General features: G+C 49.8%; 45 protein-coding genes and 1 riboswitch (1 of these 46 running past the window's edge). Of the genes, 33 read left to right on the top strand and 12 right to left on the bottom strand.

Translation table 11 applies throughout. The features are described from left to right. A protein-coding gene (locus AC1S52_RS08240) for a metallophosphoesterase family protein (protein WP_482028546.1) crosses the window boundary here: on the bottom strand, nucleotides 1–711 show its start. It extends 1,095 nt beyond the left edge of the window; the window shows 711 of its 1,806 coding nt (coding positions 1–711); its start codon is at nucleotides 709–711; the stop codon falls past the left edge of the window. Nucleotides 712–778: 67 nt separating this feature from the next. Between AC1S52_RS08240 and thiS the strand changes: the two genes are divergently transcribed. From thiS to AC1S52_RS08185, 11 genes are all read left to right on the top strand, one after another. Then, a complete protein-coding gene (gene thiS / locus AC1S52_RS08235; protein WP_482028545.1) occupies nucleotides 779–991 on the top strand; it encodes a sulfur carrier protein ThiS in 213 nt (70 codons plus the stop codon). A 175-nt stretch (nucleotides 992–1,166) separates the two neighbouring features. After that, a complete protein-coding gene (locus AC1S52_RS08230) occupies nucleotides 1,167–1,439 on the top strand; it encodes a hypothetical protein (protein WP_482028544.1) in 273 nt (90 codons plus the stop codon). Between the two features lie 117 nt (nucleotides 1,440–1,556). Continuing rightward, entirely contained in the window at nucleotides 1,557–2,645 is a 1,089-nt protein-coding gene (ald, locus tag AC1S52_RS08225) for an alanine dehydrogenase (protein ID WP_482028543.1), read from the top strand. A 435-nt stretch (nucleotides 2,646–3,080) separates the two neighbouring features. After that, complete coding sequence (locus tag AC1S52_RS08220; RefSeq protein WP_482028542.1) at nucleotides 3,081–5,399, top strand: NACHT domain-containing protein; 2,319 nt, start codon at nucleotides 3,081–3,083, stop codon at nucleotides 5,397–5,399. Between the two features lie 258 nt (nucleotides 5,400–5,657). Then, a riboswitch (guanidine-I (ykkC/yxkD leader) is annotated at nucleotides 5,658–5,783 on the top strand. A gap of 86 nt (nucleotides 5,784–5,869) precedes the next feature. Further along, nucleotides 5,870–7,063, top strand: a complete 1,194-nt coding sequence (locus tag AC1S52_RS08215) for an agmatinase family protein (RefSeq protein ID WP_482028541.1) — start codon at nucleotides 5,870–5,872, stop codon at nucleotides 7,061–7,063. A 61-nt stretch (nucleotides 7,064–7,124) separates the two neighbouring features. Continuing rightward, complete coding sequence (gene hypA / locus AC1S52_RS08210) at nucleotides 7,125–7,550, top strand: hydrogenase maturation nickel metallochaperone HypA (RefSeq protein ID WP_482028540.1); 426 nt, start codon at nucleotides 7,125–7,127, stop codon at nucleotides 7,548–7,550. A gap of 124 nt (nucleotides 7,551–7,674) precedes the next feature. After that, on the top strand, nucleotides 7,675–8,394 hold the full coding sequence (hypB, locus tag AC1S52_RS08205) for a hydrogenase nickel incorporation protein HypB (RefSeq protein ID WP_482028539.1): 720 nt from the start codon (nucleotides 7,675–7,677) through the stop codon (nucleotides 8,392–8,394). A 31-nt stretch (nucleotides 8,395–8,425) separates the two neighbouring features. Further along, a complete protein-coding gene (locus AC1S52_RS08200; RefSeq protein ID WP_482028538.1) occupies nucleotides 8,426–9,472 on the top strand; it encodes an ABC transporter substrate-binding protein in 1,047 nt (348 codons plus the stop codon). A 423-nt stretch (nucleotides 9,473–9,895) separates the two neighbouring features. Further along, nucleotides 9,896–10,738, top strand: coding sequence for an ABC transporter permease (locus AC1S52_RS08195; protein WP_482028537.1), 843 nt, complete (start codon nucleotides 9,896–9,898; stop codon nucleotides 10,736–10,738). Between the two features lie 186 nt (nucleotides 10,739–10,924). Further along, nucleotides 10,925–11,710 (top strand): ABC transporter ATP-binding protein, encoded by a 786-nt coding sequence (locus AC1S52_RS08190; protein ID WP_482028536.1) that lies wholly within the window; start codon nucleotides 10,925–10,927, stop codon nucleotides 11,708–11,710. A gap of 81 nt (nucleotides 11,711–11,791) precedes the next feature. Further along, nucleotides 11,792–12,232, top strand: coding sequence for a bis(5'-nucleosyl)-tetraphosphatase (locus AC1S52_RS08185; protein ID WP_482028535.1), 441 nt, complete (start codon nucleotides 11,792–11,794; stop codon nucleotides 12,230–12,232). Between the two features lie 185 nt (nucleotides 12,233–12,417). Here AC1S52_RS08185 and AC1S52_RS08180 read toward each other — a convergent pair whose 3' ends face one another. Beyond that, nucleotides 12,418–12,693, bottom strand: coding sequence for a hypothetical protein (locus tag AC1S52_RS08180; protein ID WP_482028534.1), 276 nt, complete (start codon nucleotides 12,691–12,693; stop codon nucleotides 12,418–12,420). Between the two features lie 326 nt (nucleotides 12,694–13,019). On the opposite strand from AC1S52_RS08180, the gene AC1S52_RS08175 reads away from it, so the two are divergent. Both AC1S52_RS08175 and AC1S52_RS08170 read left to right on the top strand, forming a co-directional pair. Next, a complete protein-coding gene (locus AC1S52_RS08175; protein ID WP_482028533.1) occupies nucleotides 13,020–13,469 on the top strand; it encodes a peroxiredoxin in 450 nt (149 codons plus the stop codon). Between the two features lie 173 nt (nucleotides 13,470–13,642). After that, nucleotides 13,643–13,984, top strand: coding sequence for a Dethiobiotin synthetase (locus AC1S52_RS08170; protein ID WP_482028532.1), 342 nt, complete (start codon nucleotides 13,643–13,645; stop codon nucleotides 13,982–13,984). A gap of 68 nt (nucleotides 13,985–14,052) precedes the next feature. On the opposite strand, the gene AC1S52_RS08165 is transcribed toward AC1S52_RS08170, so the two are convergent. Then, nucleotides 14,053–14,190, bottom strand: coding sequence for a hypothetical protein (locus tag AC1S52_RS08165; RefSeq protein ID WP_482028531.1), 138 nt, complete (start codon nucleotides 14,188–14,190; stop codon nucleotides 14,053–14,055). A 110-nt stretch (nucleotides 14,191–14,300) separates the two neighbouring features. Here AC1S52_RS08165 and AC1S52_RS08160 point away from each other — a divergent pair, with 110 nt between their 5' ends. Further along, nucleotides 14,301–15,011 carry a DUF4058 family protein gene (locus AC1S52_RS08160; RefSeq protein WP_482028530.1) on the top strand — a complete coding sequence of 237 codons (711 nt, stop codon included), beginning with the start codon at nucleotides 14,301–14,303 and terminating at the stop codon, nucleotides 15,009–15,011. Between the two features lie 125 nt (nucleotides 15,012–15,136). Here the strand turns inward: AC1S52_RS08160 and AC1S52_RS08155 are convergent, their stop codons facing one another. Continuing rightward, nucleotides 15,137–15,907 (bottom strand): hypothetical protein, encoded by a 771-nt coding sequence (locus AC1S52_RS08155; protein ID WP_482028529.1) that lies wholly within the window; start codon nucleotides 15,905–15,907, stop codon nucleotides 15,137–15,139. 87 nt (nucleotides 15,908–15,994) lie between these two features. On the opposite strand from AC1S52_RS08155, the gene AC1S52_RS08150 reads away from it, so the two are divergent. From AC1S52_RS08150 to AC1S52_RS08140, 3 genes are all read left to right on the top strand, one after another. Further along, nucleotides 15,995–16,261 carry a hypothetical protein gene (locus AC1S52_RS08150; protein ID WP_482028528.1) on the top strand — a complete coding sequence of 89 codons (267 nt, stop codon included), beginning with the start codon at nucleotides 15,995–15,997 and terminating at the stop codon, nucleotides 16,259–16,261. A 257-nt stretch (nucleotides 16,262–16,518) separates the two neighbouring features. After that, nucleotides 16,519–18,066: a tetratricopeptide repeat protein gene (locus tag AC1S52_RS08145; protein WP_482028527.1), complete on the top strand. Its 1,548-nt coding sequence runs from the start codon at nucleotides 16,519–16,521 to the stop codon at nucleotides 18,064–18,066. Between the two features lie 190 nt (nucleotides 18,067–18,256). Beyond that, the gene (locus AC1S52_RS08140; protein ID WP_482028526.1) at nucleotides 18,257–19,954 is read left to right on the top strand and encodes a transglutaminase domain-containing protein; all 1,698 of its coding nucleotides are present in this window, start codon (nucleotides 18,257–18,259) and stop codon (nucleotides 19,952–19,954) included. Between the two features lie 105 nt (nucleotides 19,955–20,059). On the opposite strand, the gene AC1S52_RS08135 is transcribed toward AC1S52_RS08140, so the two are convergent. After that, entirely contained in the window at nucleotides 20,060–20,293 is a 234-nt protein-coding gene (locus tag AC1S52_RS08135; RefSeq protein ID WP_482028525.1) for a photosystem II protein, Psb35-related, read from the bottom strand. A gap of 268 nt (nucleotides 20,294–20,561) precedes the next feature. Here AC1S52_RS08135 and AC1S52_RS08130 point away from each other — a divergent pair, with 268 nt between their 5' ends. Further along, complete coding sequence (locus tag AC1S52_RS08130) at nucleotides 20,562–20,819, top strand: hypothetical protein (RefSeq protein ID WP_482028524.1); 258 nt, start codon at nucleotides 20,562–20,564, stop codon at nucleotides 20,817–20,819. Nucleotides 20,820–21,349: 530 nt separating this feature from the next. Here the strand turns inward: AC1S52_RS08130 and AC1S52_RS08125 are convergent. Continuing rightward, nucleotides 21,350–21,589 carry a hypothetical protein gene (locus tag AC1S52_RS08125; RefSeq protein ID WP_482028523.1) on the bottom strand — a complete coding sequence of 80 codons (240 nt, stop codon included), beginning with the start codon at nucleotides 21,587–21,589 and terminating at the stop codon, nucleotides 21,350–21,352. Nucleotides 21,590–21,600: 11 nt separating this feature from the next. On the opposite strand from AC1S52_RS08125, the gene AC1S52_RS08120 reads away from it, so the two are divergent. Continuing rightward, entirely contained in the window at nucleotides 21,601–21,981 is a 381-nt protein-coding gene (locus AC1S52_RS08120) for a metal-sensing transcriptional repressor (protein WP_482028522.1), read from the top strand. A 69-nt stretch (nucleotides 21,982–22,050) separates the two neighbouring features. Here AC1S52_RS08120 and AC1S52_RS08115 read toward each other — a convergent pair whose 3' ends face one another. Together AC1S52_RS08115 and AC1S52_RS08110 are read right to left on the bottom strand one after the other, a co-directional pair. After that, nucleotides 22,051–22,710 (bottom strand): SDR family oxidoreductase, encoded by a 660-nt coding sequence (locus AC1S52_RS08115; RefSeq protein WP_482028521.1) that lies wholly within the window; start codon nucleotides 22,708–22,710, stop codon nucleotides 22,051–22,053. 469 nt (nucleotides 22,711–23,179) lie between these two features. After that, nucleotides 23,180–23,968, bottom strand: coding sequence for a C39 family peptidase (locus tag AC1S52_RS08110; RefSeq protein WP_482028520.1), 789 nt, complete (start codon nucleotides 23,966–23,968; stop codon nucleotides 23,180–23,182). A 466-nt stretch (nucleotides 23,969–24,434) separates the two neighbouring features. Here AC1S52_RS08110 and AC1S52_RS08105 point away from each other — a divergent pair, with 466 nt between their 5' ends. Continuing rightward, on the top strand, nucleotides 24,435–24,668 hold the full coding sequence (locus AC1S52_RS08105) for a hypothetical protein (protein ID WP_482028519.1): 234 nt from the start codon (nucleotides 24,435–24,437) through the stop codon (nucleotides 24,666–24,668). 80 nt (nucleotides 24,669–24,748) lie between these two features. Continuing rightward, the gene (locus tag AC1S52_RS08100; protein ID WP_482028518.1) at nucleotides 24,749–30,844 is read left to right on the top strand and encodes an outer membrane protein assembly factor BamB family protein; all 6,096 of its coding nucleotides are present in this window, start codon (nucleotides 24,749–24,751) and stop codon (nucleotides 30,842–30,844) included. 56 nt (nucleotides 30,845–30,900) lie between these two features. Here the strand turns inward: AC1S52_RS08100 and AC1S52_RS08095 are convergent, their stop codons facing one another. Then, the gene (locus AC1S52_RS08095) at nucleotides 30,901–31,023 is read right to left on the bottom strand and encodes a hypothetical protein (RefSeq protein WP_482028517.1); all 123 of its coding nucleotides are present in this window, start codon (nucleotides 31,021–31,023) and stop codon (nucleotides 30,901–30,903) included. Between the two features lie 45 nt (nucleotides 31,024–31,068). Between AC1S52_RS08095 and AC1S52_RS08090 the strand changes: the two genes are divergently transcribed. The 4 genes from AC1S52_RS08090 to AC1S52_RS08075 all read left to right on the top strand — a co-directional run bounded on the left by AC1S52_RS08090 (nucleotide 31,069) and on the right by AC1S52_RS08075 (nucleotide 43,505). Further along, the gene (locus tag AC1S52_RS08090) at nucleotides 31,069–36,780 is read left to right on the top strand and encodes a glycosyl hydrolase (protein ID WP_482028516.1); all 5,712 of its coding nucleotides are present in this window, start codon (nucleotides 31,069–31,071) and stop codon (nucleotides 36,778–36,780) included. A 148-nt stretch (nucleotides 36,781–36,928) separates the two neighbouring features. Further along, entirely contained in the window at nucleotides 36,929–39,877 is a 2,949-nt protein-coding gene (locus AC1S52_RS08085; protein ID WP_482028515.1) for a hypothetical protein, read from the top strand. Between the two features lie 54 nt (nucleotides 39,878–39,931). Further along, a complete protein-coding gene (locus tag AC1S52_RS08080) occupies nucleotides 39,932–42,115 on the top strand; it encodes a GMC oxidoreductase (RefSeq protein ID WP_482028514.1) in 2,184 nt (727 codons plus the stop codon). A 115-nt stretch (nucleotides 42,116–42,230) separates the two neighbouring features. Beyond that, nucleotides 42,231–43,505, top strand: coding sequence for a metallophosphoesterase (locus AC1S52_RS08075; RefSeq protein ID WP_482028513.1), 1,275 nt, complete (start codon nucleotides 42,231–42,233; stop codon nucleotides 43,503–43,505). 54 nt (nucleotides 43,506–43,559) lie between these two features. Here the strand turns inward: AC1S52_RS08075 and AC1S52_RS08070 are convergent, their stop codons facing one another. After that, nucleotides 43,560–44,342 carry a class I SAM-dependent methyltransferase gene (locus AC1S52_RS08070; RefSeq protein WP_482028512.1) on the bottom strand — a complete coding sequence of 261 codons (783 nt, stop codon included), beginning with the start codon at nucleotides 44,340–44,342 and terminating at the stop codon, nucleotides 43,560–43,562. A gap of 26 nt (nucleotides 44,343–44,368) precedes the next feature. Between AC1S52_RS08070 and AC1S52_RS08065 the strand changes: the two genes are divergently transcribed. After that, the gene (locus tag AC1S52_RS08065; protein WP_482028511.1) at nucleotides 44,369–44,587 is read left to right on the top strand and encodes a hypothetical protein; all 219 of its coding nucleotides are present in this window, start codon (nucleotides 44,369–44,371) and stop codon (nucleotides 44,585–44,587) included. A 159-nt stretch (nucleotides 44,588–44,746) separates the two neighbouring features. Here AC1S52_RS08065 and AC1S52_RS08060 read toward each other — a convergent pair whose 3' ends face one another. Beyond that, nucleotides 44,747–46,831, bottom strand: a complete 2,085-nt coding sequence (locus AC1S52_RS08060) for a dynamin family protein (protein WP_482028510.1) — start codon at nucleotides 46,829–46,831, stop codon at nucleotides 44,747–44,749. A 998-nt stretch (nucleotides 46,832–47,829) separates the two neighbouring features. Between AC1S52_RS08060 and AC1S52_RS08055 the strand changes: the two genes are divergently transcribed. The 4 genes from AC1S52_RS08055 (at nucleotide 47,830) to AC1S52_RS08040 (ending at nucleotide 51,944) form a co-directional block, all read left to right on the top strand. Beyond that, nucleotides 47,830–48,486: a DUF1906 domain-containing protein gene (locus tag AC1S52_RS08055; RefSeq protein ID WP_482028509.1), complete on the top strand. Its 657-nt coding sequence runs from the start codon at nucleotides 47,830–47,832 to the stop codon at nucleotides 48,484–48,486. Between the two features lie 378 nt (nucleotides 48,487–48,864). Then, nucleotides 48,865–49,761: a lipase family protein gene (locus tag AC1S52_RS08050; RefSeq protein ID WP_482028508.1), complete on the top strand. Its 897-nt coding sequence runs from the start codon at nucleotides 48,865–48,867 to the stop codon at nucleotides 49,759–49,761. Between the two features lie 38 nt (nucleotides 49,762–49,799). Continuing rightward, nucleotides 49,800–50,783 (top strand): hypothetical protein, encoded by a 984-nt coding sequence (locus AC1S52_RS08045; protein WP_482028507.1) that lies wholly within the window; start codon nucleotides 49,800–49,802, stop codon nucleotides 50,781–50,783. 111 nt (nucleotides 50,784–50,894) lie between these two features. Next, nucleotides 50,895–51,944: a hypothetical protein gene (locus AC1S52_RS08040; RefSeq protein WP_482028506.1), complete on the top strand. Its 1,050-nt coding sequence runs from the start codon at nucleotides 50,895–50,897 to the stop codon at nucleotides 51,942–51,944. A gap of 6 nt (nucleotides 51,945–51,950) precedes the next feature. On the opposite strand, the gene AC1S52_RS08035 is transcribed toward AC1S52_RS08040, so the two are convergent. Then, entirely contained in the window at nucleotides 51,951–56,081 is a 4,131-nt protein-coding gene (locus AC1S52_RS08035; RefSeq protein ID WP_482028505.1) for a WD40 domain-containing protein, read from the bottom strand. A 498-nt stretch (nucleotides 56,082–56,579) separates the two neighbouring features. On the opposite strand from AC1S52_RS08035, the gene AC1S52_RS08030 reads away from it, so the two are divergent. From AC1S52_RS08030 to AC1S52_RS08020, 3 genes are all read left to right on the top strand, one after another. Then, the gene (locus tag AC1S52_RS08030) at nucleotides 56,580–56,762 is read left to right on the top strand and encodes a hypothetical protein (protein ID WP_482028504.1); all 183 of its coding nucleotides are present in this window, start codon (nucleotides 56,580–56,582) and stop codon (nucleotides 56,760–56,762) included. Further along, nucleotides 56,722–57,201, top strand: a complete 480-nt coding sequence (locus AC1S52_RS08025; protein WP_482028503.1) for a Uma2 family endonuclease — start codon at nucleotides 56,722–56,724, stop codon at nucleotides 57,199–57,201. Before AC1S52_RS08030 ends, AC1S52_RS08025 begins: the two co-directional genes overlap by 41 nt. A 46-nt stretch (nucleotides 57,202–57,247) precedes the next feature. Then, nucleotides 57,248–57,671 (top strand): helix-turn-helix domain-containing protein (locus AC1S52_RS08020; RefSeq protein WP_482028502.1); only part of this gene is annotated, 424 nt, incomplete at its 3' end.

Raw genomic sequence — 57,671 nt, 5'->3', positions numbered from 1 at the left:
ATTCTTTTCCAGTTCGTAGTAGGCGCGTCCCTGGAGAGGCGGGAAGAAGGCATTGCCGTTGCGATCGTCAAACCATTCCGAGGCGCGATCGGGCACGTTCACCAGATCTCCAGCAAATAGGACTGCATCGACCGGCCCAATGGTTTCCACAACCTTCTGACAGTTTGCTGCCACCATCGGTTTCAACTGGTGATCCGAGGTCAACCAAATTTTCAGTGGTTGACCGGGGGACGGTGTGGCAGATAAGGTAAAGCGATCGCTACTGACGGAAACTCCATCCTCACGGGTGCTGGTGACCTGGTAGGGGACAGGCTGACCCGGAAGCAGCCCCGTAATTTTCGCTTCATGCCGCCAGATGGGACGATAGGTAGGCTGGGGGTAAGCAATGGTCAATGGGGAGTCCTGGTCTTCGCGGGTGCGGCTCAGTTGGGTGGTGGTGGCGATCGCCTTTTGCCCCAATCCCTCGCCATAGGTAACGGTGTGGTGGGAACCGGCAAACTCCGTAAACCAGACCACGCGCACAGAATTTTCCGTCGGTAGTTGCAGGAAAGGGTCGGTCAATAATTGGGGTGGGGAAACCATTGCAAGCACTTTAGGAATCAGTTGGGATGGAAGGATAGCGGTCAGGATTGCCCTGACCAGAAAGTGACGGCGCGAATGAGGGCGCATGAAATATCCAGCCATTGCTAATCTAAACTCAACCGTGCTCATCCTAACTGTCCCAGGTTAAGAACCTATAGTGAGGGAAATAGGCGTATCAACTCACAGTGAATCAACTATGGTGAATCAAATTACCCTTCAGGTGAACGGTGAGCCAAAAACCTGTTCACCGGAAACTTCCTTACCCGAATTTTTAAACCAACTGGGAATGAACCCTCGCCTGGTTGCCGTGGAGTACAACGGCGAGATTTTGCACCGTCAGTTTTGGGACACCACCGAGATGAAGGAGGGCGATCGCCTGGAGATTGTCACGATTGTGGGAGGGGGATAAGGGAGAGTTGAGAGTTGAGAGTTGAGAGTTGAGAGTTGAAACCCCGTACCCAATCCTCCTTCTTCTTCTCACCCTTCACGGGGTATTTTTTTCCTTACTGTGGGGAAAGTCATTTTTGGATGCGTATTTCTAAATTAAGGACTTCTGAAGTGTGTTCTTAATGAGGTAAAAAAGGATGACTCTTGAGCAATTGACTTTAAACGGTGCCACCACCCTGTTGACCTATCTGCAATGCACTCGGCTAACGAACGAAGGGATTGGAGCCGAAGCGCTGGCTGCAACGTTGTGTGAAATGCTGAACCAGATCGAAGCTGAACACCCCGGTATTACGCATGGGTATGGCTGGGAAAAAGTCATCTCCCTAGAAACAGATTTAGAGCGGGATTGGGAATCTAACCAGATTGACAATGACCGTCACACCGATTTTGATTTCTCCAGATTAAGCTAGAAGCATAAAGAGTCACTGGACTATTGCCACGGGCTAAAGACAGTTCAAGGGCAATGGTCTTGCAAGAGCCTGCCAACCCCATAGTCCAGTGTCTAGCGTCTAGCGATCGAGGTAAGGATGGAAATTGGTGTTCCAAAGGAAACAAAGGATCAGGAATACCGGATTGGGCTGAGTCCTGGCAGCATCAGGAGTTTGACCGAGCGTGGACATCATGTTTTTGTGGAAACTGGTGCTGGATTGGGTGCCGGGTTTACGGATGCAGATTATGTTCAGGCAGGTGCTCAGACGGTTTCTACGGCAAAGGATGCCTGGGATCGGGATCTGGTGATTAAGGTCAAAGAGCCTCAAGTCTCGGAGTATCAATATTTACGTAAGGGAATGATCCTGTTCACCTATCTTCATCTGGCAGCCGATCGCAAGCTGACGGAGCATTTGCTGGAAAGTGGAGCAACGGCGATCGCCTACGAAACGGTCGAATTGCCCGATAAACGTTTTCCCCTACTTGCCCCTATGAGCATTATCGCCGGACGACTGGCGGTGCAGTTTGGCGGGCTCTACCTGGAACGGCAACAGGGAGGACGAGGCGTATTGTTGGGAGGCGTTCCCGGTGTTCAGCCCGGGAAAGTGGTGATTCTGGGTGGGGGGGTGGTTGGTACCGAAGCTGCCCGAATTGCCGTTGGTATGGGTGCCAGAGTGCAAATTTTAGATATCAGCGTCGATCGCCTCTCTTACCTGGAAACCCTGTTTGGCTCCAGGGTGGAGATGCTTTACAGCAGCACCAGTTATATTGAATCCGTCGTACCGGATGCCGATTTGCTGATTGGCGCGGTACTGGTTCCTGGGCGCAGACCTCCTACCCTCGTTTCCCAGAATTTAGTCAAACAAATGCGTCCCGGTTCCGTGATTGTGGATGTGGCAGTAGACCAGGGCGGTTGCATTGAAACGGTTAGACCAACTTCCCACTCCCACCCCACCTATGTAGCAGAGGGGGTTGTCCATTATGGGGTACCCAACATGCCAGGAGCCGTTCCCTGGACGGCAACCCAGGCACTCAATAACAGTACCCTGCCCTATGTGCTGAAACTAGCAGACTTTGGTTTAGCTGCCCTCGACAAAGATCCCATCCTGGCAAAAGGATTAAACGTACAGAACAACCATCTCATCCATCCTGCCGTGCAGGAGATGTTTCCTGACTTAATGGGGTAATTTTCAAAGAGAGAGCGGTGTGGGCGATGTCCAGGAAAGATCCGCCCCATGACTGGGCTAAGTGCCTGAATCATGTTTTAATTCGTTGCAAAAGTTAAAATTAAAGTGTTAGCCCCCTCTCTCGCCGCCTCATAGAGCCTGGGCTAACCTGGCAGCCCTAAAAGCGATATACCCGAAAGGGTTGAAGACATTACTTAATTATCCAGAGAGATGATTTCCCACAGCCAATAATGTTTGATTTCATTTCAGCCTGGTGGCGATTTAAGTCACTTTATTGATTTTGTATAATTTCACGGCTGTGAAAAGCAATTAACATAGAAGAATCTATAAATCGTTTACTGTTTATAAAAGTTTGAGTTTCTGTTTGAGAGGATGTTTAGAAAGCCCTACTGCCGGTAGCATAAACCTCCTGATGAATATGAGTTATTTATTTTTATGGTCAAGCGATCGCTCCAGGCATCTCCTGCTGGTATTCAACGGGCTAAACGAGCGTTTGCGCTTAAGGGCTGGACACAGGAAAATCTGGCAGGAGAGGTAAGCTTAAAGACCCGTCAGCCAATCTGGCGGTTTTTCACCGGGAAACCCGTTGATCGACAGATTTTTTTAGCCGTTTGTTCAATCCTCGATCTAGATTGGCGAGAAATTGCAGAAAATCCGCCAGCGGACTTTCCGGAGCCTGGGGAGGCAACGGATCAGGCTGATCTGGATATCGATGGTCTGGTACAGCAAGTGCGATCGCGCCATCGAGACACCATTCAAAACCAATGTGGCATTTTGCAGCTATTGGACATTAATCGTCCGGTTAACATTGATGACATCTATGTGGATGTCAATATCCTAGAAGAAATCGCCAGCCAACAGCAGTTAGAAATTGCTACCCTACAAAACCTGGAACCTGCTGAATTCAACCGCGTGGGCTTGGGTGCGGTAGAGCAGGCGCAAATACCAGGAATGCAGGCGGTTGAAACCTATTCGAAGCTCAGAGTTCTGGGTAAACCAGGGGTGGGCAAAACAACTTTTTTGCAACATCTGGCAATCCAATGTAACCGGGGTGAGTTTGCCGACCATCAAGTCCCAATCTTTATTCCCCTGAGAGATTTCGCTGAAGAATCCAGGGATGATGGTAAATTCAGCCTTTTAAGTTACGTTCGTCATGCCCTGCTCACCTCTGGTATTTCAAACCCATCGGTGCCTGAAACCTTACTGCAAGCAGGCCGTGTCTTGCTCTTGTTAGACGGTATGGATGAAGTGCTGAATCAGGACATTGCCGCCGTTCTGAGAGAGATTCGCAAGTTTACGGATAAGTATCACAGAAATCGATTTGTCGTGTCCTGTCGCACCGCCGCCCAGAGGCTAAAACTGCGAGGCTTCACGGATGTCGAAATTGCGCCCTTTACCCAGACACAAATCACAACCTTTGCCCAAAAGTGGTTTGTGGCACTCACCAAAACGACGGCTCAATTGGGGCAGGAGCAATCGGCTCAGTTTATTCAGAAATTAGACTTGCCAGAAAACTGGCAGTTTCGCCAACTGGTGGTAACACCATTGTTTCTGCATCTTGCCTGTTGGGTGTTTTATGGTCAAGGAAAATTTCCGAACAAGCGGAGTGAATTTTATAAGCAAGGGCTGGATCTGCTGCTGGGGCAATGGGATGAAGCGAGAGGGGTTGAACGTGACAACGTATACCGAGAGTTTTTACTGCCCCAAAAGCTGAGGCTGCTGAGCCAATTGGCAGCCGTCACCTTTGAACAGGGACAGTACTTCTTCGAGCAACGCACAATTGAGCAATATATTGGGGACTATTTGCGGAATTTGCCAGGGGTGCCCCTGGAACCCGAAGAACTGCAACTCGAAAGCGAGGCAATGCTGAATGCGATCGAGGCACAACATGGGTTACTGACTGAACGGGCGCGAGGAATTTTCTCATTTTCCTATCTGGCATTTCAAGAATACTTCACTGCCCGAAAGATCGTTGCCAGCCACAATCTGCGAGCATTAGAGCAAGCCCTGGAAGGATTAGTCAGTCACATTACCGATCCCCACTGGCGCGAAGTCTTTTTGTTAACGGCTGCCATGTTGCGCAGTGCTGATTCACTGGTGCAGTTGATGAAGCAACAGATTGATGCCTTAGTTGCCCAAGACCCCTATCTGCAAGAATTTTTGATGTGGGTCAGCCAAAAATCCCAGATGATTCCAGCGGAACGCAATGTGGCGACGGCACGAGCGTTTTACCTTGCCCTGGCACAAAACCCTCATACAGCGGCACAGTTTGCCTTAGTCAGCACCCTGGAGCAGGGCATGTTTTTAGATGCGGCGTTAGAAAACTTGCTGCTAGAGTTTGCGATCGACCACAGTCAAGATTTTGCCTACGTCAATGCCTGTAGCGAAGCACTCAACAACATTCTGGTGATGGTTTTGGATGCTGGATTTTATAAGTCCCTGCAACAATTGAGAGACCAATTGCCCTCTGCGAGCCAAAATCAGGAACGGCTTCAGAAGTGGTGGCAGAAAAACTATGCTGCCTGGGTGCAGCAGTTGAAGGAGCGGATTGTTCATTATCGCAATATTCATCATCCCTGGCAGTTTAGCCCTGAGCAACAGCAGGTGCTACAACGCTACTACGATGCCAATCAACTTCTGATCGATTGTCTGAATAGTAACTGTGAGGTGACAGCGGCAATCCGGCAAGACATTGAAGCCACGTTGCTGTTACCTCAAAAAGAACTGGAAGATCGAGAATGGCAAGGAGAGTAGATTTAGAGGCGATCGCTCCTTCGATTGGTGCCAGTAGAGAGGGTAAATGAAGGGAGCGACATCACCATTGAACATCAGTTTGGATGAAGAAGCAGAACGAAATAGCCCTGGTTTTATAGGGGGGGGCTAATTGGATACTTCTAGTTTCTAAGACTGACAGCAAATTCCCTGAGTTTGTTATCTCTGATACAAATTAAAAATGGGCTTCTTGTTAGAACTAGAGCCTGAGAAGATTCGTTTATTCAACCATTCAAACAACTGAGATGCTTCTAGGGTTCCGATTCAGGTTTGTTGCCTGAATGTCTGGTCCGAGAGGGGCAGGCTGTGATTCAGGCTGTACTGCTGAGGATCATGGTTACACGGCGGGAGAAAAGCCCGGGAGAGATGGCAACGTATGTGGATGTTGCTGCTCTTGCGGGCTTTTTTGCTGAAATTTTTGCTCTGTCCTGGTATTCTGTCGTGGTGAATTTATGACCGACAATCCCTTATTTCAAAGTCCAGACTCTACTCCTCAACCCTCTTCTGAGGCAACCCGCGCTTTACAGCGAGAAAGCCAGTTGCCGTTGACGGGTTGGCAGCAGGAGGTTACCAAAGGACTGGAGTATGGGCTAGAAGCCGCAGCCAGTATTCGCGATCGCTCCATTCCGACCTTTTCTCGCGGTGAGTTACCCCACTTTGCAGGCATTAATACCTTCCTGAAAGCGCCCTATTTAGAGGATGTGCGCAGAGTTGGTGAGTATGATGTGGCGATCGTTGGCGTTCCCCATGACTGTGGTACCACCTACCGCCCCGGTACTCGGTTTGGTCCCCAGGGAATTCGGCGCATTTCTGCCCTCTACACCCCCTATAACTTTGAACTGGGTGTCGATTTGCGGGAGCAGATTACCCTCTGTGATGTGGGCGACATTTTCACCATTCCCGCCAACAACGAAAAGTCCTTTGATCAGATTTCTAAAGGCGTTGCCCATGTCTTCGCCTCTGGAGCTTTCCCGATTCTTTTAGGCGGCGATCACTCCATTGGATTTCCGACAGTGCGAGGCATCTGCCGTCACCTGGGGGACAAAAAAGTTGGCATTATCCACTTCGATCGCCACGCCGACACCCAGGAAACCGATCTGGACGAGCGGATGCACACCTGCCCCTGGTTCCATGCCACCAACATGGCAAATGCCCCCGCTAAAAACCTGGTGCAGTTAGGGATTGGCGGCTGGCAAGTGCCCCGGCAGGGGGTCAAAGTCTGCCGTGAACGGATGACTAATATTCTTACCGTAACCGATATTGTTGAGCGGGGTTTGGATGCTGCCGCCGACTTTGCCCTGGAACGGGCGCTAGACGGAACCGACTGCGTCTGGATCAGCTTCGACATTGACTGCATTGATGCCGGGTTTGTCCCTGGAACTGGCTGGCCTGAACCAGGCGGCTTACTTCCCCGCGAAGCGCTTGGTCTGCTGGGCAAAATTATCCAAAAAGCCCCCGTTTGCGGTATCGAAGTAGTCGAAGTTTCTCCCCCTTACGATGTCAGCGACATGACCTCCTTAATGGCAACCCGCGTCATTTGCGACACCATGGCACATATGGTTATCTCTGGACAACTTCCACGCAAGTCAAAACCCGCTTACATCCATGCAGAAGCCAACATGGAGGTCGATCAAGCATGGACGTAAATCAGTTGAGAGTTGAGAGTTGAGAGTTACAGAGTTCAGAGTTCAAAGTCCACACTGACCAATGACCAATGACCTGCTCTCTTCCCCTAACAATCGCCAACCCTCCCCCTCATTCCTCTTTACCATGCACGAAGTTGACATGACCAGAGCTTTGCTCGTCACCCTCCAGAACTGGTGTCAAGAGCAGCCAGAACAACCCACTGTTTCCTGTGTTCATCTGATCGTGGGGCAATTTACCTGCGTTGAACCGGTCAGCTTGCAATTTGCTTTTGAAGTGCAAACTCGTAACACGTTCTTAGAAGGAGCAAAACTCCAAATTCAAGAAACGCCCCTGATTGCCTTTTGTCACCCATGCCAGCAAGAATACCGCCCCGAAATTGGTATTCAGTACGCCTGTCCCCATTGCCGATCGCCCATGGAAGATATCCGCTCTGGACGAGAACTCAAGATCGATCGGATTGAGTATGCAGTTGAGTGTGAGGTGTGAGGGGTGGTTGTTAGAAGCTGGTTATTGGTCATTGGTCATTGGTCATTGGTCAAGTATGAGCTTTAGAACTCCAAACTCCGAATTTTCAACTTTCAACTTCCCACTTTCAACTTCATCCTTCACCATGCACCAAACCTTCGACGCTGCCCTCGGTATTAACCTGCTCCACGCCAACCAGGAAGGAGCCGACCATAACCGTGCCCATTTTGACAAGTGGGGCATTACCTGTTTCAACCTCATGAGTAGTCCAGGGGCCGGGAAAACGGCTCTGTTGGAAAAAACACTGGCGGCACTGAGTTCCGCCTTCAACATTGCGGTAATTGAAGGGGACATGACGACTGAACTCGATGCCGATCGCCTGCGTCAGTATGGAGTTCCCGTAATTGCAATTAATACCGGGCGCTCCTGCCACCTGGATTCCAAGATGGTTGCGGGGGGCATTCACCGACTGGAGCATGACTATGACCCTGCCAGCTTTGACCTGGTGCTGGTGGAAAACGTCGGTAACCTGGTATGTCCTGCTGAGTTTGAGGTGGGTGAACATGCCAAGATTGCGCTTTTGAGCGTCACTGAAGGCGAAGACAAACCCCTCAAGTACCCCATCATGTTTCGTGAGGCAGATTGTCTGCTGATTACCAAGACTGACCTGGCTCCCTATGTGGATGTAGACCTGAGCCAAATTGAGGCAAATGTGCGCCAGGTGAATCCCAGTGTCGTGATTTTCCAGGTTTCTACGAAAACTGGCGAGGGGTTAGCCGCCTGGTTTGAATGGGTGCGAACGTCAGTCAAATCCGCCCAGATGGCATCTACGCCAACAGCGGCTCCTGTAGGGATTATGGATTGAAATTTTGTGGTGTTTCTTGTGAGTAGTTGATATGAAAATGCGATCGCTATTGTCCGGTGTTTCCCTGTTTTTAGTCAGTCTGCTACTGTCTGTTAGCTGTGCCAATCCGGGTAGCCAAGTATCGACCCAGCCTGGCAGTTCTCCTGCTGCTGGTAGCGAAGCCACGGTTCGTTTAGGGTTTAGCGCCTGGCCCGGTTGGTTTCCCTGGCAGGTTGCCCAGGATGAAAAGATTTTTGAATCTAATCAGGTATCGGTTGATTTGAAATGGTTTGACGGGTATCTCGAATCAATTAATACCCTGGTCGCCGGACAAACCGATGCAAACTCTCAGACGTTAAATGACACCATTAGTTCGGTGGCAGGCGGCGCAGACCAGGTGGTTGTGCTGGTGAATGACAACTCCACCGGCAACGACAAAATCATCGTTCGTGAAGGCATAAATTCCATTGCCGACCTGAAGGGTAAGCGGATTGCAGCCGAGGAAGGAACCGTCGATCACTTTCTACTACTGTTGGGGCTACGGAAAGCAGGGTTAGGACCTCAGGATATTACCTTTGTGCCTCTGGAAACTGGGCAGGCTGCCACAGCCTTTGTAGGTGGGCAGGTCGATGCGGTAGGGGTGTTTGCGCCCTTTACCACCCAGGCACTCAAACGTACCGGCAGTAAGGAACTTTTTAGTTCAAAGGATTTTCCGGGAGCCATCCCCGACCATTTGGTCTTCAGTCGTCAGTTTGTCGAAGCAAACCCCGACCAGGTGCAGGCAATGGTGGACTCCTGGTTTGCCACGCTGGACTTCATGGAGAAAAACCCAGACCAGGCAATTGAAATCATGGCAAAACGAGCAGGGGTGACTGTTGCAGAATACAAAGACTATGCTGCTGGAACCAGAATTTTTACAATCGAAGAGAATCTAAAAGCCTTTCAGCCTGGAAATGACATGGCTTCTCTAACGTTTGCGGCTGAAGAAATGACAAAGTTTTTAACCGAGGTTGGGCTGATAAAAACAAAACCTGATTTAAGCAAGCTATTTGACGATCGCTTCGTCAAAGCCTATGCCGAGAAAGCCAAAAAATCCTAGTGGTCTGCGGTGTAAATCTAGCTACCATTCCGTAGTGCCGGTATCTCGACTGTAGGGCAGGCATCTTGTCTGCCCTACAGTCACTGAACTTCCACCTTGCTGCACTAGCCATCCAGGTGATTTGGGCGACAAAAATTGGGCATCTGTGTAGCAGATATAACAGATCTGGAGTTCCTTATCCAGTTATTGAGTATCTATCAAGTTTTGACTAAATTGTGCGCCTTTAGCAGTTACTCCTTTAGCAGCCGCTAAGAAATAGCTGCAAATAGCGATTAGCTAACAGACTAATTGCTATTTGCTAACAGCAGTCAGATTTGTGGAGTTGTTTTTCATCAGCTCTTAGCAGCCAGGAGTCTGCCAATGTCTCCTGACCCAGGGTTTGTTCTGAAACGACTCTTCGCCCTTCCCCCCTCCTCATAACCTATGAGCCAAAGCACCGGTATTGAACCTTCCCCACCACCCACAAAGCCCTTTGGAAACGTGTTTTGGCGGCTTGCCGAAGACATTCCTAAGTCGCTTCAAACAGCCTTGATGGTTACATCTATCTGTTTGCCCCTGTTGCTCTGGTGGCTGGTGACTGCATTTGGCACGGTCGATCCTAAATTTTTGCCTTCGCCTGCGAATGTAATCGATGCCTTTGGGCGGTTATGGAGTACGGGCGAACTCTTAAATGATACGGTTGCCAGTTTGTGGCGAGTCGGCGTTGGTTTCCTATTAGCATCCCTTTGCTCCATTCCAGTGGGCGTGCTAATGGGTAGCTTTCCCAGCATTCGAGCGTTACTGGAACCGCTGTTTGGGTTAATCCGTTATATGCCTGCTCCGGCTTTCATTCCACTCTTAATTCTGTACTTAGGCATTGGGGAAGAACCTAAAATCACTCTGATCTTTATTGGTGTTTTCTTCTTCAATTCGCTGATGGTAATGGACACTGTCAAGTTTGTTCCCAAGGACTTGATTGAGGCGACCTATACCCTGGGCGGCAATCGCTTACAGACCTTGCTTCAGGTTATTTTTCCCTACGTGCTTCCTGGCATCATTGATGCTTGCCGAATTAACCTGGCAGCCGCCTGGCAGTTGGTGATTGTCTCTGAACTAATTGCAGCGACCGAAGGATTGGGTCGTCGGATCAGTGTTGCCGGTCGGTTTCTCAGAACGGATGAAATTTTTGTTGGGTTGATCGTGATTGGTGTAATCGGTCTGACGTTTGACATGCTGTTCCAGCAACTATTGCGCGTTTCCTGCAACTGGGCATCTCAAAAACGCTAGTGGTCTGTCAAGAATTATTTTGAGGGTTGCAACCCACAAAATAATAACTCCTTTCCTGTTCTAAACTCACCAACACAAAGTTGACAAACCACTACTCCTTCACTTATTAGCTCTCAATGCTCAAGTCCTAACCCTATTTCCCCCCCCCCCCTCCTCTCCTTCTTCCCTATCAACGAGGATCAGCCCATGTTTTTACAAATCAATAGCCTGCATAAACACTTCAAAACAAAAGAAGGAACGCTGGTGGTTTTGAAGGACATCAACATGGGAATTGAGCAGGGAGAGTTTATTTGTGCAGTGGGAGCATCGGGGTCAGGTAAGTCAACCCTGTTGCGTCAGATTGCAGGGTTAGATAATCCAACAATGGGCGAGGTCAGGGTCGAGGATAAGCTCATTACAGCACCTGGACCCGATCGCGGTATGGTGTTTCAGCATTACACCCTGTATCCCTGGATGAATGTGCAGGACAACACGGAGTTTGGGCTGAAGTTGCAGGGGGTGCCGCGCAGAGAGCGGCGTGAGAAAGCCAGCTATTACCTGGATGTAGTGGGGTTAGCGCGATTTGCAAAAGCACTGCCCAAAGAACTGTCGGGCGGCATGAAACAGCGGGTGGCGATCGCCCGTGCCCTTGCTTCAGAACCCAAAGTGTTGTTGATGGATGAGCCATTTGGTGCGCTGGATGTTCACACCAAGGAATCCATGCACGAATTCATGCTGGATCTGTGGCAGCGAACCAACCTCACAGTTTTTATGATTACCCACGATGTCGAAGAAGCCGTGTTTCTGTCTAATCGGATCTACGCGCTGGGTGCCCGTCCTGGTACAGTACGGCGTGAAATCACTATTGCTCTACCTGAGCGCACCCATCACGTTAAGCGCCACGCCACTTTCCACGACTATCGAGACGAATTAATGGATTTGATGCGGGGACACGGCAAGGAGGCAAGTGAAGCGGCAGCAATCGTTGCTTAATGCAAACTGTCCCCATCAATTCTGCGCTGTCTCCCAGACAGGCGGGTATAACGGTAGGGTGACAGGCAGAACAGAACGATCATGGTTGGTTCAAAATTTGCCGAAGACGAGGCATTTGGAATTGTCCCCATTCTGCGCGAGGGGAATGGTTATCAGTTTTTGTTAATTCAGCACCATGCAGGGCATTGGGGCTTTCCCAAAGGGCACGCCGATTCGGGAGAGTCCCCTTTAGAAGCAGCGTGCCGGGAATTTGTAGAAGAAACCGGAATTACGAGTTACACCGTCCTGCATGAGTTATCGTTTACCGAGCAATATTTCTTTACCCGTCGAAGGCAAAAATTCCGCAAAACGGTTATTTACTTTCCGGCTCTGGTCCAATCCTCAATCGTGAAATGCCAGAAAGAAGAGATCCGGGCATATGCCTGGGTGGAATTTGAGTCGGCGATCGCTCTAATGTCGTTCACAGGCGGCAAACAAGTTCTGATAGATGTGCATGAATACCTGAATCGTTCCTTTGCCTGAAAATCCTTTAAGCCTATCCGAAAACTTTCCTGGGTTTAGGGGGGGCTTGAGCGGTCAAAGCTTTTTAGATAGGCTTTTCTTTTAAGGATGTGCCTCAAAATAAAGTACCCGCTAGACAAGCTGCTCCACGATGGATTCCCGCCTGTGCGGGAATGACGTTGGGACTTTATTAATTTGCGAGTCCCTTAGTCGAATGCCTGAAAGTCTCTCTGGTTTAATACAATTTCGCCGTGATTGGGCACCCAGGCAATCCACTGCTCTGTTGAACATTGACACAGGAGCAGTGCCTCATCAGAGCTAAAAGGATCGGGGCGCTGCCGCAACTTGACCCAGGTAGACGGTTCAAACTCCGATTCAAAGGTAAGACAATTGGAACGACCCGGTTCGGTCGGAGTGTTGGCAAGCTCCGGCACCAGGCTCTCTAGTTGTTGACGAATCCGAAATTCAGTTTCAAGGTTCATTGCTGATTTGGTCCAGGCATTGCAGCAATCTGAAGCAACCGCAGGTTCATCCACTAAAGCGTCTTTAACCGGAGAGAAACGATTACGTTGCCCGGTTTTCTGAAACCTGGATGACTACCCAAGTAAGCCAGGATGCGGCAAAATTGTTTTCTGTAGTCTATGATACGGAATTTTGCCTGGAATCGTACATCATCCTTGAAGCTGAGATTTGCTGAAAAAAGTTTCTGTGCCCAACCGTGTATAGGAATCAGCCATTCGAGGTTATCAGGCGATCGCAATCAATATTAAAATTCGTAGTGTTCTTCCATCGGAAGGGAATCAAAATTATGCCTCTATCAGTTGGCGATACCGCTCCAACCTTTACAGCCAAAGATACCAATGGCAATACTGTCTCGCTGTCTGACTTTGCTGGCAAGACTGTAGTGCTGTACTTTTACCCCAAAGACGACACTCCTGGTTGTACCAAAGAAGCGTGCAACTTCCGAGACAACTACGCCGAGTACCTCAGCAAGGGCATCACCGTCCTTGGTGTCAGTATGGACGATGAGGTGTCGCACCAGGCGTTCACTGAAAAGTTCAGTCTTCCGTTTCCGCTGCTGGCGGATGGGGATGGAGCCATTACCAAGGCTTACGACGTAGAAGGGGAAATGAACGGAATGCGCTACGCCAAGCGAGTAACCTATGTTATCGACGGTAGTGGTCAAATCACCCAGGTCTACACCACGGTCAAAACAGACACCCACGCAGTGGATATTTTGGCTGAAATTGGTGCATAGCCTTACCTTTTAGCCAAAGTTTCCTAAAGAAATTCATCGTTTCGTTGAGCTTTGCCTCTCAGGGATATCCCTTACTCCAACGAGTAGGGGATATTTTTGCAATCAAAACTGCTCCCAATAACTCAATAGCGATTACTATTAGGACTCATTAAACTCGAATAGAGAGTCAGCCTGTGGATTACGAGACTGCCCATCATCTTTTGGTCGCTCAGGGAATGGCAATAGGGGACAATGCAGATGCGCTGCTCCCTCGCCTCAAGCTAGGACATCCCCCCATTCCTGGTCAGGTGACTTCTATCCTGCTAGCGTTAAAAGTCGTGTTTGAAGCATTGCGAGATGTCAGCGAATTAGACCGAGAGCTTGCTGCTGCCCTCTATTTGTTATCCAGCGAGAGCCGTCAGCAATTTGAACTTGGACGCAGAAATGGCGTAGCGTGGCCCCCCCTGCTAGACGAAGACCTGGATCGAATTGCGGTTGCTGTAAAAAGCATTTTCCTGGGAACGTGGCAAGGATAGGTAACTTTGATGGCAGGGTTCAGGGAGCAGAAGGTGGTAGGTGGTAGGGAGTCAGGTGTGCTCTACATTCAGCCTTTGCCTTTAGCCTCCCTGGCAGGCGTTGCTGGTTTTGGGTATGAATTGAGAGTGGTATGAATTGAAACTTCGTTCCAATTCATACTGCTGTTCAGCACCACCGAAATTCTGGGATGTTCCGGTTCCGGCATGATTCATACCTCTATTCTGAAACGCCGCGTTTCCTTATTGCTGCTTGAGTCGCAATCGTGATGAGGTTCGACTATCGTAAGAGCAGATTGCTAATCCTGAGTGAGATCCTATGCCACTCCTCGACCACTTTCGCCCTCCCTTGAGCACTCGGCGGCATTGGCACAGCTTCCACAATGCGTGGTCAACTTACCTGGCAGACGAGTTGAATCAGATGTTGCCAGAAGGCTACTTTGCCGAACCTAATGCCCAGTTTGGGATCGAAGTTGACGTAGCAACTTACAGTGAAGGAAGCTTCGGTAGTCCCTTGCGTCAAGCTCAAGAATACCCACAATGGATACCGCGATCGCCCACCGCAACGCTGCCATTCCAGCTCATTATAGACATCGTTGAGGTGCAAGTTTTTAGTGTTCAAGAGGGACCTACGCTGGTGGGGGCGATCGAATTGATCAGTCCTGCCAATAAAGATCGTCCGGCTCACCGAGATGCGTTTACTTCTAAATGTCAAACTTATCTGCAACAGGGAATTGGGCTAATTGTAGTGGATGTTGTCACAACCCTTTCGGCAAACTTACATAACGAGTTAATGAAGCGGTTGGAGTTACAGGTTGAGCCAGTGCAGTCCGACTTGTATGCCGTTGCCTACCGAATTGCAGAAACGGATGGCACACCCCATTTAGATTTCTGGCAGGAAACCTTTACCGTCGGAGGTCATCTCCCCATTCTGCCGCTGTACCTTAAAGGTGGGTTTTATCTACCTGTGGATCTGGAACAGTCCTATCAATATACCTGTGTTCGACAACGCATTCCTAAGTTCTCCTGAGGTCATCACAGATTCGCAAGCCCACCCTCAATTCATACCCACAATCAGCAACGCCATAAACCGTGATGTGATTGTTTGGGAAAATGTTTTGCACAGCCTACTCACCCATCCAGTTACCCATCCAGTTACCTATCCAGAAGTGCAACAATTTCCTCTACGGTTAGCAGAGAAGGATGATTCCAGGGAGAGCCTCCTACGGTGCGACGACCGCCCCAACTTCCGGTTTGAGGATCTTTTGCTTGTTCTGCCTGCGTCAAGCGATCGAAGGTGCCCTGGGTGTAATCGAGATGTTGTTGTTCGGGATGCAGCGGAATGCTGCCCAAAGTGTACTGATTTCCTCCCAGACGATGATCGCGGATGGTAATTGCTTCTGCTCGCAGAGTCTGGATACGCGATTGAATGGCTTGGTAAAAGGAGCGTGGATCAACAGTATGCCCAATTCCGCGCCCGTCACAGATGGCGATCGCGCCTCGTTTCGTTGCAATCCATTGAATCCGGTTTTCCGCCGTTAACATCTGGGCATCGGCTTCAACCTGCTGCCAATAATCATCGGCTTCACCACATTCTCCAGGATAGGGACATTCACCCTTTGCCGCTGCCATCAACCACTCAGTTCCCTGGCGAAAGGCTTCGGATGAATAGGCTTCCCAGTGTTCCTCTGTCCACTCTTTGCGTTCATGGGGCAAACCCAATTCGGCGGCGATGCCTTCACTGGTTTTCTTCAAAGCCGCATCGGCTTTGGTGGCAAATTCAGCATACTGGTTCAACTCGTCGGGAACCATCAGGTGATCGCAGTCCCAGGCGATCGCTTGCAGTTTGGCGATCGTTTCTGGGGTTAGCCGTTCACGGGGTAATTGTACCCAAGCAGCGGCACAACAGGCATCAGCGTCCACCATTGTGGTCACGAAGCAGAGGGGGAGAGAGGAAAGAGGGAAAGGGGGGAGGGGAATCTCACCAATCTGGATATTGGCTCCGTCTGGACGATGATGATCCCAATGCAGATCACCGGGTTTTGCAATCCAGTCCGGCACCGTACCATCGACCATGATGATCTGGTGGTCGGTTGGGAGGCGGTCAGCGTTGGTGGTGACAAGGTAGCGCATGGATGGAAAGCTAGAGGAGAGGGGGAGGGGTTGAGGTGGTTGGGTATAGTCGATCGCGAGATGATATTGACCTCGGATGAAGCGATTGGCTCTACTGCCCGTCCTGTGACAACAGCGCCATCAGGAATGCCCACTAACGAGATGTAGGGCTGAGGCGCATAGTACTGAGTGTCGAAAGGCACAAAGTAAAGTTTTCATAGACACTGAATGGGCACTGGTAAAGCTTCCGTGAATTCTCGCAGGCAATCAGACGCTAGGCTACTAGAGACCTGTTAATAAGTAGATCTTCAGACATTTCAGGGTGTCCCGCTATAAAGAAATTTATAAAGTTTTCCGGCATTTTTGTTCAAAGCACCGTATTAGTTAACTGACCAGTTTTACCCCTGGTATCAGAGGATTTTTTCATGTTTGCCTGCCTGCATTTAGATAGGGTACCTCCTAAGCCACTGCTGACTCTGCTGATCCTATCTTTTGTGATTACTTCTCCTTCGGTTGGGTTTGCTTCCTATCTGGCAAAACCTGCCCCTGAGCAATCTATCGTGGCGGCTGAAACACCGGCTGACCAGCTATTTCAGGAAGGGCAAAGGTGGCTGGTGAGTGCCCAAAATCAGATGGCACTGACTAATTTTCAGCAAGCTCTGAAACTCTATCGTCAGGGGGGCGATCGCTTAGGGGAAGCCAATACTCTCAGCGGAGTCGGTGATGTTCAATACAACTTAGAAAAGTATGGGGAAGCGCTGGAGTCCTATAGCCAAGCCTTAGCGGTGTATCGTCAGTTGGGCGATCGCCGGGGCGAAGCCACCACCCTGAACAATATTGGAGCCGTTTACGAAAACCAGAAAAACTACCCGCAGGCACTCAAGTTTTACGAACAAGCTTTGATATTACGTCAGGAGGTTGGTGATTTAGCAGGCGAAGGTACCACCTTAAATAATCTGGCGGGGGTTTACCTGAGCCAGGGCGATTTTGACCGAGCACTAAAAGAATATAGTGCCGCCTTAAAAAACCGTTGGCTGATGGGCGATCGCTGGGGCGAAGCCACTACCCTGAACAACATTGGTTTTGTTTGCCGCCGCACTGCCCAGTTTCACCAGAGTAAAGGAGATGTGGAAAAGAGTCAGGAGTGGTATCAGAGCGCCCTGGATCACTACCAGGCATCCCTGGCAATTCGCCGGATGTTGAAAGATCGCTTGGGGGAAGCCTCCACTCTAAATAACCTTGGCTTCATTTACCGCAGTCTGGCAGCCTATGAGGCTCCCCAGAATCAGCAGATGGCTCTAGAAGAGGCGGGGCGAACCTATCTTAAAGCCGCAGAGATTTATAACCAGTTGGGCGATCGCAAAGGTGAAATCACTGTACTGAATAACCTGGGAGGGGTGTATTTCAGCCAGAGGAGGTATGCCGATGCCCTGAGGATCTATAACAAGGCTTTAACCGCTGTCAAAATTATGGGTAATTTACCCGAACAGGCAACCACCTTAAGCAATATTGCTTTTGTTTACCGGACCCAGGCAGACAACGCCAAAGCCAAGAATTCTGATCAGGAAGGTGTCCTCATCGCTGACCCCAACGAATATGAGAGGCAGTATGGCAAAGCGTTGGATCTCTATCAGCAAGCTCTGGGGATAATCCGAAAGGTTGGCGATCATGAGGCAGAAGCAGCCACCCTGAACAACATTGGAGGGGTCAACATCAGCCTCGAACAGTATGCCGAAGCGCTGAATGCTTACCAGGAAGCCCTGAAAGTCTACGAACAGATTGGGGACCTTCCTGGTCAGGGCACGACCCGCTACAACATTGGGGTCACCTATGCTCGTCAGGAAAAATACAAGGAAGCCCTCTCTTTCTATAAAGGGGCACAGTCGATCTATGAAAAGTTGAGCGATCGCGCCCGCAGTCTCGAAATCAGCAACGCGATTAGAGCGCTTGAAAGCAGACACAAAGCGATTTAGTTGCCAGTGAGCAGAAAGAGGAGTTATGGGAAGGCTGAAGGCTGAAGGCTAAATCTCATCCTGTCGCACCTCCTCACCCCTCCCTCCTCACTCCTCACCACCACCCCTTTCCTCAGCAAGACGACTTTAGATACAGATATAAAGCCTCAATTGTGTTTATCATTTGGGAGGTTAGTAGGGATGGGCAGACATGCAACTCGAATACGCGCAATCTTCTCCGGTAACGACTTCTCCAGAGCCAGTTCCCGGTTATCGGTTTCAGCCTCGCACAATTTACCCCCTGGGAGCCTATGCCATTCAGGGCATTGCTACTTTAAATGGTGACTTAGTGGCGTTGGATTCGGTGCGGGGATATCTTCTGAAAGTTGACCCGGTGACCGACAACACAACCATTCTGAATTCTAACCAGGTAGATGAGTTTATTGATGCAACTGGGTTAGCCATTTGGGAAGAAACACTCTGGTTTGCCCGTGATAACAGTGTGTACTTCTGTGACCTGAACACTTTAAAGCCTCAGCTTTTCCTGACAATGCCCTATCCAGTTGATGGGATCGGGGTGTGGCAAAAAACAGTTTATCTATCCAGCCAGAAAGAAGGCTATATTTCCATTTTTGAGTTCAACCCGCAGCGGCTGATTACCCGTTTTCCGCTACCGGGAGTAGGCGCTGAAAATTTGATGATTCGGGGAGAAGAATTATGGCTCTGCGATCGCACTGAGCAAAGTGTTTACTGTCTGGATCGGGCAACGGGTGAGCTTCAGTTCAGTGTACTCACCCCCTACGAGGGACCTTCAGGGCTAACGTTTTTGCCTAACCCTGAAACCGGCGAAGAGGTTCTGTATGTTTCCTATGCTGGGGAAGAACCTTACATTCGGGATAATCCCAACAATCCAGAGGGACAGTTTGAGCTAACTTTCCGCGATCGCACGTTCATCCATCCGCTCTACATTCAGTTCAACCCCAAAGACCATTACGCGCTCTCCAATGGCTTTCTAGTGGAAATGTCCTATGCCGAGGAAATGTTGCCGCTGGAAGAATTTGATCTAAAAAATGTGGAGTGGCGGATTGCCCTGCCTACCGAAACTCACCGTCAGCGAGTCCTCAAGGTGGAACCGATTGGATTGCCTTTCACAGAAGAGATTCAGGATGGGCAGCGAGTTGCTGTGTTCCGGTTTGACTCGCTCAAGTTTAACGAACGTCACCTGTTTGGTTGGAAGGCGCTGCTAGAAGTACGGGGTATTAAGTACCTGTTCAACCCAGACGATGTAGATAGGGTTCCGTCTCTCTCACCGGAGTATCAGACACGCTACCTGGTTGATGATGATGAACTGGCAATGGATACACCCATCATTAAGCAGGCAGCCCAGGAGGCGATCGGCACCGAAACCAACCTGCTGCGAAAGCTCCTAAAAATCCGTAACTATGTTTACGATCGCCTCTCCTATAGTCTCACCTCAAAGATTGACACGCCAGATGTGGTCCTGGAACGGGGGATTGGCTCCTGCGGTGAGTATGTCGGCGTACTGCTGGCATTGGCACGGTTAAATGGCATCGCCTGCCGCACGGTCGGGCGTTACAAATGCCCGCCTAAAGCAAATCAACAGCGTGTGCCGCTGGAACCAGACTACAACCATGTCTGGCTGGAGTTCTATCTTCCCGGCTACGGCTGGCTACCAATGGAGTCAAACCCCGATGATGTAGTAGAGCGGGGACCTTACCCCACGCGCTTTTTCATGGGCTTACCCTGGTATCACGCTGAAATTGGCAAAGGTATTTCGTTTGAAACCATCAACGCCGCCGATGCAGGAGTCGATATTTCCATTGGTGAATTAGCCATCAATCATGTCCGATTTACCATTCTAGGAGAACTGCCACCTTCGGTTGAGTAGGTGGTCAGTCAAACAAAAACCCCCTCGCATATGTCTTTATGCGAGGGGAGAGAGCGTTGACTAGAGGTTATTCGGGAGGAACCGAATTTTTAAAGTTGTAAAGCGTTACGCATCAGGTAAGATGCTGCTGCCGTAGGCATCTGAAGTGTTAAAGGCAGGAACACGAACGCTGTAGTCGATTTTGGTACCTGTGATTGACTCAGACAGTTTCTCGAAAGACTCAGAGCGCCAGTTGCGTGCATGAATGGGTTTGTTTTGTTCACCCCGAAAATAGGCTTGAGTTCCCAGAATGGCTGCGGCAGCCCAACCAACAATAAACACTGCAATCAGAACAGCCATAACCAACCTCCTGTAAAGTTTTGTTTCGTCATGTAAATCAATGTAACAAAAGTTTACATAAATTGCAAATCTACCTTTGGGTGGGGAAAACCGACTTGGGGATGGCGGTTGATCGGCTTTGGCTTGTAATGGGCGTTGCTGAATGTGAGGATCAAGCCCAGCATTGGCTAGATCAGATAACTTGTGTGTACACCGTAGCCCAAGGGTGAAGATGTACACACAAGTCATGAAAGTTGAATCGGCAGGGCGATCGCAGAGTCAACGGTGAATGCCAAAACTCTGCTTGGGGGGCAGCCCCTCAACCTCCGTGGCAGGGGATTTTGCTAGTGAGAACACGAGAAAAACTTTGTCAGTTCTCACCAGTAAAACAGGTTGCGTCCCCCGCACCCCCTCCAAAACGATGCGATCTCGTCGTCAATGGCAACATTCATCCGATTTGGGCCTTCAAGCAAGAGCAACTGGGTGGCAAGGGGAACGGTTGTTTTTTGAAGCGGAGGCAATGTTTGACCGATTCTCGTCGCGCTAGACTTGAAGCCCCAACGCTAAAAGTCTTGCGGGGGGTTTGGGGGAGTTAGGACCCCAAGGGGCGGGGGACAACGTATGTTTCTGCGTCGCTGTGCCGAAGAAACTATGTTGGTAAGGGGGGAAGTCCCCCAGAGCGAGGTTCCAACGAAGCCGAGATCTGCATACACCTTAGCCCATCGGGAGAGGTAACAAGAATTTAAAACATCTTCTAAGGGAAAAAGCACTAACGGACTCTCTTGGAAACGAAGTCTATCTGATACAGGCGCTAAGCCCCATCGCCCAGTTCCGCTGTTTTCACAGAAAGTTGCTTCGGTTGTTCACCCCGCAAAATCTTGACTTGCAGGCTCTGTCCTAATTTGCTGTTCTCCACCAGGTAAGAAAGAAGTTAGGAAATGACATATAGCGTTTCCTTTCTGGGTGAGGTACATCTTATCTCTTTGAATCGAGGGTTCTACGGCTATCCATGTACCTCACTGGATTCAAAAACGCTATAATCCTGACCTGAGGAGCCTCTCTACTTTATTCTGGATTTTATTCTGCCAGGAACAGTGCTTCAAAGGACACCCTGCGATCGCGCCACCTCTGCTCCCAATGTCCTAATACCAATTTGAATTGCACCACAACAGATCCCGGTACGGGCTTGGCACTGCCAAGCCCCTCCTGAACTTTGATGTGCCCACAAATCCGTTTAAATTCGGTATAAGCTATCAGCGATAGCTGTACAAAGCATCGTCGTACCAGGCTAGAATCTTGAGTACCTGAACTTTTCAAGCCTTACCTGAATGGCAGCTACTGAACGTCCCCGACGACAAGAGATCAATTACCTTGATGATGGTCATATCCATGAGCATGACCACGTCAGCCATGAGCACGATACGTCCATTCATCCCCATGTCCACAGTGAAGAGTCCCTGCGGCGAATCGTCAACCGCCTTTCTCGCATTGAAGGGCACATCCGGGGCATCAAAACAATGGTTCAGGAAAGCCGCCCATGTCCAGATGTGCTGGTTCAGGTTGCTGCTGTACGGGGTGCCCTCGATCGGGTGGCACGGATCATTTTGGATGAACATCTGACCCAATGCATCGCCCGCGCCGCTGAAGAAGGAAATATTGAAGCAGAAATTGAAGAGTTGAAAACTGCTCTTGATCGCTTTCTTTTGTAGTGAGGTCAGGGGGTTAGTACCCTAAACCTCTCAACTTCCAACTCTCACTCGACACCCCGTACCTCCCTACTAAACCACACTGGCAAACATTTCCTCGAATCCCTTAGTGGGAGCATCTGCCTGGGTTACCACTTCCACGATTTTGTTGCGGGCATTGGGTTGGGAGAGTGCCTTAACACAAATTTGAGCGACCTTCGTGCGGGGAATGCTGCCTTCAAATAGGTGATCAGCCGCCGCCATCACAATAGGGTCGGAGCTTTCGTCATTTTTTAACCCACCGGGTCGAACAATGGTGTAGGTCAATCCACTCTGTTGCAGGTATTCCTCTGCCTGCTTCTTCCAGACCAGAATGAGGAAAAATAGGTTCAATGGATGGAGGAGTCGTGAGACACAGAGAGACGACACCAGAACAAAATGCTCGATCCCTGCTGCTTTGGCGGCATTGACCAGATTTTTTGTACCTTCATAGTCCACCCGGTAGGGTCCGGTAGGGTTGAAACTGGGACTGGCACCTGTGGCACAGAGTAAGACAGTGCAGTCAGCGATCGCCTCTGCTAAACTGCTTGGCTGCAACACATCCCCAACCACCACTTCAGCCTCTGGCGGTAAGATTTCCTGAGCAGCCGCTTGATTCCGCACCAATGCCCGTACTGGAATTCCTTGACTCACAAGCGCCTGTACAATTCGTCGTCCCGTCTGTCCGCTTGCACCTGCAACTAATGCTTTCATCGCTCCTCCTTATGCGTCATATCATTATGCGTCATATGAGCGGTGATGCTGAAGAGCAGGATAAATTGGAACAAAGTTTCAACTTATACTATCCCTAAAGGTCGTGCTGATTAGCCGTATGAATTGGAATGAATTGGAATGAAGTTTCAAATTCATACAACTCTCAATTCATACCCAAAATCAGCAACACCCCAAAAAATGGTAGGCGTGGAGCTAGAACCTGCTGCCATTTGAAATCAATACCTTTCAGGTTATAAGTTTTAAGCGCAAAGACTGGCTGGTACCCGTAAATTTCCAATTGCTGAGCCAGAGCAATCAGGCGTTCAATTTGCCTTTAAAAAGACCCTAATTCCCCACCCAACAGAACTTTGCACACCATTCCGTGCGGATGCCTACATCTGAATGGTTTTCTTTTTGAATGAACGAGTAACGGTGAAGTTGAGCGGCACAGGCAGGTTGGAACACAGAATCATTTTGTAATGTGATGCGCCCAAAGCTGGTTATCGCTGGAAACCGTTTGATACATTAGCTCCCAGGAGTAATGCAGGTTTTCTCCGGTTTTGCTTTCATCATATCCATCAGGAGTCCAAACTCCGTTTGGATCATTGACCCAGACCCCTGTTTCGTCGTATCCGCGCAGCAAAATCACATGACCCGATCGCGTTAATTGGGTATGCACAACAACCGGCAATCCGCTTGAAATCCAGGTTTTAATCAAATCCCAACTGCTGTTATAGCTAAAGTTATCCTGGCATCCGTAAGCTTCTACCACTTTAGCTAAATCGAGCGGCGAATGACGGTCTAACCCATGTTGATCGCAGTAGGCATCTAGTTCATCGGGATACCGCATCTTTGGATGCTTTTGGGGGATACCTAAATATGCCAGATCCATTGCGATCGCTGTGACATTGCATGATCCTCCGGGTGCTTCCTGATTGTCGTTTTGATCGTAGTAGTCGTAGGGGGGAATGGGTAAATTAACCGATATGGAGACTAAGCTCAAGGGTTTCCCATCCTGAAGGATTTCCACATCCGGTTTAAATACATACCAGGTGTCATGCCCCTGATCAGCTAACTGTTTTCCTTGAACGTCATCACCAAGAAAAATCTTTAGATGATTGCCCACCATTTCATAGCTGGAGATCGGTAATAATGTCCCACTTGAAATAGCCTGCTTTTGTTTGTCAGATAAGGTTGTGCTTTGAGCCGGACTCAGTTTCAGCCAGGTGTCGTGAATCACTTTCAGGGTATAAGTCATGATGTCATCCTTTACTACAAACTACTCTGGGGGTACACTCCTGAAGCGGTAAAAGGGGTTGTAAGACAGAAATGATATAGCGATGCTATAGCGTTTCCTTTCTGATTGAGGTCATCTATTTGTTTGGCTCAAGGGTTCTATAGCTATCGATGTACCTTACTGGATTCAAAAACACTATATTTGGATTGTGAGAAAAGATTCTTGTGAGATTCTTCCTCACAAAACTTCTCACTCTCACAACTGATTTAGGACTGCTATAAGAGCAATGATGTCCTGATTGAACTGATCAATGTGGGAGCATTGTAAAACTGCTTCGCAAGAGAAACGCCACAAGAACGCCAAAAGCATTGCAAATATATACTTTTGTTGCGCAGGTTCCTATGATTGGCGTTTGATTGGCGTTTGATTGGCGATCGCCCTTTATAACTAATAGGGTTGCCTCAAGTGCGCCAAAGCCAGGAGATTCGTGGCAAGACATTTAGCCACCTATATGACCTATGTGATTCGCTGTTGGGCAGAACAAAGTTCTCACGCAAACATAAGCGTCTACCGTTTTACGCTGGAGATTCCTGCCACGGGGCAACGATTTGGTTTCACCAGTTCTGAGGAATTAATCCATGCCTTGAAGCTGGCGCTCTCTGAAAATCAGACTCAGGAATGCTCAGGAGTGACTGAAGATCCACCTGACCAGTCAGTCTAGCGCTTTACTGCGCCACCCACGATTGCGGGTTCAAATAGCAAGCCCTTCTTAATTTGATGAACAACAAGGAGATTTCAACAATGGAAACCCTAGTCGCTCCTGAAAATCGGTCTGTTTCCAATATTCTGTTGTCTGCTTCTACCACTCAATTTAGAGAAAACAATGGTTCAACCCAGAACATACGATTCCATTTAAGCAAAACCATTTCGATGGGGATGTCTCAGGAAAGTCTCCAGCAAGACACGAAGATCGCGGCACTACTGCAATCCTTAAATGCTTCGACTAAGTTTCGACAGCGGGCAAATGGCAACCGTCGAGCCAGACGCAGCATTCGGATCAAGCGGATGTATCCGAAATCCCATCTTCGCACTCAGAAACACGCGAAGGGATTTGGTTGGAAGCTAACTCAGACAACCAATCCGCCGAACCGTCCAAACCGTCCAAACCATCCAAATCATCCAAATCATCCAAATCATCCAAATCATCCAAATCATCCAAATCATCCGAACCATCCGCATCACCCGCACCATCCAAACTGTCCAGATGATTCCAAGGTGCTTCGTTCTCACGCGGCTCAAACTGCTATTGATCGCTATGGAAGTGCTGATTCTCTAATTGAGGGCATTCAACCGACCTTTACACAGATTGCCTCGACGCTGCCGACCGGCTCGGCTCCATCTGATCTGTCGATGGGATGGGATGGTTCCCTCTGGGCGATCGACCAGCAGGGCGCACCCCATATTTATGACCCCATCAACAATGAGTGGAATGTGCATGGGGAAGGTATTGATGCTGCCGCCGCGATCGGGGAGACCCTCTATGTATTTCGTGGCAATCAGTATGTCACGGTCAATGTCTCGACCCAACAAACCAGTGCCCCTCTGCCGATTACCTCGATCTCCACAAACCCCGACGCTCCCCTGCCCCGCTCTTTCCAAGAGGGGATAACGGGGGCGGCAGCCGTGGGTGACACCCTGTACCTGTTCTACGGCGGCTGGTATTTGCCTGTGGATGGGTCTCAACCGCGGGCCAAATTGACCGATATTCCAGGCTGGCCCACCACACCAAACTGGGTGAATGGCGTGATTGATGCGGTCTATTTTATCGGCGATCCCAGTGAGTCTTCGCAAATCAGATTGCGGCGTGGAAATGAGGGACTTGATCTAGCATTTGACGGTCAGGAGTTTCAGATCGTGGAGGGTCCCAACCCCCTCTCTTCCTGGCAAGCGAGCATTACCGCAGGCGCGATCGCATCAGTGGGTGATGATTTTTGCTTTTTCTTTTACAACGGGTTGCAGGTGCAGATGAATCAGAACCCCCTGCAATACATTCCAACCCTGCATCAAAACTGGCCCGCGATCTGGAATCCCATATTGGACCATGCCCCCAGCGGTCGGATGGGGAACCTGTGGGTGGCAACTACCGCTGGAGAAACGATTCAACATAATGGTGAAACCTGGAGTTCTGTTGTATCTCCTACCGGCTTTGAAGGAACGGTCAATTCCGTTTCGGTGGGAATTGACAGCAGCGTCTGGGTAGCCAACGGTCAGGCGTTGGCAAGTTGGAATGGCACCAGTTGGACCCCGCATCCCCAGTACGCGAGCAAGATCAACCAGGTTTCAGTGGGGGATGATTCCCGGGTGTGGGTACGCGACGGGCAGAACAACGTGCTGCAATACGACAGTCAGAGTCAGTCCTATACTGCCAACGCTCAGGTAGGACAGGCGACCCACATTGGGGCAAACAACGACGGCACCCTGTGGCACTGCAACAATAGTAACAACACCCCCAATGCCAATCTCTATCGCCTGGTTTCTGAATCAACGGCAACCTCGGAACCGTTGGCGGTAGATGAGACTGTGGTCAGTGTGCAGCGAGTTGCCACCACAGGGTTTGGTTCCTCCCATTGTTTGACACAGCACAGCGACGGCAGTCAGGGGATTTATCGCTACGATTCGCCCTATGTGTTCAAAACCTCAAATAGCTATTGGGGAGCAGGACTCATGGCTTTGGGGTTGGGCAGGATTTACATGCTAGACATAACAAACGACCAGGGGATGTCTTGGAGTGGACAAATTGTGGCTCTGGATCAGCACACGGGACAAGAAGTTGCAAGCACGCCTGTGGCTGAGGAGATTCACTCTGTCTACAACAGTCCAGTGCTTGATACCAAGCGGGGATTAATCTACGTCACAACTACTAAGACTCCAGAAGTCGTAACCGATCCAACAGGACGGCTTTTAGCATTTGATGCCGATACTTTGGCACTGCAATGGTCTTATCCAACTCCCAACTACATTCCGGCTCCGCCTGCGTTAAATGGCAACTACCTCTGTTTTGGGGATAGCGGTGGCAACCTCTATCTGTTTGATGCCCGTACCTTTACCTCGAATGCAGCCGCTCAACCCGTCTGGACACATCAACTGACGGGTAGTGTAGATGCAACTCCAGCCATTGCAGGAAACCGAATTTATGTGAGTTACTCTGACAGTAATGGGGTATCCCTAAAGATTCTCGATGCGACAAATGGGAATGTCTTACCTCAAACGGCTCCAACGCCACTGGGCTCAGGAGGTGGGGCCGGTTTCAATACAAGCGTTATTATCAATCACGCAACCAGCGCAGATGCAGATATAGAGGTTTTCATCCCCCATGACTATGGGGTGTATATTGTTCATCCATTTGCGACACCGCCACAAGTTAAGTCGTTCTCATTGCCAGCAGGCGTTGGCACCACTGCCCTGACCTATGATGATGGGTCACGCGCCGGAAACCCCACTGTCCAAAGAAGTCTCTGGTTTGGTGATTACGTCGGTAACCTTTGGAGTGTGAATCCTGACACTGGGGCAGGAACATCTGCGCCGCGTCCTATAGAGGCTCAGGGTGCTGGCATTTTCTCCCAGCCTGCTCTCTATAAAGATGCAGATGGGGGAATGACCGTGTGCGTTGGGGTGCTTGATGGTCCTGCGGATCAATCGAGCAACCTCTGGCTTTATGTCCCTGAACTGGGGAACTGGGGAAATTTGCCCACGGGAGCAACCGCGATCGGTGCGCTCAGTACCCTGGCACCCGCAGATAACGGCATCCTTTATGCAGCGGGAGGAGTTGTGCCAGCTCCTGATAATCCCGTCGTGATTTCTCAGGTATTTGCCATGCGGGTGGATGTGCTGGTGCAGGCGCTGCGCGATTTCATTATTGAATCGCAACTGATGCAAGACCCAGATGAAACAGCGACAAACGGCAGCACTGATCCCAATAATCCAATTCCACCCTCGGTGAACCGCTATCAGACTCACCTGACCGTGGTGGATAACACCAAAACCCCCCGTGCCAAGGAACCTCTCAAAATTTGGGCAGATAAGCGGACAGACAATACCCCGACGGTTATTACCCTCGGTGGCTTCAGTGGCACGCCCAGTGGTCCCAGTGGCAGCCTCGATCCCAAAACCAACACCTATACTTGCAGCATTGGTCCAGATGATGATGACTTTGTCAGTGTGCAAACTGGAACGGACGGCAGTCTGACGATCGTGAGTGATGCCACTGATATGTTTGCCACCCCATTACGAGTGTGGGCAAGCTTTATGAACTCCTACGAACGGATTGTGGTCAACCCCGATCAGGAGTTTCACCAACGGGTCACTACGGCTCATGCGGATGCCAGCGATTCTGACCCCGACAAAGTGAATCTGGCAACCACGCACAACTATAGCGGCACGCCGCTATTTAGCCAGGATGAAGTGAATGCTGGGCAACCTGGGAATGCGGCAACGGCAGTGGGGCAGATGAAGCAGGGAATTAATCTGGGTGGCACCAATACCTCCACCCGGTTAACCTATTCCCGCCTGATGCAGGGAGCGCGCCTGGTGCCCCATTCGACCGAAGGTGAGCAATTGGCAGCGACATCCCAGGCGTATACTGCCTATACTGACCTGCACGGCATGGGCTATTTTGCCACAAATGTTCCCAGTCAGCGACCCGTGACACCAGTGCAGTCCGTGGGCTTCATCTATGATTCGGGCATCGATCCCAAAAATCCCCCCAAAGACCCCACGACCCCTCGCTTAAAGGCTTCCATTCAAACCTGTAGTCACAGCGATGCGCTGGCAGAACTTGACACCTGGACAGGAGCTGACTGGAGTTCTTCGACGACGAGTTTAGAGCGATCGCTCCAGGGTCGCCGCCTGGGGAACTGGTGGACTGACTTCTGGAGCTGGTTAACCAATGCGGTTGACAATTTAATTAAGATCGTGACCAAGATTGTGACCGCGATCGGGGATGCGGTCATGGTGGGAATCAATCTGCTGGTGAATGGGATTGAAAAAGTCTTTCACTGCAAGATTCAATTCCTGGAAGATATTGCGTCTGCGATCGGGTCTTTCTTCAACATGCTGGAGAAAGTACTCTCCGATGTGCTGGAAGCCCTCAGCATTTTGTTCCACTTTGGGGAAATTATTTGGACTCAAAAATGGATCAAGCAATGGCTCGTCAATCAGTTATTGAACCTGGAAGATACGGTTAATAAAAACGTTATCCCCGCGGTTCAGAATGAGTTTACAAAGGGCAAAGATGCGATTAAGGCGCTGTTTGAACTACATCGCCAAGCAGCCCCCAGTCAACCCATTAGCCAGCAAGGAGCCATTGCCAACCAGCCCCAAACTCAGGGTAGTTTTGCAACCCCACATACCGCTTATACGGCAGGGTCCCAAGGTGGTTCTTCCCAAGCAGTGCAAAGCAGTTGGGGAACCCAAAGGATGAAAACTGGCCTGCCCTCTGCCACGCTCTCCAGTACTTATCAGCAAGCTGTGGGGGATGATGATCCGATCAGCGATTTCTTTAGTGGGTTCATTGCATCCTTTGAAACATTGGTAAGCCAGGATATGGCAAATTTGCAATCGCAATTTAGTGCCAATTTTTCATCACCCAGCAGTTTTTTCGACTCAATCCTCCAAGATTTCCTGCTAGTGATTGAGGGCGTGATTGATATTGGTTTTGATGTTGCCCAGGCTGCGGCAGTGGGTGCCCCAGGTGACCCCAATGCGAAGCCACCGATACCCGCTACACCAGGTCTACTCGGACTCTTTGGGACAATCATTACTTACCTCATTGGTACAGATGGCAACAGTGGACTGTTGGGGAGCACCATTGAAATTCCGGGTATAACCTGGCTCTTTAAGCTGTTGACCGGCGAAGACTTGACCCTGCTCAATATCATCACGTTTGTGGTTGCGATTCCTGTGACCATTCTTTTCCGCGTGATTAAGGGGGTGTATCCTTCGGCGGCAGGGCTGAATCCATCACCGACTACAGCATTAGGAGTGGATGCTCAAGGCAACCTTTGGACTGATGCTGAACGGCTCGGCTTCGGTATCACCTATATGATCATTTCAGCCGCAACAGGGTTTATCTCGGCTCTTGGAGATGCTGATCCCGAAGGAGATCCGTTTTTACCGTTTGTCTACGCCTATTGCGTGCTTTGTTTGGCTTCGATTCCACTTTCTTTGCCCTATTCAACCACAGAAACCCCCGATGATAGCGGTTGGATCGAATTTGGGCTGAGTGTTATCGCTTACCTATTTTCGATCATGTGGGCTGTGAAGACTAGGGAATCAGACCCGGAAGATCCTGGTGCATCCTACTGGGCATCTGGTTCGATGTGTTTTATGAGTTGTATTTGGGTGATTATCTACGGCTCTCTCTTTGCTAGTCAAGACAAAAGTACCTGGAACAATATCTCCTTTGCAGCCACCTTCCTTTCTTATCTTTCAGGTATTATTAACCCCCTGAAGTACATTGAGGAGCTTGTTCCAGTGGTGGTCGTGTTGGATGTTGCAGCTCCTCTCACATCAGGATTAATGACGCTTCTGGACTGGACCGAAGCATACGCGACTGTAACGATTAAAAACTATCTTACGGTTGCTGCTGGTGATTCGGTGGTCGTTGTCCAGGGCGGTACAGTCATTGCAACGCTAGAGAACGGAACATCTGGAAACCCAACTTCTACAGATGTTTTAATTGACCCAACCAGTCAACTATTGATTCAACAGCAAAGCACATCCGCTCCAAACACATCAACTCCCATTTGTTTTGTCAATGCGAACGTATTGAAATCTGGCTCTACCGTGACGTGTGGCAATCAAACTGGGGGTGATGGTGTTCAATGCCAGATTTCCTGATTGTCAGGCAGTCGTCTTCTCGCTGAGCCGTGGCAGCTACCTTCAAACTCAGGCAATTAAAGCCAGTACGCACTGCCAAAGATAAAGCCTAAAGGAGCGATCGCCCCCTGTCCCAATCCCTTGCCTTGAAACAAGAAACAAGGGGCGATCGCCGCTATTCCAGCAACCTCTTGCAGCAAAATCTTCCACCCCTCACTATCACTCCCTAGACAATGGAGATCATCATGTCTGACTCCGCTTCAGCGACACCAGCAACCAGCATTCCAATTGGCAATCCAATTACCTGGGACAACCAATTTGTTGATCCAAATACACAACAACCTGTAACGGTCACTCCCTATCTGCATCGCCAAGCACCGCCGGTTGATGCAACAAATCCCACTTCCCCACCCGACCAATCCCGTTATCCCAATGTGGTGGGAACCCAACGGCTGGCTGTGACCGAGTATGCTCGTAATATTCGCAAACGCTCCTGGATGGGCTGGTTTCTCTATGGCGATGGCACTCCACCCCCAGGAATAGCCCCCGGATATCACGATCCGGCAACAGACCCATCCCCGCCGCTCTACAACGATGAAAATTGGGACTACTATTCGTGGCAATATTCCGCCGGATACGATATCAGAGATCCAAAAAATAACGGCGCGTGGAAAGCGGTACGCCTGGATCAACAGCCGCTTTATCTCAATCCTTTCCGGATCAACTACAACTGGGCACCGGGTAAATTTGGCTATCAAAAACAACCGCTGCAACCATTCTCCAACAACCTCGGCTTCTGGCAAGACAAGAAAATTGTGCGGGGTCCCAATCTTTCTCTGGCGTATCCCTACATGGTGGAATACGCCAACTATATCGATCCAACCCAACAACCTGACTTCCCCGATGAGTGGCGCAGATCCTGGCTCTACGTCCACACCCGTCCGCTGGAAACACTGGTGATGGTGCCGGGAATTAAAACCCCGACTGAGTTAATGACCGCCGGAACCTGGAACCAGGTGGGGAGCGGAAACCAGATTTTCCCCTATCCCGTCTGGGATGAAACGCTCTCTCACGGGGATCAGACGCCCTTCTGCATCAAGGTCGATCGCATGGGCGACTGGAGTGCTGATTTAATCTGGGAAGGCACCCACGCCAACGCCAAAAATTATGACCAGAACAAGTATCGCCGCACTGGATTTAATCAGCCAGGGAAGGGCAATTATCTCAAAATGTCGGTGGCGCAGGGATCGCCGCTGATCTGGTGTGAAACCAACAACAGCCAGTATGTCAATTTCTACAATTTAATCCGCACCAACGAACCGGGACACATCGATAACACCGGCGGAACTCGTTCCACCAATGCCGGAATGGCGATCGATGCCTCGACCGGGCAGGGTGTCTGGGATGTGCCCGGAGTCGAAAATGTGCAATATGTGCTGCTCTACGGCAACCAGACCAACCCGAACCAGTTCTACCACGAGGTTACACCCTTCAAGTGGAACGAGCAAACGGGCTTACCGGGTGGATGGAACCCGCCAGGGCAACAGAGCAACCACACCTACATCGCCATCTACTTCAAAAAAGATACGGTGGTTCCGGTGGACCTGAGTCAACAGAGCGGCACCGACAGTGATGGCAATCCCTACTTTTTTCTGGAATTTGTGAACAAAAACCAGAAAAACTGGTACGTCGTGGGGGCAATCCCCGTGATGCGGTACTACCACAGCGAAATTTCAGAAGACTCAGAACAACTGCGGTTAGCGGCGGCTCGACAATGGGCGGAAGCGATGGGAGGGTATGCGTTTAACTTCCTGACCGATACACAAATTGCTTATCAGGTCACCAATCTGTATCTGGCGACCACCACCTACCAAACCTTCGTTACCAATCCCTTTGTCGCGGCAGGGCAGCCCAATGCCGCCCAGATGACGAGTGATCCGACCAAAACCGTGATCGCTTTAATGCCCCACCACTATCAACCCCTGACACTGGGACCGGTCGATCCGACTCAACCCAACGGCAACCAGATTGTGTGGCAAACCCTGCAAACCACGGGGGCAGATCTGCCGATCGCAACCGTCAATCTTCCGAATGCTAACCGGAGCGATCCAACCTCTCCCAGCTATTGGGGTTACTGGACACCACGCGGAAATCTCAAAACCCTGGCAACCGATCAATTTGTCACCCAATTTCTGTTTCAAAACTTTTTGCCCCTCACCCCGCCGCCCAACTGGGAGAAGGAGTATCCCCAAACGAGCATCCAGGGGGTGCGCGTAACGGATGTGGGCACGGGCTACACCCGGTTACCGACCGATACGGATGATCCAGCAGAGGGTGACCTGCCCCAGGCAACGATTGCTTCGCCAGGGGGAGGAAGTGGTGCCCAATTGCAGGTCATTCTGCAACCCTACACCGACAAAATCCAGCAAATCAATGTGGTGGATGGAGGGAGCGGCTATACCGATGGCAACCCACCGACGGATGTGACCGTACACATTGATCCGCCGCAGGTGCCAGGAGGACGCACCGCTACCGCCCGCGCCCAGGTGGCGGGTGGCATCGTGCTGGCGGTATTTATGAACGACCAGGGATCTGGCTATCGCAGTACAATTCAGGTTTCAACGACCAATGAAGCAGGAACGGACCCTGCGATCGTTCTGCCGCTGTTTACGGGGGGCACGGGCAGCAGTTTGCAACAGGGGCTGTGCAATGTTGTAGTGGGGGGAGCGGGATGGGTGAATGACCCCGCTGCCACTGTTACTGCCCAGGTGCTGGGAACAGGGACGGGGGCGACTGCCGAAGTAATCACGCCCGGACAAATTTTAACGGTTGGGATCAGTGATGTGGGAGGCTTCACTGTTCAAGGGACTTATCCTAGCTCGGGTGATCCAGCCAAAGATGCTCAATCGGTTACGGTACACGTCCCGCCGCCCGCCCCTGGCTTGCCCGCGCAAACAATGCAGGTGACTGCGGTAAACGCCGATCAGACCTATTTCAAAACCCTGATCACTGACCCTGGAAAGGGCTACACAACGACTGATGCAACGGTGCTGCAATGCGTCTCAACCACAGATAACCGTTCCTTCTCTCTGCAAAGTATTGAGTCACAGGATGGAAGGATTGTCGCAGCAACTCTATCTGAAGTGCCTCCTTTTACGACACCGTTTGAGGTGACGTTTAAGGTTCCCGCCGATCGGACCCAACCGCAACGGGCGACAAAGGGAATGGTTTACTCTGGCTTCAGCATCAGTGCCATTGAGTTAACCAAAGAAACGATTTCTGGTTATACAGAAGATATGCAAATTTCCTTCACTGGAGGGGATCTGCTGTCACCAAACCTGGTCATACCAGAGTTCTCCTACAACATTGGGGCGAAGGGAGAAATTACAAATATCGTTCCCACGAGTGGGGGGAGTGGTTTCTTCCGAGATGGTTTCTTCACGCTAGAAGGGGGCAAGGGCTTTGATGCCGCACTGCGACCTGTGCTATCGGAAGGTTCGGGTGGTACCTTGCTTGCAGTCAAGGTGGTGTATCCTGGGTCGAATTATCCAACCGACATTATTGCCTACACCAACCCCAACCCTCTGCCCTTGGATGTTCAGGTTGAACAGGGTCAGATTGTGGGGGTCAGCCTTAGGGCTGGCGTAGATTACAGCGGTTTTACCACCATTCCTGCCATCTTTTTGATGAATAATAAGGGCAAGGTAGGGACGGATGATTACAATACTGCTCCACCCAAGGGACAAACAGCCCAGATTAACTATATTGCTAATCCCGATGGCAGTATAAAGATTGGTACAACAGATGGTAGTCCGGCGATTGAACCTGGAGCAGGATACATTAGCACGTCTTCAACAGCGACGGTGGATTCCCCTCCTTTGGTGCTTCGCTATGCCAAACTAGGGCAGGTGGTCGCCGCAAACCAGGCATCTGGATTTATTGCCACACCCGCAAAGCCATCCATCAACGTAGAGCAGGTGTTGTACGATTCGCTGATCTGCCGCTTCTCGACATTGGCTTCTACCAATCTGCGACCCTTTGGGGGTGGATTTGGGGGTACGTCAGGGCCGGATGGTTATGGCTTGGGGAATGCACTCTCTGCGGTTGCAAAGATTCTGGGTGTCCTGTATCACTTGCAGCAGTATTACGCTAGTCAAGGTCTGGATGTGCCATCCGCACGAGCCAGCCTGTTTGCAATGGATCAAACCGACAACACCAACAATGCGTTTGAGTTTCCCATCTACGCGACCAACAACCCGCTCCTAAGTTTAACAGGTGGTCTCAAGACCATGACCCAGGCGCTTCAGCGTACCCTCAGTCTGTTTTTTCAACAGGTACCCTATACCAACAATCCCGCCAGTGCTGACTGGCAGATGGCTTATTTCGCCCAATATGATTCGGCTGGGCGAGTCGTGGTCAATCCCACCGCAACCATCCCAGTCTTTGGCGTGGTTAGCACAACAATGAACCCACCTGCCATTCCCGGTAGCCAGAACTCGGGCAAAACGGGGCTGATGCAGTGGGGTCCGGGAATGTTGTGGAGTGGATTTGGGGTATCGGACCAGTGGAATGACCAGCACTACTTCTATGGCTATTACCTATCTACGGCGGCGTTGCTGGCACTGTTAGATGGAGCTTGGAGCGCCACAAAACCCGCTCAAATGTGGGCAGACCCCGATCAAATGGGAACGGCGATCGAACAGTGGATGAAGACCCTGGCTTACGATCCGGCATTGGAGCCGGATTACCTTGACTTCAACAATACCTGCCAGTTCAATCACATCACCTATAGCAAATATTCCTTCTTCGATCAATGGAATGGTCATCCCTGGGCATCGGGTGTGTCTCCCGGAAAGGCTGGATCTGTGGTGGATGGCAAAAATCCCAATGAAAATGGGGGACAACCAGACCCTTGGTCTGTGTGGGATTACTACGGGACGGGCAATGCCCCCTTTGATGATGAAAACGAAAACTCTACCTGGGAGGGATTGCAGGCGTTTAGCTCGATCATTCTCTGGGGAGCGGGCACTAATCGGAAGGCGATCGTTGACCAGGGTATTTATCTGCTGACCACGGGCAACGCCGCCAGCGATCTGTATTTCCTCGACAAGAATTACAACCTGAAGCGCGGCAGCCAAAACCAGTACACTTGGTGTCCGGTCACCACTGGCAGCCCTGCCAGCAAAGACGGGGGGGAAAACACGTATGCCCCCGACACAGGATTTGTGGATTCTGCCCCAGCCGCTTTCTATGGGGATGCTAGTGCGGGGTGTTCAATTTTGCAGAAGGGAAGCCCCTCGTTGAATAACTTCTTCTACGCCTTTCCAACAGGGTCAAAGTTTATCCAAGCGTACCCTCCCACACCCTGGACGATGGGTATGACACGCAACCTGTCCTATATGCAACAGTGGGCAGGGGCAATGATGCGCCCGGAGTGGACCGATGCCAGAAACAGCTCCCTCTATCAACCGGGGAACTGGCTGGGTATGGCGATGACCTCGGCACTGTGTGGCGTACCCTACAACCCAGGTGATGACCCGACCCAAATTCAACCCTATAGCGATCGCCTCTGGACGAGCTGGAATGTGGTGGGTACCGAACCTGGCAGTCAGGCAACCATGCAGCCTGCGGAACAACCCACCTCTGTGTTGACGCTGATGCATGTGACGGAGGAGTATGGTCCCCCCGATTGGAGCATTTATGCCAGAGTCACTGATCAGACGGGTGCCGAGGTCGATGAGATTGTGTTCACAGCGGCATTTACGAAAGTGGGTTCCCAAAATCCCCCAACCGTATCCTCTACGTTTGTTGCTTTTAATCCGGGCTGGGAGACTTGCTATGTGCTGTTCTATCGCCTGGGTGCAGATGGAACATTGTCAAACAGTAAACAGGTGCCCATCAACAACAACCAACCGATCGCAGTGCCGCCCAAGAAAATGGTTGTAGTCACCTCCTAGGGCGTGTTTTAAAGGTGCTGAAGACTAGGAAGAGTTCTGGCTCCCTTCTCCCCAGGGAAAAGGGTTGGGGATGAGGGTAATTCATCCTGCCATTCAGCAACGCCAAAATTTTTATTAGCTGGCAAAAGCTCTATTCAGGATCGCAGGAATGAAAAAGTTCATCACTTTTTTGACGTTGGCATTATCGGTTGTTGTTCTGATCTTATTGACGACATCGACTCCGATCGCAGCAACAAAAACAGATTCGGATTATCAACGCTACATTACCTTTCACAATGACTTTGATTTTCCCATCTATCCGGTGATTCAAGTGCCCGCCGATATCTGTGCTGGCTCACAAGACACCAGCGTGCGGAGAATCGTCGTCAATGGGACGGGGCAAAATGGAGGCTTGCAGCCGAATGAAACCCTGACAGTTTTTATTCCCAACGATTCCGTTACCGTTAAGGACGAAAACGGTAATCCTGAGGTGATTCGATGCTGGTATAAGTCTGGGCGAATTTACATTTTCCCCGTCAATCTCACCACCTTTGAGAAGAACATGAAGGGTGTTGATCAAAACAATTCCTCCCAGATCACCACACCTGACAATCCCCTCAATCCAGTCACCTGTTTTGAGGGGAAGCGGGGTAATTACGGTAAAGGAACATCGGGGAATTGTTTTACGGGTCATGCTGACAATAGCTTTGCTGCCGATGTCCCCGCTCAACTAGCAGAATACACCTTTGATTCGGACAATGCCGCCGCGAATGGCGACCCAGATACGGGGATGGCTATGGCGGATATTGATGTGTCCTATGTGGACGATCTGTATCTGCCGATCGCTGCCTCAGTCGTCAATAATGGGGCAACGGGCTATATGGGTGGGGCGATGCCGCTATCCCAATTCCAACAACGGCTCAGCAATTTCTTCACCAATGTTCCCTGGCCCAAATACTCGGCATACCTGAGCCAAAACCAACCCTCTGCCACGACTAGAAATGCGATCGACACAGCAAATTTGCCACCAGATTTAGGTGGAGGGACAACTACTCCCGCACCGCATCTGCCAGCAGGCTTTAACAGTATTCAGAATACGCTCTCCAAAGCGACTTCTTCGGTGTACGAGATCAACAACAGTACATCAAACTATTTGATCAGCGGAGTTCTCAACCAGTCCACTCAGGTGCAACCCTATATCGATCGCTGGATGTGGTGGGTCAATCAAAACGGACAACCCTGCTCAGTAACGGTCACAAACCAGCTTATCTTGCCCGACGGTGTCACTGGCAGCTTCGACAAGCAACATTTCTGCAACCAATTTAGTGCAACGGTGAATGCTGTCTGGACGCATTTTTTAACAGACAAGACAGACGGATTCAATAACAACAAAAAGCAATTCTATCAAGATTGCGGATTGTCCAATGTGAACCCCGATCAGAACCAGCAAAATGCCTGCATTATTCAGCACATTATTGGTTATAACTCAAAAGTGCTGGGGGGTGAGTTGCCCGGTCAGGTACAAGCGTTGTTGCGAGGCGTGGCATACGACCCCACCGATGGACAGCAGCAGTATCAATTCGATCCATTTTTGACCTTTGCCGCACCGTATAACAGTCAGTTCAACCTGAATCCCTATACCCGCCTGATTCACAGCACAAAGGATGGTGTTGGTGCTGTTGCCTATTCATTCTCCATTGATGACAAGTATGGTAATTTCCGCGATGCTTCTCTGGGCATCCTGATCGATGCGGGAGGAACCACTGCACTGGATAACCAGCAGCCCTACGACCCCTATCAGCAATACAGCATGAACTGGGGCTATAACCGGGACAAATTTAGCTTGATTTCGGTTGCATCCAGCGTAAATCTAGCAAATGTGCAGAATCCATTAAAGGCGATCGCCGCGAATAACAATAACCAACCCTTCCTGGTCAAGCAGGATCAGAATATCTCCGTGTTCGGTCATGCGGCTGCCACGGGGGACACCTGGAAACTCACCAACCCCCTCGTGACTCTGACGCAGTTGCAGAATGCAGCTCAACAGGAAAAAGCACGAACCAACGGGGCAACCGCTTACTACCAGACCCTGATCAATTACCTGTTTGGCAGTTCGCAAATCACGAGCATTTTCCCCAGCACTGCCTGGGATGGCAGCAGCCGGAACCCTGCTATTGGATTGCTGGACTTCGATGCTGGTGTGTCGGACCCGAACTGGGCTGTCGGTCAGTCACTCCTGTATAACTACATCAGCCAGCAGAATGCCGATATACCTGCCAAAGGCAATTGGGTGAGCGCAGATGCATCGCAGTGCGGTATCCCCAATCCCATTTCAATTAACGGACCCGGATCGCAGCGGCTCCCCGTCCGGCTCAATCAACCCTGCAAAGTCACCCTGACGGACAGCTTTCAGGAGAAAATGGTGTTTAGCCTGACACCTGTTTCCAAACAGGTCACAGACACTTACACGGGTGCCAAGGTCACGGTGATGAGCCTCCCCACTGGCAATCAGACCAGTGGTACTCCCCCAACCAGCAGCGATTTGACAGCGGCTGATCTGAAGTTTTGCCAGGACAACTCCACAGCCGGGAGAATGACTGGTTACTGCAATAACATTAACGTTTCTGCTGTGTGGTCGGGCGATCCCTTTTCCCGCGATGTCGTCTATATGGGGCTGGCGTTTGACGATATGCCACGGGTGAATGTCAACCTGCCGAATGCGCCGCCCGATCCACCCGATCCCACTGCTGTGAACTGGCCCACCAATGCTGCGGTCACATTTCAAGTTCAAAATGGTCAGATTGTTCAGGTGAACTGGTCAGCGGCGATGACGGGAGCCAACCAGAAACTGCAATATACCCTGTTTGCATTGACTGGGAAAAACAATGGAATTCCGATCTGGACACCGCAGACTTGCAGTCCGCCCAACTTACCGACATCAGACACCTTCTGCAAGGTCAACTTAGGACAACCTGCAACTGTGTACGTGCTGGCACAGAACGTTTCGGCATCACCACCCACCCAATCTCCAACTTTATATGGGTGCTACCCTGCGGCTAACGTATGTCCACCCGCTACTACCGGAAAACCTACAAAGACTCGTACTCCCAAGCGCTGAACAGGGCTTCTGTTATCGAACCTTCGGGACAAGTAAACCACCATTGTGAACGTGATGAACACTGCGAAAGAAATTGATCCAAATGTTGCCAAAACTCATGCAGCACTGTTTGATACCTGGTTTCCGCTTGAACAACTGCCCATTCCCCCCGCGATCGCTGCCGATGTTGCCAAAATTGCGGCGCAAGTGAGTAGTGCCATGTTAGAGGCTTTCAGTCAATCTGCATTTTTTCAAATATTGCAGGGCATGACTATACCGCAAGCGCTGCCTTTTTACCAGGGGTTAGTTCAATCCAAAAATCCGGCAGTGCAGCAATTTATCCACACAACTGGCGGTTATGGTGAAATCGCAGATGAATATCGCCAACCCCTGTTTTCATTCCTATTTGACGGAGAGTGTGGGGCGATCGCTACTCAACTGGCGATGGAGATGCGGGAGGCGTATCTATCGGGTATCTGGGATTTGCCCCTGGCGATTCCGATTACCGAAATTCAACAACCCCAGGTGTTCATGCAAAACCCGGAGATCTACGCCAAGCGCCATGCTCCGGTTCTTCCCCCTAGCCGCTTGCGCTACGACTGCGCCACCAAAACCATTCAGCATCAGGACGGGGCGATCGACTATCTGGTGATTGGCAGCGGGCCGGGAGGAGCCGCCGTTTGCCATGAATTACAGAAAGCTGGAAAACGAGTCGTATTGATTGAAAAGGGACCGTTTGTTGTCTGGGGGTCAATGGATACGCGCAGTTACTCGCGCTTGATGTTTCGCAATGACCAGGCAACCACAGCAACCAACAGCGTGATTATTCGCAGTGGTGAAACCATGGGCGGTGGTTCGACCGTTAACATTGACCTGGCATTCTCGCCGCTCTCCTCCACCATTCAGGCACGACTGAACCAATGGATTGACAGTGGCTTACTCGATGCCGACGATTACACGCCAGATCGCATTGCCGCCGCGTATCAAAAAGTACGACAGGACATTGGCACCCGTGAAGTATCCCAGGATGAACTGAATCAAGACAATCTCGCTCTGTGGAATGGATCCAAGGCATTTGGCATTGATCCATCGCTCTATCATCTGAATCGCTTCCCCACCGGGATGTCTCCCTCTCCGGTCAATGACAAGTTAGATGCTGCTCGACAACTCTTGTTGTCCGCCATGCAAGATCCGACCAATCCCCTGAGCGTGATTTGTGATGCCACGGTGGATCAAATCCAATTCACCACTCAATCGGACTGCAAAACTGTTCAGGCGACTGGAGCCACGTTGACTCTCAATGAACCGTGGACGGATTACGGCAATACCGTGGTCGATCCCTCGAATTTGCAAATTCCAGTGGGTACCACGGTTTCCATCGCCGCTGAAAATGTGATCCTGGCAGCAGGCACGATTGGCACGACTCGCATTTTGCTGAATACTGCTAAAACTACGCCCGCGATCGCCAATCCCCGGATTGGCAAAGGTCTCATCCTGCATCCCTCGGTTCCATTGATTGGGGTGTTCGATCGCACGATTAATCTGCTGGAAGGGTTAGACAGTGCCACCTTTGTTGATGCCTTTGGAGTCACGCCAGGGTTGATTTATGAAACGATGGGAGGCTTACCCGCCTATGGTTCCCTGATGATTCCCGGCAACGGCAAACAGGTGTATGAACAGGTGAGCCGGTTTAATCAATGCGCGGGCTTTGGAACCATGCTGGTGGATACCCCCTCCGATGACAATTGCGTCACTCTGGATGATCAGGGGAATGTGGTGGTGCAATACACGCTGAGTGATGCGGATAAACAGCGGTTTCGTACAGGGGTTGCGATCGGGATTCGGATGATGTTTCAGGCTGGAGCCAGGCAGGTGATTGTGCCCTCAAACGAGAACTTGCTCAATCAGGAGAACTTCGATCCGATGGTGGGGGTTTACCTGACCGACATTGCCCAGGCGGATCTGGTAGAACAGAATCTGAACTTTATCCCGAATCGCACTACACTCACGGCAGCCCATTTGCAAGCCACCAATAAAATCGGCATTTCTCACGAAACCGGGGTGGTTTCCAAACATCAGCGCGTCTGGAATGTGCTCACCGGAGCAGAGATTCCTAATCTCTACATCATGGACAGCAGCATGTTTCCCACCTCTGTGGGGGCAAACCCAATGCAGTCAATTTATACCCTGGCTTATATCTTCTGCGATCGATTGCTTCAAGCCATGGAGCAACCTCAGAAGGCGCTTACTCTGGCATAGAACTGACAACGCTTTGCGCTGGGTTAAGTGTAAGTTATTTTTAGAAGCCGCGCGAGCACGGCTTCTAAAAATAACCGGGATTTACACAATTGAAAATTGCTGTAAAGGAAAAATTATGACAACGAAAACCAAGATTCTTGTTCTCAGCGATATTCACATCGGCAACAACAGCGTCACCAATTGGTATCAGTCCGAGGTGCATGAGCCTTATTTACAAGCCGCACTGCACTATGCGATCGCCAACCAAGACTCCATTCAGGAACTGATTATTTTGGGGGATTTGATCGACTTCTGGACGTATTTACCCACCACTCAGCCTCCTGATTTCGCAGCTATTATGCAGCAGAACCCCAACATTTTTGGTGATCCGAAAACTGGGACGGTTGGTCAATTGGGCTTGGTGGTTGAAGCGCTGGAGGGAAAGGTCACCTACGTTCATGGTAATCATGATATGACGGTGACTCAGGAGATGCTGAACCAGATTCCCACTGGTCCTCAGACTGGTTCAATTCAGCTTTGCGCTGATGATTTTTACTTCCCTTTAGGGAGCAGCAATTCAGACATTGTGTGTACTCATGGACATCTGTTTTCCATGCTGTGCTGCCCTGACCAAGAGCAAAAGAATATGATTCAACCGCTGCCTCTTGGCTACTATGTGACACGTACCGGAGCTTATCTAGCCGCACAAGGACTGACTCCAGCCGCCCCAAACGTGGCTTACCTACCCAATACTGGAGAACCAACCGGGCTTAATCTTAGCAGTGAAGACTATCTCAAAATCCTGGGAGACCTGATATTCTACTCGTTGGGTGGTGCTATTACATCACTGGTGCAAGCTGAAACTGGGTATGGATGGAAAAGCCCCATCATCCTGGGAGATGGCTCCATAATTACCCTGAATGATGCGTTCGATCAATTTGACGGTTTATTAGGAACCTGGGAGGACAAAATTGGTTTGGACGGTCAGTCTCTAGGGCATACCGGGGCATTGGCTGCCTTGAAGAATCCCGATATTGATAATGATTTGTCCTCCTATGCAAGATCGATGGCGGCAAAATGGAACTCAAAAGTGGTGATCATGGGGCATACCCACGTTCCCGGAGATAGCCAGGACACTCAAACAACCCAAAAAGAACAACTTGCCAAGTTAACTAGTGTCCGGTTAGACCAGCCCTACACGGCTAGTACTGGTGCGCCATTTATCTATGCCAACTCAGGCTTTAATTGTCCTTCAATTCCAGATATGCAGGGTACTACACCCAAAAGTCCAACCTTTATCGAATTAGAAGTGGGTAATGGGACATACCAGGTCACTGTGATGCAAGTCATCAAGACTGGAAATGAGTATACTATTCAACCCGATCCGAGTTTGCCATCTGAAACAATTTAGATAGCAAACTCCAGCGCTGCGCGCTTAAACAAAACACAGTTGTTTTATGAGATGCTATGCAGTCAATACGGCTTCCAGTTGATAAAACTTGAAGGTGTTCTGTTCTGTAGGAGTAACAGCAGCGATCGCCTGATAGCGATCGAGCACTTCAGTAATGAATGCGGTCCATTCCGTTTCTGGTAAAAAACGAGTCCACTCAACCAGGGTGACTTTGCAGTAGTCAAAAAATGCCTGACGGGTCTGGAAATCCCAGGACTTGTCCTCAACGTGTAACCGCAAGACTTTCAACCCCTGCTGCTCGACCAGACGACGAAATTCCTCAGGAGTGGGGTGAAAGTAAGGTCTGGAATGGTTTTGGAAGTAGGGAAGCCAGGCTGGTAAATGGCAAACCTCCTCGATCAAATCTTCAATGGATTTGCGTTCGCCTTCTGGAACAAACCGCAAGCAGACCTTTCCTGCTGGCTTTAAAGCCGCATGAATAGAACGAATAGCAGCGGATTGCTCAGGTATCCAGTGCAGTGCATTAAAGGAAACAATCTGATCAAACTCGTGGGAGTAAGGGAGATGGCGGGCATCGGCGATGGCAAAGCGGAGATTGGGATGAGAAAGCGCATAATGCTGCGCAGCAAAGGTGATCATGTTCTGAGACGCATCAACACCCAGAACGGAACCCTGGGGAACTCTCTCCGCGATCGCGGCTGTAATCTTGCCATTGCCGCAGCCAATATCCAAGATGTGTTCATTTCCCTGTAGGGTGAGACGAGATAGTTGCTCCGTTGCGATCGCCTCCTGAAGGCTGGAGATAGTCTGATATCCACTGGCATTCCATTCAGTCATAAGAGACACCCTCCAAATAACACCTGGTGTTCATCAATGGTGTCGCTATAGTAGCTGACTTTGCGATCGCTGGAATGCCATCTCCCAGGTGTAATGTTTGCAAGCATGATTATGCGCCAACCACCGATTGTCCGATTGCGCTGGGGCGTGTCAGTGATGTGGTGGTGCTTGCCTTAGGGGTGCGATCGGCGTGGCGGTCGCACCTGCTTGAGCGGTTTTTGGGGATTAAAGTCAGCCCATTTTAGGAAACAGCTCCCTGTAGGCAGCTTGTACGAATAAGTTGATCACTTGGAGTATGTCTACTGGCTTGAACAAGGGGCTTAAGCCCCTTGCCTGCTCAAGTTATTTCTACAAGCCTCCATAGAAACGATCTGCCAGACCATCTCTACAGGGATAACAAACCCCTATGCCGCAACCAGGATTGCAGGTTGCCCAATCAATTGGTCATAGGCATCCTCCACATCATGCAGTTGGGTTAGCACATCGTTATCCAACAGGTTGAGGCGGCGCTCTTCCGCTTGTTGGTTGATCTCATGGTCTTCCCGTTGCCGAACCAGTTCATCCAGTTCAGCCTTGCGGGATTGAATGTCCTCATTCATGCGCTTGACCACTTCTTGTTGATAGGTGTCGAAGCACTCTTTAACGGCTTGATAAACCTGGAAGGATTGCTCCTGAGCGATTTGAGGCAGCAGTTTAATCAGTTCTTCCCGCATGGTTAGCACAACCTTGCGGCGAGCCATTTCTGCCGAATAACTCCCTAACCCCAGCCCCGCCAACGCCATGCCCACGGGACCTAAGAAAATGCCCGTTACGGTATAGAGCATAGTTGTTACCAGCACCGCACCGCCAAAGTTGAGGAGAATCTGTTTCCAGTTAAACACGCCGGTACCCGCCATTGCGATCGTACCCACATCGCCCGTAGTCAGGGCGTACAGACCGACCGCCCATTTTGCCCAGCGGGGGGACTTATCTTCAGCGCTCAGGTGGGCATTGGGAATCACCTTCTGTCCGGTCAGTTTTTCGGTCATGCGATCAGTGACTTGCGTGTAGGACTCCCCATACTGAGTGGCACTCTTGGCTAAGCTGAGAAAAGCGGCATCCATATCTTTCTGGGCAGTCAAACTCCAGGCAGCGATTTTATCGAGCAAGTATTTCTCAAAGGCTAACCGCAGGGATGCCTCAAACTCCTGACGCTTACCCTTTTGCAGAAAGTCAAAGAATTTTAACTCTGGTTGGTAGCGGACAAAATCAGCCTCAAACGTATTTGCTAACTCCGGTAGATAAGAGCGAAAAGAGTTGGCACTGGCACTCGCTTGCCGCTCTCCCACAATCCGGATTTCGTCTTTGAACTGATCCCGAATTGTGACGAGTTGCTCAAATTCTGGTTGAACCGACCGAATCTTTTGTCTCAGTTCTTGCATGCTTTCGCTCAGCAGCGGAATCCGTCGATCGCAGGCTTCATGCACGGTTCGATAAGCTTGACGGGCGATCAACTTCGCCTGACGCAATTCGGCGATCGCCCGCTCCTTCGTCAAAAAGTGGTTGAGTGCTTTGATGAATTCTGAGAAACCTGTTCCCTCTAGCGAACCATTCCTGAGTCGTTGACGTAGCGCATTCAAAGACGAAATTTCAAACACGCGATCGTCATAGCGATCCTCTCCTTCCACCTGACAGTAGGGCGTTAGATTCGTTCTGAATACCTGGCGCACCCGATCTTCTGCCTCGTGTAAAGCCGTTAGATCTTCGGGATCAATCAACCGATTCTGGATTTCATCCCAGTGGTTAATCAGAAAGAAAACCGATAATCCCCGGTCTTTGATGTAATTTTCGAGGTAGCGCTGTTCGCCCAGGGTGTAAGGCTGAGTAGCACTAAGAACGAACAGAATGGCATGGCAATTGTTGATATACCCCAGCGTTAGCTGGTTGCGTTGCTCCGTATCGTTCAGTCCCGGACTGTCGATGATTTGCACTCCTTTTTCCAGCAGGGTCAGCGGGTACTGAACCTCCGCATACGCCACATCGGGAAATGCTGAAACCCCTTCCTGCTGGAGTTTCTTGGCTTCTTCCGGTGGAATCGTGTATCGCTGCTTAAAGGTTTCAAAATCCAGCGGTTCTGGCGCTCGATCATCTTTGAAATAAACGGTCACTCGCTTGTCTTGCCCATAACTGAGTACGGTCAGCACAGCGGTACAGGGGTTCACATCCGTTGGCAAAACGTTTTCCCCAATCAGCGCATTCAGAAACGTGCTTTTACCCCGTTTCATATCGCCCAACACCAACAGCCGAAACACGCCTTCTCCCAAATTTCGGCTGACTAACTCCAAATCGTCCACTGTACTTGCCAGTCCTAATTTGCCGGAGGCGGTTTCTCCCACCTGTTCCGCCTGGGTTAAGGTGTTGGCGATCGCACTCAAATACCCCGAAAACTCCTGACGCGCTTTGGCAACTTTGTCTAGATCATGAATAAAACTTTCAGCTTTGTAAGCCATTGAAACTCCTTAAGGTGGAAATATGACATGCCAAAACTGGTGTCATGCGGTAAAAAATCTTCCGCGACACCAGGGCAACGACTTAGCCATTTCCAGGTGAATGCTTCTGCAATGATTCCAGACCGACCTTTGAGCAAGGAAACTGGATGATTTGCCATTCCTTGCTTTCAACGGTTTAATCTGATTCTAGCGCAACGCTCTTTTACCATCATGCAAAGATCCATTTGTGATCGACATCACCCACTTGGATGAAGTCAAGTCACAGTAGGGGATGAGGGTGTCGTTAGCAATTGTCAGCCCGCCCGCCCAACGGATTGATAATCTGTAACAAAGGCGCAGGGAAATCGGCGATCGCGTTGATAATGAGTTTCATCTTTTATACAACAAGTGAAAAAATTATCCCTATCCATGTCCTTTCCTAAATTCAACCTTCTTGCTCTGCCGTCTTAAGCCTTTAAGTATTGCCGATGCGACTGCTTTCGTTCCGGATAAAAGAAGGCTAACGCCAGTGAATCGCCAATAGATCGTCAGCCGATCGCAAACCAATCAAAATAGTTAAATTGAAAGCGCCTGATTAGTTGCGGGAAATAGATGGAAATTACTCTGAAAAGGGATTGAGTATCTAATTTGATTTAAAGGCTATTACACGAACTTAATACTAAAAATATATGAAGAATAGTAGTAGGCATGTACATTCAAGAAATAAATGCTAAAGTAAGTCAAGAATTTGTTGGTGTGTGGATTCTCGCTTGAGCGACCACGCATTAAAAACACTGTGATTGTTCAATAGTGGATTGCAACATCAACCACGTAACTTTTTTGATAAATATCTGAATTTTTGCAGGGTAAGGTTTTAGGTAGTTGATCTGGGTGCTGATTCAATCAAAGGTGGGAAAAATATTGTGATGAACCGCGATCGCCTTCATTGATGAATTAACAGTCGCGATCGCTTGGGTGCAGCTTCACCACAGGTTAACCAGAATTGAAAGGAACTCAATATGCCTGTTATAACTGGAGTCGTGCAAAGTGCACCCTCAGGTCGAGTCGGTTTTGATACGGATACCAAATTAGATTTGCCAACAGCTAAACTTTTTCGCCAAAGTGGATATGATTTTTGCCTGCGATACGTTTCCCTCAGTAATGAAAGTAGCTACGATTTAGACCGGGAGGAAGCACAGGCGATCCTCAACGCAGGGTTAGCCTTAATGCCCGTGCAGCACGTCCGATATGCTGGATGGCTGCCCGATGCTTCCCGTGGCACCCAGACCGGACAAACAGCGGCAGATAATGCTAGTCAGGTAGGCTTTCCATCAAAAGTCAATGTCTGGCTTGACCTGGAGGGAATCAGCCCTACTGCCACTGCAACTGACGTGATTGCCTACTGCAACGCCTGGTATGATGCCGTGGCTCAGGCAGGTTATCTGCCCGGACTCTATGTGGGTGCAAATTCGATTCTCGATAGCCAGCAACTTTACAGCGATCTAAAATTTCAACACTATTGGCATTCTCTCAGCATCGTGCCAAACGTTGCAGTACGGGGTTATCAAATGATCCAATCGGATGGTGGTACCGTCCATGGCATTGGCATTGATAAAAACGTGACCCAGGCAGATGCAGATCGCGGACAGGTGCAATGGCTAATTCAGCCAACCTAACCCGCTCCTGTCACTCCTGCGAGAAAAATTCTAACCAACCTTTGCTCCAAGCTTCTAGTGTTCCGTCAGGAAAGTTTTGACGGGTCGAAGACCCGCAAAATTTAACCCCAATCAATAACCTGGATTTTGGTTACCCGTCAATCATTGATTGACTGACCACTAAAAACACTCGTTCCAAGCTTCTAGCTTGGAATGGAGTTTCTGAGGCTTTCTCAAACACGCCTGGAAAGAGGCAGAGCCTCTCAAATGCCATTTCCAGGCAGAGCCTTGGAAACGAGATGTTCTCAGAGTTTTATCAGGTTTCGAGAGTGAGTAAAGAGGGTTAAAACCCTACAAATTGCAACAAAAATCTCTTTAGATTTTATAAGGATGGATAAGATGCTTTCAGCCACGCTCAGTTTAGAGTGTCGATTGTTGTGCGCCAGCGTCGCTGCCTATGGGATCAACTCTATTGGTAAACTTGTTCCCTCAGACCCCTATTACAGTGCGGCTGGGTTTCTCACTCCACCTATTGCCTTTGCTGCGGGTGAGGATGATATTGATGCCTGTTTGGTGGGCACCACTGATCAGGGTGTTGTGCTAGCGTTTCGTGGCACAATTCCACCTGATATTCACGATCAGCAAAGTCTGCTGGACTGGATCAGTGATTTAAGTGATGCACCGATCGCTGCACCTGGTATCCCAGGCAAAGTCCATGAGGGGTTCTGGCAGGGTTTATCTGCCCTGTGGGAACCGATGGTAAAGGAAATTAAACAGCAGATGCATGGGAGTGGGCAACCATTGCCGCTCTACATCACGGGGCACAGTAAAGGCGGAGCACTGTCCAGTCTGGCGGCACTCCGACTCAAACTCCAGGCAGGCATTGTTCCCACGGCAATCTATACCTATGCTTCTCCTCATCCTGGAGATACGACCTTTGCCAGTCAGTACAAATTGGAGATTCCAAATCACACCCGCTATGAATATGGGAATGATATCGTTCCCCATCTGGTTCCAGATGCCGCATTCATTGATGCGATCGCCCATCTTCCTGGGCTTGGCGAATTCTTTAAAGGGATGGAAACCTGGAACTACAGCCCGGTGGGTACACTTCAGTTCATCCATTGGGATCGGAAAACGATCGGGGATGATTCACCCCTACTCCAGATTGAGCGATTAGCCAGACTTGCGAGCGCAATTGCAGACGGTCAATTTGAGGCGATCGTTGCAGCTCACTCAGCCAGCTGTGGAGGCGGTTATATGGGTGGAGTTGGCGCATCGGAAGTTTGTGCCTAACAGTCCTGGATATTCTTAGTATTGATGGATGAAACCAGATGATGGTTAACTTTCCACTGTTAGATATCGCCATTGGGTTGATTCTGATTTATACCTTCTTAAGTCTGCTGGCTTCAGAATTAACAGAATTTTTTACAACTGTTTTGCGGTGGCGAGCAAATCACTTACAGCAAGGGATTATGACCTTGTTAGGTGAATCAATTGCCCTCAGGCGCTATCCAGATCAGTTTAAAGACACCCTTACCGGCAGACTGTATTCCAGTTCTTTAATCAGTTCCATCACCCAGCGATCGCGGAGACGCAGACGAACCGTAGGTCCATCCTACCTGCCCTCTGAGGTGTTTGCGGATGCACTGCTGGAAGTGTTGCAATCCCTACCGGAGATTCAACAGAACGCTAACCAGGCTGTTGATGAACTCACCTTTGTAGTTTCTCAAGTGGAAAATTCAGATCAACTTCCAGCCTCACTGAAGCACAATTTAAAGCGATTAGCCAATCGAGCACAGACAGAAGCTGAAACGAGTGATCAGCAAATGGAACGGTTCAGACATGAAATTGCGCTCTGGTATGAGCAGTCGATGGCTCGGCTCTCTGGAACCTATCGGCGCAATGTTAAAGCTTTTACTGTTCTGATTGGCTCAACCCTGGCAGTTCTGCTTAATGCAGACTCGCTGTATATGCTAAGAAGAATCAGTGAGAATACAGCAACCCGATCCGTCATTATTCAAAATGCTACTCAAATAGAAGGATGTCGAGATGATTTGAGTTCGCCACAGTGCATCAGCGAAATGACCAACTTATTGGATATGACAACGATTCCGGTAGGTTGGCATCCTGTAAATTTTCGTCAGCAGTTTCCTCAACTCAATCTGGTTTATGGAATTAAGGCTGGGCTGGGTTGGCTACTGACTGGCATTGCAATTTCGATGGGATCTCGCTTCTGGTTTCAAATTCTCGATCAACTGATTCAGGTTCGAGAAACTGGAGAAAAACCAACTTCGACTGAAGAGCAAACAAGATAGATTGAAAGGGTTAATCAATCAGGTAATCAAATGGCGATCGAATCAGGGACATTCTAGCAGTTCTACCGCAAATCAGTTTCAGCCCTGGAGCGATACGTGGAGAAATTCCCTTTGCTGGACATTGTCATTGGACTGTCCTTGATTTATACCTGCTTAAGTCTACTTGCCTCTGAACTAGCCGAATTTGTGATCATGAGGTTACAGTGGAGAACCCGATGTTTAAAGCAAAGCATCATCACTTTACTGGGTGAACCGCTATCGAGAGGTGATTCAGAACAGTTCAAAGTTACGGTCGCTAGCAAACTCTTGAATAATTCACGGATTGTTTCTGGGGTTCAGGCTTGCGATCGACGCAACGGATTAATAATTTTATCCAACGTGATGCCGCACTTGTTTGCAGAAGTGCTGCTGGATGTTTTACAAGATTTACCTACCCAGGGCTTCCCCTTGTCTAATGCCCTCAGCCCAAATCATTCAAATGCTGCTGCAAAACCCATCATCCATCTCAAATCAAGTGTTGAATCGTCTCCCGACTTGTCACCTCAACTGAGGATAAATCTGCGGCGCATCATAGATCGGGTTCAACGGGTAGAACCAAATGCCAATCGACAGATGTTAAGGTTAACCGATGCGATAGGGCACTGGTTTAGTTACGCCACAATCGATGCATTGGCGGCTTATAAACAACAATTCAAAATCATTTCGTTCCTTGTTAGTTTAGCACTTGTAATTGCAATGAATGTTGACTCGCTTTATATCATTAGAAGAATTAGTGAGAATACGGCAACACAAGCTGTGATCATCCAAAATGCTACTCAAATTCAAGCCTGCCAAGATCATCTCAGTTCACCGAACTGTGTAGAACGTCTGTCCTTCCTGATGGAACACACAACGATTCCTATCGGGTGGCAACCCTCAAATCGACAAAGGCAGTTTGCCCAACTGAATGGGGTCATTATTTTGAGAACGATTGCCGGTTGGTTTCTCACCAGCATTGCGGTTGCGATGGGATCACGGTTCTGGCTACAACTCCTCAATCAATTAGGGGTCATATTGGGTGGAAAGAGGAAATCTCGACCGTCTACTCCATCGGTTACGTTCCGCCGCGATCGCAGATATAGCAGTTCTCAGTCAATGAAATACAGGAATGAGCCTGAGTAACCCGAATCAACGTTTCTCCACTGCACCTAACGCCTTTAAGGTTGTCTTCTGCGCCTCCGTTAAACCCGTAACACCAGTGATATTCATGTCTTCATAAGGGCGATCGGCTTTAAGCACCTTCAAACACTTGCCCGTATTAACCTCCCAAATTCGGATGGTGTCGTCATCTCCGGAGCTGGCAAGAAGTTGTCCTGCGGGTTGCCATGCCACTGCCCAGAGTGAACGGGTATGACCTTCCAGACGTTGCACACACTGCCCTGTATTGACATCCCATATTTGTACTGCTGGATCAGCGCCACCACAGGCAAGCCTTTGACCATCCGGACTCCAGGCAATTGAGAAGATGCGCACTGGGCTGGCTGGTAGCACCTGCACACAATCTCCCGTTTGAGGATTCCAGAGTCGCACGGTTCCATCCTCACTGCCGGTTGCCAATGTCTGACCATCCGGACTCCAGGCAATTGACCAGATCCAGTTGGTGTGTCCCGATAGGGTTTTGGGGCGATCGCCAGTCTCCAGATCAAATAGCTGAACCCTACAGTCTGCACCACCACTGGCAAGGATTTTGCCATCAGGACTGGGGGCAACTGCCATGACCCAGGCATCCGTTTGAACCTGCTGCAAACATTGCCCGGTCTTCGCATCCCATACTCGAATGGATTGATCGTTACTGCCGCTGATAATCCTGCGCCCATCCCCACTCCATACCACAGACCAGACCCAGTTGGTATGCTCTGACAGTGTGTGCAAGCACTGTCCGCTGTCCGGATGCCACAGTTGAATGACCTGGTTATCGCTGCCACTAACGATCATCTGCTGATCTGGACTCCATGCTAGTGACCAGATGCAGTTGCACGGCCCCCGTAACTTTTTAAGGCATTCACCAGTACTGACATTCCATAATCGGATGATGTGGTCATCAGAACCAGCAGCAAGGGTCTGATTATCGGCATTCCAGGCAAGGGAGCGGGTGCAAGTACTATATCCTTGAATGACATCTAAACAATCTCCTGTTTGAGGATTCCACAGTCGTACTGTGTGGTCTGCACTGCCACTGGCAAGCAGGGGTTCTAAAGGACTCAAATCCATTGACCAGACCGAATGCTGATGTCCCTGCAAAATTCGCAAGCACTGACCAGTCTGCACATCCCATAGCCGAATAGTGTGGTCGTCGCTGCTGCTGGCAAGGATGCGATCGTCTGGACTCCATACCACCTTCAATACGGCATTGCTGTGTCCCTGCAATGTGTGAAGGCACTGTCCTGTATTGGGATTCCAGAGTCGAATGGTATGGTCGGCACTGCTGCTGGCAAGGAGTGGGAGATTTGATGGCATGGATGAGGCTGAGCGATCGCCATTCCCACTCCAGGCTAAACACCAGATTTCACTCCCGTGACCAAATAATGTTTGAACACATTCCCCAGTTTGGACATGCCAGCATTTGATCAGTCCATCATTCCCCCCACTGACCAGCCATTGTCCATCAGGACTCCAGAGGACAGCTTTCCCCCAATGCTGCTGAGTGTTTAGCACCTGCAAGCATTGACCTGTTTTCATATCCCACAGTCGCAGGCTGTCTTCTGTACCCACGCTTGCCAGTGTTTTGCCGTCGGGATTCCATGCCACCGTCCAGACAACACTGGTTGCCTGCATCTCCTGCAAGCATTGACCAGTATGAGAATTCCAGATACGAATCATGCCATCGTTGCTACCCGTGGCAAACAGTTCCCCATCCGGACTCCACATCAACGTCCAAATTGTATTGCAGTGTCCCTGCCAGGACAAAAGTAACTGCCCATCCATCGCCCGTCGAACAAAGATATTGCCACTTCCGTCTCCACTCGCCAATCGCTTTCCGTCGGGGCTGAAGGTCAGTGAGAACGAAACTTTAACCATTTGGGTAAATAAAGAGGTTTCAAACTGGCTATTCTGGAAATTGACAGACTGGAGCCACTCTCCCTGGAGGTCAGCGTGTCGCAGGGTGAGTCGTGAAAAGTCGTAGCCCGTCAAATCGATTCCCAAATGGCAGCAAAGATTAATCAAGTTACCTACCGCATAAACGGGTGAAGGCGATCGGCTTTGCAGGAGCTTGAGGATTTTCCGTAACCGCGTTTCAATTTGCGATGTAGTTCTGTCTATAACCTGAACCTGATTGACAACCTCGGTTAGAATCAATCGTTTCTGAGTTTCTCTAATATATTCTTTAACGTTTGTCTTAAGTAATGCATGGTTATCAAACAGATCAATCTCCTGACTAATAATCTCTTCTCCCACCTTCTCTACCAGCTTATCCGTGACGTATTCCATGACGACTGGCTGTTGTGTGTAGCTGCCCTGCCGTCGTTCAATTAAATTGCGCCAACTTAATGATTCCAGGGCTTCCAGCAACCTAGTTCGCGGAACTGGAGGTACGATGTCGGCTGCCAGTTCTGCGATCGCCGTCCATTCCCGGTTAATGGCTAACCAATACATAATGCTTTGTTCCAAAGCCGAGAGGCGATCGAACTGTTGTGCTAATAGCTGGCGAATGCCGTTGAATAGCACGATCTCTTGCTTAAGAAATGCTTCAACGTCACCACCCAACAAATCCTGAATCGAACTCGCCACAATCTTTAAAGCGAACGGGTTATATCCATATTGTTTGGCTAACTGTTGCTTCTGCACCTGGGCCCCCAACAGTCCCCTTGTCTCCAGCAAGGCTTGTGCCGTTGTCGCGGACCCAGTGACCAGGAATGTCTGCACGGCTGAGTTGCCCTCCAGTACTGCCAGTTCAGTGGGTTTTTCTCGACTGGTGAGCAGAACGCAACTCTGGTGTTGAACTTCGCCAATCATCTTGAACAGTTCACCGTAGACCTGATAGCCTGAACGGTACTGTCCAGCCTGCCTTCCTTCCTGAAACAGGGTTTCCACATTGTCGAGAATGACCAGGCAGCGATGGGTTCGCAACCAGTGAATCAGCCGTCCAATTTCAGCTCTGCTGTCCTGTTGGTTAGACAGAAACGGCACCAGATCTGCCAGCAGTGATTCCAGGGGAGGCGCATTTCGCAACGATCTCCAGATTACATACTCAAACTCAATCTGAACCGTTTGGGCTAGTTTGACTGACAAAGCTGTTTTGCCAATGCCTCCCATCCCCAACAGCAGAATCAGCCGACAGTGATCTTGAATAATCCACTGTTGTAAAGTCAGTAATTCTGTTTCCCGCCCATAAAAGATAGAAACATCAATCGCTTCACCCCAGTCGTGATGGGAATTTGCGGAGTTGTTGTCAAGGGTTTCCAGTTTTGATGGCTCAGGTTCATGAGGGGTGTACTGGGAGATCGGCATCTCCAACGAAGAGAGTTTGAGATTGTCCTTCCTGAGCTTGTCTTTGGTTATCTCGGCGAATGTTCCGTCTAACTGGCAAGGTTTACCCGCTCGAATCCGCTCGTACAGAGCGGTGGTTTCTGCCATTGGCTCGACGTTGAACTCATCTGCTAGCATTTGATGGCAAATGTCATATTGCGCTAAAGCAGCACGGCGTTGTCCGGTGCAGGCAAAAAAAAACATTTGCTGTTGGTGGGCAGTCTCACGCCACGGATCGAGCAGCAAGAGTTTACGAGTTATCGCCAGTCCCGCTGTGTAATTCTGCTGCTTCAGATATTGTTCGGCTAAGGTGTGTAAGCCTTCGATCGCAATTTCGCGTAATCGTTCTCGCTCCATTAATGCCCAATTCTCAAAATCTGGTGCGTTGGGTAGATAGAACCCTTCTAAAAAGTCTCCCTGATATTGTGTGACTGCCTCAGAGAGAGACGGGAGATTATCAGTTTCGAGGTGGTTTGCGATCGCCTGGACGGTTTCCACATCCAGGCAATAGGAGCATTCTCGGTTAAACAGGATGGTTTGTCGGGTGATAATCAGATGTGACCCTAACACCTGTCTCAGATTGGGCAGAACTGTACGCAGGTTCTTCATTGACTGGCTAGACGGCATATGCTGCCAGAACAACTCTGCCAGCATTTCACGGCTGTGCTGTCTGCCAGTCACAGCCACATAAATCAATAACGCCTGTGCCTTACGGTTAATTAAATGAGTAATTGAATTTCCATTCAAGCTGATCTGGGGGGAACCCAATAGCTTTAATACCAATGTATTCATCTGTACGAAGTGTTCCTTAAATCAGTCGGGCTGATTAATTAAGTCGCTTATATCAATGCCACTTTGAAATAGGAGCACCCTGTAACTAGATGTCTACGCAAGCCTAGTCTTCACAGCCGGAAATCTAGATAACCTTAACCTACTCCACACTCCGTACTGTCTAAACAAGCGTTGCCGAACTTGCGCCACAGCGCACTAGTGGTCTGCCAAGAATTAAAACCCCAAAATAACAACCCCTTCCCTGTCCCAGACTGGTAAACACAAACTTGACAAATCACTAGCCATCTTTGAAATAGGAGCACCCTGTAATTATCCTCTACATAAGATCAGGCGTTTTAGCCAAAATGAAATACAAAATTTATGTTTGCTGGACACTAATAGATTTTTCCCTCATAAATCATGGCGGTTTGGGACGATAGGGCATTATTGAGATTACCGATCTGGGGGATGTCGAAAATACAATAAGGGCATTCCTCCCCAAAAAACTGAGGTCAGCGTATGACGGTTGCCATTCCCGTCAAAACCATCGAGCTATCCCCCGGTAGTCATGCCCTGATCTCAGGGGTGACTTGGGAACAGTACGAAGCGTTGTTAGAAGAATTAGGAGAAGATCGGCTTGTCCCGCGGATTAACTACTGCAATGGAACGCTGGGAACTGATGTCACCACTTCCGGCTCATGAGCGTCCTCATCGGATCATTGCCTATATTGTTACGCATATTTTGGATGCTCAAGATCGGGCATGGGAGGACTTTGGCTCTACCACCTTCAAGAAACTCAAAAAAGCTGGGTTAAAACCAAATACCTGTTTCTATATCCAAAATACTGAACGGGTGCGATCTTTGATGCGGATGAACATGGAGCAAGATCCACCTCCCGATCTGGCGATCGAAGCGGATGTTACCTCAAAAACGACCCTGGCAGCTTACGCAACCCTGCAAGTGCCAGAAGTCTGGATCTACGACAATGGCAAGCTGACGATCCACCTCCTGCAAAACGGAGCCTATCAGGAATCAGCAACCAGCCTCACCTTTCCCGATTTGCCCATCGCTGAAATGGTACCCCATTTAATTCAGCAAGCCTTTCAGGATGGTACTAGTAGTCTGTCAGCTTTGATTTGAGGGGTAATTCGATGATAATTTAAGCCATCGCGTTTACTTGAGATTCATGGCAAAAAAGAAATACATCGTCTCTCTGAGTGCTGAAGAACGAGAAGAGTTGGAGGGGCTGACAACAACAGGCAAAGTTGCTGCTTACAAAATGAACCATGCCCGGATTCTGCTTAAAGCCGATACGAACCAGGAGGGAGGTGGATGGACGGATGCGGCAATTAGCCAAGCCTTAGACATTAGTGTGGCGACGATTGAACGGGTACGGCAACGCTTTGTCGAAACGAGCTTAGAAGCAGCCCTAAGCCGACAAGTGCAGCCACAACGCAAACAACGACGCTTAGATGGAGCGCAAGAAGCTCATCTGATTGCCATCACTTGTAGTGAAGCCCCTGAAGGACAGGCGCGTTGGAGTCTGCGACTGCTAGCAGAGCGGATGGTGGACTTAGAGTATGTCGAGAAGCATACCCAATGGAGTTTGA

This window comes from Kovacikia sp. CALU 1929 (assembly GCF_056784235.1).
Note: the sequence above shows the minus strand (reverse complement) of the source record. Positions and strands in the feature narration are given on the sequence as shown.

Coding starts and splice junctions, on each gene's coding strand:
- thiS (WP_482028545.1), top strand. CDS start 779: ATGGTGAATCAAATTACCCTTCAGGTGAACGGTGAGCCAAAAACCTGT.
- AC1S52_RS08230 (WP_482028544.1), top strand. CDS start 1,167: ATGACTCTTGAGCAATTGACTTTAAACGGTGCCACCACCCTGTTGACC.
- ald (WP_482028543.1), top strand. CDS start 1,557: ATGGAAATTGGTGTTCCAAAGGAAACAAAGGATCAGGAATACCGGATT.
- AC1S52_RS08220 (WP_482028542.1), top strand. CDS start 3,081: ATGGTCAAGCGATCGCTCCAGGCATCTCCTGCTGGTATTCAACGGGCT.
- AC1S52_RS08215 (WP_482028541.1), top strand. CDS start 5,870: ATGACCGACAATCCCTTATTTCAAAGTCCAGACTCTACTCCTCAACCC.
- hypA (WP_482028540.1), top strand. CDS start 7,125: ATGACCAATGACCTGCTCTCTTCCCCTAACAATCGCCAACCCTCCCCC.
- hypB (WP_482028539.1), top strand. CDS start 7,675: ATGCACCAAACCTTCGACGCTGCCCTCGGTATTAACCTGCTCCACGCC.
- AC1S52_RS08200 (WP_482028538.1), top strand. CDS start 8,426: ATGAAAATGCGATCGCTATTGTCCGGTGTTTCCCTGTTTTTAGTCAGT.
- AC1S52_RS08195 (WP_482028537.1), top strand. CDS start 9,896: ATGAGCCAAAGCACCGGTATTGAACCTTCCCCACCACCCACAAAGCCC.
- AC1S52_RS08190 (WP_482028536.1), top strand. CDS start 10,925: ATGTTTTTACAAATCAATAGCCTGCATAAACACTTCAAAACAAAAGAA.
- AC1S52_RS08185 (WP_482028535.1), top strand. CDS start 11,792: ATGGTTGGTTCAAAATTTGCCGAAGACGAGGCATTTGGAATTGTCCCC.
- AC1S52_RS08180 (WP_482028534.1), bottom strand. CDS start 12,693: ATGAACCTTGAAACTGAATTTCGGATTCGTCAACAACTAGAGAGCCTG.
- AC1S52_RS08175 (WP_482028533.1), top strand. CDS start 13,020: ATGCCTCTATCAGTTGGCGATACCGCTCCAACCTTTACAGCCAAAGAT.
- AC1S52_RS08165 (WP_482028531.1), bottom strand. CDS start 14,190: ATGCCGGAACCGGAACATCCCAGAATTTCGGTGGTGCTGAACAGCAGT.
- AC1S52_RS08160 (WP_482028530.1), top strand. CDS start 14,301: ATGCCACTCCTCGACCACTTTCGCCCTCCCTTGAGCACTCGGCGGCAT.
- AC1S52_RS08155 (WP_482028529.1), bottom strand. CDS start 15,907: ATGGTGGACGCTGATGCCTGTTGTGCCGCTGCTTGGGTACAATTACCC.
- AC1S52_RS08150 (WP_482028528.1), top strand. CDS start 15,995: ATGATGATCCCAATGCAGATCACCGGGTTTTGCAATCCAGTCCGGCAC.
- AC1S52_RS08145 (WP_482028527.1), top strand. CDS start 16,519: ATGTTTGCCTGCCTGCATTTAGATAGGGTACCTCCTAAGCCACTGCTG.
- AC1S52_RS08140 (WP_482028526.1), top strand. CDS start 18,257: ATGCAACTCGAATACGCGCAATCTTCTCCGGTAACGACTTCTCCAGAG.
- AC1S52_RS08135 (WP_482028525.1), bottom strand. CDS start 20,293: ATGGCTGTTCTGATTGCAGTGTTTATTGTTGGTTGGGCTGCCGCAGCC.
- AC1S52_RS08130 (WP_482028524.1), top strand. CDS start 20,562: ATGCCAAAACTCTGCTTGGGGGGCAGCCCCTCAACCTCCGTGGCAGGG.
- AC1S52_RS08120 (WP_482028522.1), top strand. CDS start 21,601: ATGGCAGCTACTGAACGTCCCCGACGACAAGAGATCAATTACCTTGAT.
- AC1S52_RS08115 (WP_482028521.1), bottom strand. CDS start 22,710: ATGAAAGCATTAGTTGCAGGTGCAAGCGGACAGACGGGACGACGAATT.
- AC1S52_RS08110 (WP_482028520.1), bottom strand. CDS start 23,968: ATGACTTATACCCTGAAAGTGATTCACGACACCTGGCTGAAACTGAGT.
- AC1S52_RS08100 (WP_482028518.1), top strand. CDS start 24,749: ATGGAAACCCTAGTCGCTCCTGAAAATCGGTCTGTTTCCAATATTCTG.
- AC1S52_RS08090 (WP_482028516.1), top strand. CDS start 31,069: ATGTCTGACTCCGCTTCAGCGACACCAGCAACCAGCATTCCAATTGGC.
- AC1S52_RS08085 (WP_482028515.1), top strand. CDS start 36,929: ATGAAAAAGTTCATCACTTTTTTGACGTTGGCATTATCGGTTGTTGTT.
- AC1S52_RS08080 (WP_482028514.1), top strand. CDS start 39,932: ATGAACACTGCGAAAGAAATTGATCCAAATGTTGCCAAAACTCATGCA.
- AC1S52_RS08075 (WP_482028513.1), top strand. CDS start 42,231: ATGACAACGAAAACCAAGATTCTTGTTCTCAGCGATATTCACATCGGC.
- AC1S52_RS08070 (WP_482028512.1), bottom strand. CDS start 44,342: ATGACTGAATGGAATGCCAGTGGATATCAGACTATCTCCAGCCTTCAG.
- AC1S52_RS08060 (WP_482028510.1), bottom strand. CDS start 46,831: ATGGCTTACAAAGCTGAAAGTTTTATTCATGATCTAGACAAAGTTGCC.
- AC1S52_RS08055 (WP_482028509.1), top strand. CDS start 47,830: ATGCCTGTTATAACTGGAGTCGTGCAAAGTGCACCCTCAGGTCGAGTC.
- AC1S52_RS08050 (WP_482028508.1), top strand. CDS start 48,865: ATGCTTTCAGCCACGCTCAGTTTAGAGTGTCGATTGTTGTGCGCCAGC.
- AC1S52_RS08045 (WP_482028507.1), top strand. CDS start 49,800: ATGATGGTTAACTTTCCACTGTTAGATATCGCCATTGGGTTGATTCTG.
- AC1S52_RS08035 (WP_482028505.1), bottom strand. CDS start 56,081: ATGAATACATTGGTATTAAAGCTATTGGGTTCCCCCCAGATCAGCTTG.
- AC1S52_RS08030 (WP_482028504.1), top strand. CDS start 56,580: ATGACGGTTGCCATTCCCGTCAAAACCATCGAGCTATCCCCCGGTAGT.
- AC1S52_RS08025 (WP_482028503.1), top strand. CDS start 56,722: ATGGAACGCTGGGAACTGATGTCACCACTTCCGGCTCATGAGCGTCCT.